The 57,671-nt window shown below is 66.7% G+C and carries 44 protein-coding genes and 1 pseudogene (1 of these 45 running past the window's edge); 36 read left to right on the forward strand and 9 right to left on the reverse strand.

The genetic code is table 11. The annotated features are described in order from the left end of the window. The 11 genes and pseudogenes from AC5P67_RS16910 to AC5P67_RS16960 form a co-directional block, all read left to right on the forward strand. A pseudogene (locus tag AC5P67_RS16910) lies at positions 1–122 on the forward strand (IS110 family transposase); the annotation flags it as partial. A gap of 341 nt (positions 123–463) precedes the next feature. Beyond that, the gene (locus tag AC5P67_RS16915; RefSeq protein ID WP_005410872.1) at positions 464–1,402 is read left to right on the forward strand and encodes a nucleoside hydrolase; all 939 of its coding nucleotides are present in this window, start codon (positions 464–466) and stop codon (positions 1,400–1,402) included. An 88-nt stretch (positions 1,403–1,490) separates the two neighbouring features. Beyond that, the gene (locus AC5P67_RS16920; RefSeq protein ID WP_005410871.1) at positions 1,491–1,733 is read left to right on the forward strand and encodes a type B 50S ribosomal protein L31; all 243 of its coding nucleotides are present in this window, start codon (positions 1,491–1,493) and stop codon (positions 1,731–1,733) included. A 296-nt stretch (positions 1,734–2,029) separates the two neighbouring features. Further along, complete coding sequence (locus AC5P67_RS16925) at positions 2,030–3,307, forward strand: citrate synthase (RefSeq protein ID WP_005410870.1); 1,278 nt, start codon at positions 2,030–2,032, stop codon at positions 3,305–3,307. A 365-nt stretch (positions 3,308–3,672) separates the two neighbouring features. Then, positions 3,673–4,761: a hypothetical protein gene (locus tag AC5P67_RS16930; protein WP_495214960.1), complete on the forward strand. Its 1,089-nt coding sequence runs from the start codon at positions 3,673–3,675 to the stop codon at positions 4,759–4,761. 519 nt (positions 4,762–5,280) lie between these two features. Further along, the gene (locus AC5P67_RS16935) at positions 5,281–5,790 is read left to right on the forward strand and encodes a CS1 type fimbrial major subunit (protein WP_099472639.1); all 510 of its coding nucleotides are present in this window, start codon (positions 5,281–5,283) and stop codon (positions 5,788–5,790) included. Positions 5,791–5,840: 50 nt separating this feature from the next. After that, positions 5,841–8,567, forward strand: a complete 2,727-nt coding sequence (locus AC5P67_RS16940) for a TcfC E-set like domain-containing protein (RefSeq protein ID WP_099472640.1) — start codon at positions 5,841–5,843, stop codon at positions 8,565–8,567. After that, positions 8,564–9,697, forward strand: a complete 1,134-nt coding sequence (locus AC5P67_RS16945) for a CblD like pilus biogenesis initiator family protein (protein ID WP_099472642.1) — start codon at positions 8,564–8,566, stop codon at positions 9,695–9,697. The genes AC5P67_RS16940 and AC5P67_RS16945 overlap by 4 nt, the downstream gene beginning before the upstream one ends. A 16-nt stretch (positions 9,698–9,713) precedes the next feature. Beyond that, on the forward strand, positions 9,714–10,421 hold the full coding sequence (locus tag AC5P67_RS16950; protein WP_062605733.1) for a pilus assembly protein: 708 nt from the start codon (positions 9,714–9,716) through the stop codon (positions 10,419–10,421). A 67-nt stretch (positions 10,422–10,488) separates the two neighbouring features. Continuing rightward, positions 10,489–14,895 carry an ESPR-type extended signal peptide-containing protein gene (locus AC5P67_RS16955; RefSeq protein WP_197634425.1) on the forward strand — a complete coding sequence of 1,469 codons (4,407 nt, stop codon included), beginning with the start codon at positions 10,489–10,491 and terminating at the stop codon, positions 14,893–14,895. A 69-nt stretch (positions 14,896–14,964) separates the two neighbouring features. Further along, complete coding sequence (locus AC5P67_RS16960) at positions 14,965–15,708, forward strand: hypothetical protein (RefSeq protein ID WP_227843534.1); 744 nt, start codon at positions 14,965–14,967, stop codon at positions 15,706–15,708. A gap of 155 nt (positions 15,709–15,863) precedes the next feature. Here AC5P67_RS16960 and AC5P67_RS16965 read toward each other — a convergent pair whose 3' ends face one another. Continuing rightward, on the reverse strand, positions 15,864–16,508 hold the full coding sequence (locus tag AC5P67_RS16965) for a hypothetical protein (RefSeq protein WP_043034094.1): 645 nt from the start codon (positions 16,506–16,508) through the stop codon (positions 15,864–15,866). A gap of 453 nt (positions 16,509–16,961) precedes the next feature. Then, complete coding sequence (locus AC5P67_RS16970; protein ID WP_323157332.1) at positions 16,962–19,385, reverse strand: penicillin-binding protein 1A; 2,424 nt, start codon at positions 19,383–19,385, stop codon at positions 16,962–16,964. A gap of 219 nt (positions 19,386–19,604) precedes the next feature. On the opposite strand from AC5P67_RS16970, the gene AC5P67_RS16975 reads away from it, so the two are divergent. The 13 genes from AC5P67_RS16975 to tkt all read left to right on the forward strand — a co-directional run bounded on the left by AC5P67_RS16975 (position 19,605) and on the right by tkt (position 35,462). Continuing rightward, on the forward strand, positions 19,605–20,663 hold the full coding sequence (locus AC5P67_RS16975) for a pilus assembly protein PilM (protein ID WP_005410860.1): 1,059 nt from the start codon (positions 19,605–19,607) through the stop codon (positions 20,661–20,663). Continuing rightward, positions 20,663–21,535: a PilN domain-containing protein gene (locus AC5P67_RS16980; protein ID WP_495214961.1), complete on the forward strand. Its 873-nt coding sequence runs from the start codon at positions 20,663–20,665 to the stop codon at positions 21,533–21,535. The genes AC5P67_RS16975 and AC5P67_RS16980 overlap by 1 nt, the downstream gene beginning before the upstream one ends. Beyond that, positions 21,532–22,188 carry a type IV pilus inner membrane component PilO gene (locus AC5P67_RS16985; RefSeq protein WP_049461166.1) on the forward strand — a complete coding sequence of 219 codons (657 nt, stop codon included), beginning with the start codon at positions 21,532–21,534 and terminating at the stop codon, positions 22,186–22,188. Before AC5P67_RS16980 ends, AC5P67_RS16985 begins: the two co-directional genes overlap by 4 nt. Next, positions 22,185–22,718, forward strand: a complete 534-nt coding sequence (locus tag AC5P67_RS16990; protein ID WP_099472646.1) for a pilus assembly protein PilP — start codon at positions 22,185–22,187, stop codon at positions 22,716–22,718. The genes AC5P67_RS16985 and AC5P67_RS16990 overlap by 4 nt, the downstream gene beginning before the upstream one ends. Before the next feature lie 21 nt (positions 22,719–22,739). Next, positions 22,740–24,710, forward strand: a complete 1,971-nt coding sequence (locus tag AC5P67_RS16995) for a type IV pilus secretin PilQ (RefSeq protein ID WP_099472648.1) — start codon at positions 22,740–22,742, stop codon at positions 24,708–24,710. A gap of 198 nt (positions 24,711–24,908) precedes the next feature. Continuing rightward, positions 24,909–25,934: an AAA family ATPase gene (locus tag AC5P67_RS17000; protein WP_495214963.1), complete on the forward strand. Its 1,026-nt coding sequence runs from the start codon at positions 24,909–24,911 to the stop codon at positions 25,932–25,934. 8 nt (positions 25,935–25,942) lie between these two features. After that, a complete protein-coding gene (locus AC5P67_RS17005) occupies positions 25,943–26,872 on the forward strand; it encodes a DUF58 domain-containing protein (RefSeq protein WP_005414346.1) in 930 nt (309 codons plus the stop codon). After that, positions 26,869–27,318 carry a DUF4381 family protein gene (locus AC5P67_RS17010; protein ID WP_076739771.1) on the forward strand — a complete coding sequence of 150 codons (450 nt, stop codon included), beginning with the start codon at positions 26,869–26,871 and terminating at the stop codon, positions 27,316–27,318. Before AC5P67_RS17005 ends, AC5P67_RS17010 begins: the two co-directional genes overlap by 4 nt. Then, positions 27,315–28,319 (forward strand): vWA domain-containing protein, encoded by a 1,005-nt coding sequence (locus AC5P67_RS17015; protein WP_024958482.1) that lies wholly within the window; start codon positions 27,315–27,317, stop codon positions 28,317–28,319. The genes AC5P67_RS17010 and AC5P67_RS17015 overlap by 4 nt, the downstream gene beginning before the upstream one ends. Then, positions 28,316–30,160 (forward strand): VWA domain-containing protein, encoded by a 1,845-nt coding sequence (locus AC5P67_RS17020; RefSeq protein ID WP_062605741.1) that lies wholly within the window; start codon positions 28,316–28,318, stop codon positions 30,158–30,160. The genes AC5P67_RS17015 and AC5P67_RS17020 overlap by 4 nt, the downstream gene beginning before the upstream one ends. Continuing rightward, positions 30,157–31,872 (forward strand): BatD family protein, encoded by a 1,716-nt coding sequence (locus AC5P67_RS17025; RefSeq protein WP_099472649.1) that lies wholly within the window; start codon positions 30,157–30,159, stop codon positions 31,870–31,872. The genes AC5P67_RS17020 and AC5P67_RS17025 overlap by 4 nt, the downstream gene beginning before the upstream one ends. A 57-nt stretch (positions 31,873–31,929) precedes the next feature. After that, positions 31,930–33,249, forward strand: a complete 1,320-nt coding sequence (locus AC5P67_RS17030) for a dicarboxylate/amino acid:cation symporter (RefSeq protein ID WP_005410848.1) — start codon at positions 31,930–31,932, stop codon at positions 33,247–33,249. A 215-nt stretch (positions 33,250–33,464) separates the two neighbouring features. Next, the gene (gene tkt, locus AC5P67_RS17035; protein ID WP_005410847.1) at positions 33,465–35,462 is read left to right on the forward strand and encodes a transketolase; all 1,998 of its coding nucleotides are present in this window, start codon (positions 33,465–33,467) and stop codon (positions 35,460–35,462) included. A gap of 125 nt (positions 35,463–35,587) precedes the next feature. On the opposite strand, the gene AC5P67_RS17040 is transcribed toward tkt, so the two are convergent. After that, positions 35,588–37,540 carry an acetyl-CoA hydrolase/transferase C-terminal domain-containing protein gene (locus AC5P67_RS17040; protein WP_495214966.1) on the reverse strand — a complete coding sequence of 651 codons (1,953 nt, stop codon included), beginning with the start codon at positions 37,538–37,540 and terminating at the stop codon, positions 35,588–35,590. 34 nt (positions 37,541–37,574) lie between these two features. Next, positions 37,575–38,132: a flavin reductase family protein gene (locus tag AC5P67_RS17045; RefSeq protein WP_111193305.1), complete on the reverse strand. Its 558-nt coding sequence runs from the start codon at positions 38,130–38,132 to the stop codon at positions 37,575–37,577. Between the two features lie 118 nt (positions 38,133–38,250). On the opposite strand from AC5P67_RS17045, the gene AC5P67_RS17050 reads away from it, so the two are divergent. The 3 genes from AC5P67_RS17050 to AC5P67_RS17060 are packed head-to-tail and all read left to right on the forward strand — an operon-like array spanning position 38,251 to position 40,368. Further along, the gene (locus AC5P67_RS17050; protein ID WP_012481135.1) at positions 38,251–38,616 is read left to right on the forward strand and encodes a BlaI/MecI/CopY family transcriptional regulator; all 366 of its coding nucleotides are present in this window, start codon (positions 38,251–38,253) and stop codon (positions 38,614–38,616) included. After that, positions 38,609–39,808: a M56 family metallopeptidase gene (locus AC5P67_RS17055; protein WP_495214968.1), complete on the forward strand. Its 1,200-nt coding sequence runs from the start codon at positions 38,609–38,611 to the stop codon at positions 39,806–39,808. The genes AC5P67_RS17050 and AC5P67_RS17055 overlap by 8 nt, the downstream gene beginning before the upstream one ends. Next, a complete protein-coding gene (locus tag AC5P67_RS17060) occupies positions 39,805–40,368 on the forward strand; it encodes a hypothetical protein (protein WP_088431135.1) in 564 nt (187 codons plus the stop codon). The genes AC5P67_RS17055 and AC5P67_RS17060 overlap by 4 nt, the downstream gene beginning before the upstream one ends. Positions 40,369–40,423: 55 nt before the next feature. Here AC5P67_RS17060 and AC5P67_RS17065 read toward each other — a convergent pair whose 3' ends face one another. The 3 genes from AC5P67_RS17065 to AC5P67_RS17075 form a co-directional block, all read right to left on the reverse strand. Then, the gene (locus AC5P67_RS17065; protein WP_165710954.1) at positions 40,424–41,224 is read right to left on the reverse strand and encodes an MBL fold metallo-hydrolase; all 801 of its coding nucleotides are present in this window, start codon (positions 41,222–41,224) and stop codon (positions 40,424–40,426) included. A gap of 11 nt (positions 41,225–41,235) precedes the next feature. Next, positions 41,236–42,054 (reverse strand): S1/P1 nuclease, encoded by an 819-nt coding sequence (locus AC5P67_RS17070; RefSeq protein ID WP_165710952.1) that lies wholly within the window; start codon positions 42,052–42,054, stop codon positions 41,236–41,238. 231 nt (positions 42,055–42,285) lie between these two features. After that, positions 42,286–42,915, reverse strand: coding sequence for an OmpW/AlkL family protein (locus AC5P67_RS17075; protein WP_005410839.1), 630 nt, complete (start codon positions 42,913–42,915; stop codon positions 42,286–42,288). A gap of 191 nt (positions 42,916–43,106) precedes the next feature. Between AC5P67_RS17075 and gap the strand changes: the two genes are divergently transcribed. The 8 genes from gap to AC5P67_RS17115 all read left to right on the forward strand — a co-directional run bounded on the left by gap (position 43,107) and on the right by AC5P67_RS17115 (position 54,931). Then, entirely contained in the window at positions 43,107–44,111 is a 1,005-nt protein-coding gene (gene gap / locus AC5P67_RS17080; RefSeq protein WP_005414333.1) for a type I glyceraldehyde-3-phosphate dehydrogenase, read from the forward strand. A 125-nt stretch (positions 44,112–44,236) separates the two neighbouring features. Then, complete coding sequence (locus AC5P67_RS17085) at positions 44,237–46,918, forward strand: DUF2339 domain-containing protein (protein ID WP_495214970.1); 2,682 nt, start codon at positions 44,237–44,239, stop codon at positions 46,916–46,918. Then, positions 46,915–48,291 (forward strand): DUF3999 domain-containing protein, encoded by a 1,377-nt coding sequence (locus tag AC5P67_RS17090; RefSeq protein WP_111193307.1) that lies wholly within the window; start codon positions 46,915–46,917, stop codon positions 48,289–48,291. The genes AC5P67_RS17085 and AC5P67_RS17090 overlap by 4 nt, the downstream gene beginning before the upstream one ends. A gap of 655 nt (positions 48,292–48,946) precedes the next feature. Continuing rightward, on the forward strand, positions 48,947–50,122 hold the full coding sequence (locus AC5P67_RS17095) for a phosphoglycerate kinase (protein WP_005414330.1): 1,176 nt from the start codon (positions 48,947–48,949) through the stop codon (positions 50,120–50,122). After that, a complete protein-coding gene (locus AC5P67_RS17100) occupies positions 50,119–50,772 on the forward strand; it encodes an HAD hydrolase-like protein (RefSeq protein WP_005410834.1) in 654 nt (217 codons plus the stop codon). The genes AC5P67_RS17095 and AC5P67_RS17100 overlap by 4 nt, the downstream gene beginning before the upstream one ends. Before the next feature lie 216 nt (positions 50,773–50,988). Then, complete coding sequence (gene pyk, locus AC5P67_RS17105; RefSeq protein WP_005410833.1) at positions 50,989–52,455, forward strand: pyruvate kinase; 1,467 nt, start codon at positions 50,989–50,991, stop codon at positions 52,453–52,455. Positions 52,456–52,651: 196 nt separating this feature from the next. Next, positions 52,652–53,656, forward strand: a complete 1,005-nt coding sequence (locus tag AC5P67_RS17110; RefSeq protein WP_005410832.1) for a class I fructose-bisphosphate aldolase — start codon at positions 52,652–52,654, stop codon at positions 53,654–53,656. Positions 53,657–53,785: 129 nt separating this feature from the next. After that, positions 53,786–54,931 (forward strand): hypothetical protein, encoded by a 1,146-nt coding sequence (locus tag AC5P67_RS17115; protein WP_005414328.1) that lies wholly within the window; start codon positions 53,786–53,788, stop codon positions 54,929–54,931. A 92-nt stretch (positions 54,932–55,023) separates the two neighbouring features. Here the strand turns inward: AC5P67_RS17115 and AC5P67_RS17120 are convergent, their stop codons facing one another. Both AC5P67_RS17120 and cysK read right to left on the reverse strand, forming a co-directional pair. Continuing rightward, entirely contained in the window at positions 55,024–55,623 is a 600-nt protein-coding gene (locus AC5P67_RS17120) for an O-acetyl-ADP-ribose deacetylase (RefSeq protein WP_005410830.1), read from the reverse strand. Between the two features lie 267 nt (positions 55,624–55,890). Next, positions 55,891–56,850 (reverse strand): cysteine synthase A, encoded by a 960-nt coding sequence (gene cysK / locus AC5P67_RS17125; protein ID WP_005410829.1) that lies wholly within the window; start codon positions 56,848–56,850, stop codon positions 55,891–55,893. Between the two features lie 207 nt (positions 56,851–57,057). Here cysK and AC5P67_RS17130 point away from each other — a divergent pair, with 207 nt between their 5' ends. After that, positions 57,058–57,671 carry the 5' portion of a LysR family transcriptional regulator gene (locus AC5P67_RS17130; RefSeq protein WP_005414326.1) on the forward strand. 370 nt of this gene lie beyond the right edge of the window, so only the first 614 of its 984 coding nucleotides appear in the window; it begins with the start codon at positions 57,058–57,060; the stop codon falls past the right edge of the window.

Here is a 57,671-nt window from a genome sequence, read left to right on the forward strand (position 1 = left end):
ACGCTGGCCTGAAGGCCAAGGGCAAAGCGAGCAAGGTGGCGCTCGTGGCGGTCATGCGCAAAATGCTGGTGATCCTCAACGCCCGTAAGCGAGACGCCGAGGTGGCCCTCGGCTGCCCCTGACAAGACAGTTGCTACTCCATGTTCATCCACGCATTGCATGGATGTGTCGACCAAGGTCGACACCCACCAACAGCCGCGGAAATCTGTCGAAGGCGGGGTGGATCCGGTTGCGGGGGCGTGAGCCGCATGGATGCGGCGACCGAGCTTACATGGACGTACTTGCAGCGTCCCCCGCAACCGGATCCACCCCGCCATCCCCAGGAAACCAGCTTTTGCCGTTGCTCTGGCGTTTGCCGTGGATCCGGCGGGTGCAGGCCGCAGCCCTGCCGGCCCCCCCCCCCCGTACTTGCAACGGTCATCATCCCGGTCCACACTTCGTTGCCGATCTGAAGACGGCAACGATGACCCACAAGATCCCCCTGTTGATCGACACCGACCCCGGTGTGGACGACGCCCTGGCCCTGCTGATGGCCTTTGCCGACGAACGGCATGACGTGGTCGCCCTGACCATCGCCGCCGGCAACGTCGGCCTGCAGTACACCGTCCGCAACGCCCTCAAGCTCTGCGACATCGTCGGCCGCACCGACGTACCGGTGTTTGCCGGCAGCCCGGATCCGCTGCTGCATCCCTCCGTTGACGCTGCCCACGTGCATGGCCGTGACGGCTACGGCGACGTGGACCTGCCGCCGCCGAGCCGCCAGGCTGAAGCCGAACACGCCGCACTGGCCATCCTGCGCCTGTCGCACGAGCACGCCGGCGAACTGATGCTGGTGATGCTGGGCCCGCTGACCAACCTTGCCCTGGCACTGAAGCTGGACCCGACCCTGCCCGAGCGCATCAAGCGCATCGTGGTGATGGGCGGCGCGGTCACCTGCCACGGCAACATCACCCCGGCGGCCGAATTCAACATTGCGTTCGACCCGGAAGCGGCGCACGTGGTGTTCACCTCGTTCAAGCACCTGCTGGTGTCGGACTGGGAGGCCACCGTCGCCCATGGCCTGCCGCTGCAGGACGCCGAGAAGTGGCTGCAGGCCGATTCCGATCGCGCCCGCTTCTACGAACTGATCTCGCGCAAGACCCGTGGTCTGTCCGAAGACAGCAAGGGCGGGCGCTGGTACACCGCCGATGCGGTGGCCATGGCCTGGGCGCTGAACCCCGAAGGGCAGCTGCGGGTCGAGTCGCGCCCGCTGAACGTGGAGCTGAACGGCACGTTCAGCCGCGGCGCCACCATCGTCGATTGGAACCGCCAGACCGGCCAGCCGGACAACTGCGATCTGCTGATGGCCTACGACCAGCAGCGTTTCGAGGCCCTGGTGCGCCAGGCCCTGGGTGCGGACTGACGTCGATTGACCGGCACCGGTTGCCCCGGGCGGCAACCGGTGCTTATAATGCCGCTCTTGACCACCAGCCCATTTACGGTGTGAGCCCATGAAGGCCGATATCCATCCGAACTACCGCGACGTCGTCTTCCATGACGTCACCTCCGATTTCAAGATCCTGACCCGCTCGACCATGGCGACGAAGGAAACCATCCAGTGGGAAGACGGCAACGAATACCCGCTGGTCAAGGTTGAAATTTCCTCGGCTTCGCACCCGTTCTACACGGGCAAGCACAAGGTCATCGACACCTCGGGCCGTATCGACAAGTTCCAGAAGCGCTACGCGCGCTGATCTGTCGATCCAGCTTCGAACCAACGGCCGCGCTCTGCGCGGCCGTTTGTTTTTCCCCAACGCCAACCCAACGGGCGTTTGGATGGGCGGAACACTGCGTTCGTGTGACAACGCTTTTGCCGATCCGGGCCGCTCAACGGCCGGTGTCTGGCTGCCTGTCGTATACGACTTCTGTCTAGCGCCGGGCAAATGCTGCTGTGCGATAATGACCTGATCCCCGGCACAGGCCGAGGACGTCATTCACGTGCCTGACCAATGCGCTTGGGCAGGCGCCTTCCCATGAAGGAGCGCACACAGTGTCCGATCTTGATCAGGTCACGCTCAACGCCGGCGACAAGTCGGTCGTTCTGCCCGTCATCAAACCCACCCTTGGCAACGACTGCGTCGACATCGCGAAGCTGACCAAGGAAACGGGGTTCTTCACCTACGATTCCGGCTTCACCGCGACGGCCAGCTGCAAGTCCGCCATCACCTACATCGACGGCGACAAGGGCGTGCTGCTGTACCGTGGCTACCCGATCGAACAGCTGTCGGAAAAGTCGAGCTACGTCGAAGTGGCCTACCTGCTGATCAACGGCGAGCGCCCGAGCGCCGAGCAGCTGAAGGCCTTCACCGATGAGCTGACCGCCGAAGCCAACGTCGATGAGTCGATCAACACCCTGATCGGCAGCTTCGCCAAGGATGCCCATCCGATGGCCATCCTGGCCGCTGCGATCGCGCAGCTGTCGGCCATCTACCACGACTCGCTGGACCTGTCCGACGCCGAACAGCGCCGCCAGGCCGCCGTGCGCCTGATCGCCAAGGTGCCGACCCTGTCGGCGCTGATCTACCGCCACGGCAAGGGCCTGCCGGCCAACAAGCCGGACACCTCGCTGGACTACGTCAGCCGCTTCCTGAAGCAGACCTTCGAGTCGGCTGACGGCCAGTACGACCTGAACCCGGACGTGGTGAAGGCGCTGGACCTGCTGTTCATCCTGCACGCCGACCACGAGCAGAACGCCTCGACCTCGACGGTACGTTTAGTCGGTTCGACCGGTGCCAACCCGTACGCGTCGGTCGCTGCGGGTGTCACCGCGCTGTGGGGTCCGGCCCACGGTGGTGCCAACGAAGCCGTGCTGAAGATGCTGGAAGAAATCGGCAGCGCCGACAACGTCGAGTCCGCCGTGGTCAAGGCCAAGGACAAGACCTCCGGCTTCCGCCTGATGGGCTTCGGCCACCGCGTCTACAAGAACTTCGACCCGCGCGCCAAGGTCATCGGTGAGATGACCAGCAAGGTGCTCAAGCAGCTGGGCGTGCAGGATCCGCTGCTGGACGTGGCCGTGAAGCTGGAACAGGCCGCCCTGCAGGACGAGTACTTCGTCGCCCGCAAGCTGTACCCGAACGTCGATTTCTACAGCGGCATCATCTACAAGGCGCTGCAGATCCCGACCGAAATGTTCACCGTCATGTTCGCCCTGGGCCGTACCTCCGGCTGGGTCTCGCATTGGCTGGAACAGCAGGTTGATCCGGAAATGAAGATCGGCCGTCCGCGCCAGGTCTACACCGGCAGCGACGTGCGCGACTACCAGGGCTGATCGCCCCGCGTGAGTCGTGAGAAGAACGCCCCGCATCCGCGGGGCGTTTTTTTTGGAGCGGACCTGGTGGGTGCGGACCGTTGGTCCGCACGATTTCGGCGCCCGCGAAAAATCATCCACGCACGGCGCGGATCTACCACCGCAACCGCCTTCGGTAGGTGCCAACCTTGGTTGGCACGCTTTCCCATCCACGCACGGCGCGGATCTACCGCCGCACCCGCCTTCGGTAGGTGCCAACCTTGGTTGGCACGCGCTTTACCGCGCCAAGACCGCGTGATTCAAGGGTCTCGCCAGCTTCACAAGCGCTCGCGCAGCCTCAGGACGCCAGCTGCATCCGCAGCACCTGAAATGGAGCGTCCATCCCGATGAGTACCCGATTCGACCCACCCGAGCGCGGACCGCTCGGCCCTGACGTCGCCGCCGTCGTCACCGCCCCGATCGTCGCCCCTCCCAGCGAAAGCGCCGTTTCCTGGGGCGCGATCTTCGCTGGCGCCACCGCTGCCGCTGCACTCTCCCTCATCCTGCTGATCCTCGGTGTTGGCCTCGGCCTGTCGTCGGTGTCGCCATGGTCGTTCGAAGGCGTCAGCAAAGAGACCTTCGGTTGGTCCAGCATCATCTGGCTCACCTTCACCGCATTGGCCGCGTCCGGCCTGGGTGGCTATCTGGCGGGCCGCCTGCGTACCAAGTGGACGCAGAACCATGGCGATGAAACCTATTTCCGCGATACCGCGCATGGCTTCGTGTCGTGGGCCGTCGCCACGCTGCTGACCGCGGGCTTGCTCACATCGGCAATCGGTGGCGTGCTGGGCGCCGGCGCAAAGGTGGCCGGTGCCGCCGCGGGCGTTGCCGCATCCACGGCCGGCGTTGCTGCCGCGGGCGCGGGCAGCACTGCCGCGGCGGCCCCGGAAGGCGACCTCAACTACTGGGTGGATTCACTGTTCCGCAACGCTACCGATGCGGGTCCGGCAGCTGCAGGCGCGCCGCCGGCCCCGGGCGCGCCTGATGCAGCGTCCGGCGTAGCGGCGACAGATCCGGCCCCACCGCCGCCGGCTGCAAGCGTCGGGCCGCGCGATGTGCGCGTAGGCCTGCCGCCGCGCCCGATGCCGGGTAATGGCCCGATGGGTGACCGCCGCGAAGTGCGTGCCGAAGTGAACCGCATCATCGTCAACAGCCTGCAGGGCGATGGCCTGGATCCGGCCGACACCCAGTACCTGGCGCAGCTGATCGCGCGCGAAACCGGCATGAGCCCGGCCGAAGCGCAGGCGCGCGTGACCGATGTGCAGACGCGCATGCGTGCGGCGCTGGAGAAGGCCAGGAACACCGCCAAGCAGGCCGCCGACGATGCCCGAAAGGCGACCGCCTATGCCGCGTTGTGGCTGTTCATCACCCTGCTGATCGGTGCGTTCTTCGCCAGCCTCAGCGCCACCTGGGGCGGCCGCCGCCGCGATCTGTAAACCGCCTTCCACGCAAGGAGACCTGCAATGAAAATGATTCTGCTCTGGTTGTTGGGTGTACCGATTCCGCTGCTGATCCTGTACGCGATCTTCTTCTGATCGTGCGCCAACGCGATGTCTCATCAGGCCGCCGAAGGGCGGCCTGATGCCATCCAGCAGATCCACGCCATGCGTGGATGACCCGCTGTAGAGTCGAGCCGTACTCGACTCACGCGCGCAGCGTGTGTGCTTCGCGCAGTATCGGAAGAGCAGTCGACTAACAGCCGACTCTACAAACCCAAGGCAATGAGGTTTATTGCATTCAAGCAGTGAGGGAGTTTGCATAACCCTCAAACATTGAGCGCCTTCAAGAATCCTCCTTAACCTCCAACGTTTTAGGAATGCTTGAATGGCCTGCATGGCAATGGATTCCTAACATTCTCTCCGTCGCCCGCAACCACCTCTGCGGGCGGCGCCTCCCTCCCTTTCTCCTTAGGGGAGGGGGGGCTTTCATATTCCCCCTGTCCGAGAGAGACACCCATGCACGCCATTATCAAGAAGGCCGCGCTCGCTGCAGCGCTGGCCACTGCTTCGCTGTCCGCGCACGCCGTGGAAACCAAGATCTCCGTCTACGCCGACGTCGACCCGACCCTGGCGCTGCTGCGCGATGACGGCACGCCGCTGCCGGACATGGTCACCCTCACCCACGACCCGCTGCGCGGCCTGATTCCGAACACGCAGCGCGTGCGCATCCACTCCAACGATGAAACCGCGGATATCGAAGCCCGCATCGATGGCAGCTTCTTCCTGGCCAACGAGACCGGCGCCGTGACCGTGCCGATGACCATCAGCCTGAACAACCGCGCGCTGGGTGCAGCCGCCATCGAGTACAAGGCCGCTGACCTGTTCAACGGTGCGGGCTCGACCCCGGGCGCCTCGATCTCGATGCCGCTGACCATCGCACAGACCACGCCGGCGCCGATCCTCACCAAGGGCGCGTACAGCGGCCTGGTCAACGTCGTGCTGAACCAGAAGGCGGCTACGCCGTAATCCCCCGCGCCGGCCCGCATCCCGGGCCGGCCGCTTGCAGCGGTGCCCCCATGACCCTACACGCCCCCGCCGTCACCCGGCTGGCGGTCGCGCTCGCCCTGGCGTTGTCCACTCCGCTGGCGGCCGCGCGCGGCGTCCCGCCCGGTTTTGAAGATCTGGTCGAAGGCCAGACCGAACAACTCGACATCCAGCTGTTCGGCCGCTCGGCCGGGCTGTCGCCGGTGCGCGTGACCCTGGAGCACGTGCAGCTGGAAGATCCCGCGCGCGTGCTGCAGTCACTGGACCTGCCTGCCGAGGCGCAGGCCGCCCTGCTGCCTGCGCTGTCGCAGCCGCTGCCGCGCAACAGCCATCTGGCCTGCCGCTTCGGTGGTGCCAGCGCCGGCTGCGGCTACATCGATCCGCCGGAAGCTCCCGACGAGGTGCGCGCGCTGTATGACGAAGGCGAGGGCGCGGTGCGCTTGTTCGTTGCGCGCCAGTGGATTCCCGGCAAGCCTGCCGCCGAGCGTTTCCACACGGTCACCGCCAATGCCGAGAACGCGTTCCTGCATCAGCAGACGCTCAACCTCAGTGGCGGCCGTGACTACCAGTCGCTGTCGGCACGCGGCGTCGGCACGCTGGGCCTGTTCGATCGCGGCCACCTGTCGGCCGAGTGGTACTACAACCAGCAGCGCTATCGCAGCCACAGCGACGACGATTTCCAGTTCGACAACGTCTATTACCGCCACGACCTGGGGCCGGCGCACTACCTGCAGGCCGGGCGCATGGACCGCCGCAACCTGTCCAGTCCGCAGGGCGGCACCTTCAGCTTCAGCATGCTGCCGCTGGACCGCTTCCAGGGCGCACGCCTGGGTACCACCCAGGCCTATGTGGACACCGACGCGGCGGTGCAGGCCAGCCCGCTGACCGTGCTGCTGGCGCGCGATGCGCGGGTGGACGTGTTCGATGGCGAGCGCCTGCTGCAGACCTTCTACCTGCAGGCCGGCATCAACCAGATCGACACCCGCAATTTCCCGTTCGGCAACTACCTGGTCCGCATGCGCATCTACGAGGACGGTGTGCTGGTGCGCACCGAGGAGGCGCCCTTCGACAAGGGCGGCGACTGGACCAACAGCCAGTGGCAATGGTTCGTGCAGGGTGGCCACCGCAATGAGCGCCGCAGCGATGCGTTCGATGGCGAGCGCATCGCGATGGCCGGCGTGCGCGTGCCGCTGGGCCGCGACGCGGCCATCACCGCCGGTGCCGCCACATTCGGCGGGCACCGCTACGGCGAGCTGCGCCTGGACCTGCGCCGGGTGATGGCCACGCAGGAAGTCCGCGCCACCTTCAGCGGCATGCGCGGCAGCGACGGCAGCAACGGGCAGCAGCACCAGCTGTCGTACCGGCGCACGGCGTCGTGGAATCTCTACCAGCAGCGCATGCGTGGCAAGGCCTGCCAGTTCGAGGCCGAGGCGCGCGACCAGCTGGGCTGCACCAACGCGCTCAGTGGTTCGATGTCGCTGCCGCTGGCGGGCGGCAATGTTTACGTGGGCTACACCCGGCGCCAGACCTGGCGCACCGGCTGGCACCGGCCAGCGTTCGAGCAGGATCCGCTGTTCGGGCTTGAGCCGCTGTTGCCGCCGGGGCCGTTGGAACCGCGCCGCGAGCCGCTGCTCAGCCGCACCTGGCAGGCCAGCTTCAGCCGCAGCCATCGCTGGCAGGATTTCAGCGTCTCCACGCGCGTGGGCGTGTGGCGGCAGAACAGCACCGACAGCGTGCGTGGCAGCACCGAGCGCGACCGTGGCATCTACGTCAACCTCAGCCTGAGCCGTCGGCACCGCAGCGCTGCCGGTGATGGACAGCGCCGCTATGCCGTGGATGTGCGCCAGCCGCAGCATCAGCGCCCGGCGATCGACTACAGCGTCGGCCAGAGCCTGCGCCAGGAACTGGATACACAGTACCGCGAGCTGTCCGGCGAGCTGCGCGCCAACAACAACGAGCGCTACAGCGCTTCACTGGGTGGTCAGCTGCAGAATGGCATCGGCCACACCAGCGCCAGCGTGGCGCGCTACCAGCAGCGTGGCCGCAGCGAGACCGGCTACAGCGGCGCACACAATTCCGGCTTCGCGCTTGGTCGTCGCGGCTTCTACTGGAGCGGTGCCAACGGCGCCGACGCCGGCCTTGCCGTGCAGGTGGCCGATACCGATGACGCCGACCTGCGCGGCGTGGCCGCCGAACTGCAGGTGGGCGGGCTGCGCAGGCAACGCCTGCAGATCGGCGAACGCCGGTTGCTGCCACTACCGGCCTATCAATCGCAACGTGCCGAAGTGCAGGACGCCAGCACGCTGGACAGCATCGCCGCCATCCGCGTGACCGGCGTGGGCGGTGCACGGCCAATGTTCCTCACGCCCGGCAAGCTGATGCGCATGCCGGTGCCGATCGAAGTGACCTACACCTTCATCGGTCATGCCCGTGACCTGGCCGGTGCGCCGCTGGGCGGCGCCCGCATTCTCAACGCGCCGGTGCCCGGCACCAGCGCCAACGGCGGCTTCGTCGCCGATTTCCCGCGTCGCGAAACGACGCTGTACCTGTTGCAGGACGACCGCCTGCTGCATTGCCCGCTGCAGGTGCGCGAGCGCCGCCAGGTGGTGCTGCTGGTCGGTGCCGTGCACTGCGAGCCGCTGGCCGTGGCCCAGCTGCCGGCCGAGATCCGCCAGCAGGCCCGCGTGACCCGCCTGCTGCAGGAACGCGCGTTGATTGCCGCCACGCCCCGGACCGCTGCTGCAGGAGGTACGCCATGAGCCGGCGTTGGATGTTCGTGTTGATGCTGGTGTGTGCGCCGGTGCTGGTGATGCCGCGGGCGTGGGCGCAGTGGCCGCCGGAAACGCATCCGGCGGACCAGAGCCGGGACATCGTGATGAGCTGGGATCGCTCGGCGGTACCCGGTGATGTGGAGTTGTGGGCGCCGCGGACGGTGCTGGGATTCAGTCACGACCTGGCGCTGAAGTATGGGCAGATCCATGTGGTTTGTGAGTCTGCTTCTGACAGTGAATTCGGTCGGTGCCCTCTTGATGGTGAACCGGGAGTGTCACTTGGCAGTAGCAATGTCGATCTGCTGTTCGTGGAGCAGAGGACTGGCCTACGTAGCGAACTTCGGGCGCAGGGATATTTACAGAGAGTCATGTCGGATTGGGTTTGCGCTATCGACTACTGGGACACGCTCAGAAGGCAGTTGAATGCGTCGTTCTGGTACATATGCAGTTCCGGACAGCCAGTTGGTACAGGCGTATATCTGGAAATCCCAGCGACCGAGCTCTCCAGACTCGTCGCAGGCCACTGGAAGGCCACGATGCGCCTGAACATCAAGGCCGACCCCGCCGCAGCACCCGTCGCCACAGCCACCTTCAACTTCGATTTCACCGTCACCGACTACGACGCGATCTCGATCTACTTCCCGACCTTCGACACCGTCGCGCCGCTGGTCAATCTCGATCTGCGCTACGACCCCATCCAGAAGGTGGTGGGTGGCAGGAAACAGCTGGATATGTGCCTGTACGACGGCCTGGGTTCGCAGAGCGAGTACCTCGACGTCACGGTTCGCGACAGCGGTCCACGCCCACCTGCGGGATCGGACTTCTCGCTCTGGCACCGCGATGGCGGCAGCGATGCCAGCCAGCGCCTGGACTACCGGGTCCACCTGGACTACGGCGGCCATCGCCTGGCGATGAAGCACAACGTCAAGCAGCAGCTGCGCGGCATCGACAGCGCACAGCTGCGGCTGGTGATGCTGCCGGGCATCAGCCAGCCGGTGTACTGCGTGCCCACGCCGCTGACCCTGGAAACACCGCCCACCCCTATCGCCAGCCAGCGCCCCGGCCTTTACGAGGGCGAGCTGACCGTGGTGCTGGATGTCCCTACTGCCAAACCCTGATCCCGAGGAGCCTGCCATGAAGAAGCTGCTGTTCTGCCTGCTGCCGGTGAGCGCCCTGCTTGCACTGCCGGCACACGCCAACCTTTCCATTCACCCGATGCGCGCAGCGGTGGAAGCCAAGCGCGGCACCCAGATCCGGGTGTACTCGCAGTCGACCATTCCGCAGTACGTGCAGACCCGCCTGCGGCGCATCGTCAATCCCGCCACGCCTGCCGAAGAAGAACAGGAGATGGAGGCCTCGGATGCGGCGATTGCCATCACCCCCGGCAAGTTCGCACTTTCCGGCGGCGGCAACCGCCTGATCCGGGTAATTCCGCTGCAGCAGGTCCAGAAGGAAACAGCCTACCGCCTCTACTTCGAAGGTGTGCGCGGGCCGGATGACGCTCCCCTCGAAGACGGCGAGGGCGCACAGGCAAACATCGGCGTCAGCCTGGTCTGGGGGGCGCTGGTCAACGTCACCCCCGACGACGGTGTGGTGGATCTGCGCCTCCAGGACAACACGCTGCACAACACCGGCACGCTGCGCGTGGGAATCATCGGTGCCGAGGAGTGCACGGCCGCGGGCACCTGCACGCCACACCCCGTATCGCACAGCCTCTACCCCGATGCCGCACTGACGCTGCCGTTCCAGCTTCAGCCGGGCAACTCGCTGCAACTGCGTTACCGGCTCACCCGCGATGGCTATCGCGAACACGTGCGGACGATCGAACCGACGGCGACCTGAGCCCGCACTTTGCCCGCCCCGTGCCCGGCACGGGGCTCACTTTCCTTGTCCTGTTAAGGAGAAACACATGAATCGAATCTATCGTCGTATCTGGAATCACGCCAAAGGCTGCTGGGAGGTGGCCAGCGAGCTGACCAGGCCCTGTGGCAGGAAATCGAGCCGCGCAGCTGGCGCCGGTGGACTGCTGATGGTCGCGCTGATGTTGGCGGGCGGAGAGGTGCACGCCAAGACCCGTTACTACATTGGGTGCGATCCCTTCAATCTGGGAAATGGCGAGTTTGTCTCCTGTTCGCCCATTACTGGTTCCTATGAGGACTCCACATTTATCGGCTATGCGTTGAGCAGTGGCCGGAATTCGCTTGGCTACGGTGCAGGCGTGAACATGAAGGGCGACAACACCACCGCTTTTGGTATTGGTGCCCGGATCAACGGCCAGAACAGCGCTGCCTTCGGATTCAAGGCAAGCACCTATGCCGTGGATAGCGTGGCGGTAGGCTACAACGCCAGGACCTCCGCTGATGGCGGCCACAACGTGGCCGTTGGTGCCAATGCCTATGCCGCCTACATTGGTGCCACTGCCTTGGGGAACAAAGCAGAGGCCAGGGCACAAAATGCCATCGCACTCGGCAGCGGCTCGTCGTCGCGTGGCGTGGATGCCCTTGCGCTCGGTGCCAACTCCAGCACTTCGGCTGCGGGTTCGATGGCGGTTGGTGCAAATTCGTCTGCCACCCGCACAAATGCAATCGCCCTGGGATTGAGCTCGGTGGCGCAGCAGGAGAATGCGGTGGCCTTGGGTGCAAGTACGTTCTCAAATGGTGTTGACGGAGTGGCGCTTGGAAGCAGAGCGAGGGTAGACACCGGTGCAGGCACAGGTGGTGTTGCCATCGGGGGCGGTGCCCGTGCGGGAAGCCTGGGCTACACCGGTGCCATCGCCATCGGCGGTGAGAGCCGTGCCCTTACGGACGGCGTTGCCCTGGGCTATGCGGCGTCTGCGTCCGCACAGGGCGCCGTAGCCCTGGGCGTTCGCTCGGTGGCCACGGAAGCCAATACGGTGTCGGTAGGCAGCGCCTCGGTGCGCCGTCGCATCGTGAACGTGGCGGACGCCCGCATTACGGCCTCCAGCACCGATGCGGTCACCGGCAAGCAGCTGCATGCCATGAACGAGCGGGTTGACGGCATGATCAAGCAGGATTCCGCAGGTGGCGTCGTACGCATCGCCAACAGCAATACCGGTACGGAAGTCAGCATGCGCAATGCGGTGCTGGCCACGCGCAAGGTAAGTGGCGTGTCCGACGGCGCGCTGACGACGACCAGCACCGACGCTGTGAATGGACGCCAGCTCAACACGACCAATGGCAATGTCACCAAGGCGCAGACCGCTGCGGATGCGGCCAAGGCTGATGCCAGCAAGGCCCTGGCCCAGGTCACCACGGTGACCGGCCTGATCGGCCAGGCTTCGTCCACCAGCAGTGTCCGCTTGGGCGAGAAGAACAGCGGTACCTCGCTGGATATCCGCAACAGTGCCAATGCCAACCGCAAGGTGACCGGTGTGGCCGATGCCACGCTAAGCACCTCCAGCACGGAAGCAGTGACCGGCAGGCAGTTGAACACGACCAATGAGAATGTTGCCAAGGCACAGACCGCTGCGGGAGAGGCCAAAGCTGATGCGAGCAAGGCGCTGACTCAGGTGGTGACGCTGGGCGGCCTGGTGGGGCAGGTGTCGGCAACCGGCAATGTCCGCCTGGGTGAGAAGAACAGCGGAACGGTGCTGGATGTGCGCAATAGCGCCAATGCGAACCGGAAACTGACCGGCGTGGCCGAAGGCGTGGTCAGCGACAGCAGCTTTGAGGCCGTCAACGGCAGGCAGCTCAATGCCACCAATGACAAGGTGGCGGCGGTGGAGAGTGTTGCCAGAACTGCGGGCACAGAGGCGGCGGCGGCAAAGACGGATGCAGCCAAGGCGTTGGTCGAGACCGCAGCGCTTGGCGGGCTGGTGGCACAAGTGTCTACGACTGGCAATGTGCGTCTGGGTGAGAAGAACGGCGGTACGACGTTGGACGTGCGCAACAGCGCCAATGCCAACCGGAGGATCAGTGGTGTGGCGGATGGATTGTTGAACGCCAGCAGCGCTGAAGCAGTGTCTGGTAAACAGCTCTACTCAACCAATTCACGGGTATCAGCTCTAGAGGACGTAAGTCAGTTCGTGAGCATCGGTGCGGCTCCTACCAGCGAACCTGCTGAGGCAGGACCAGTGGGTGTCGCTATAGGTAATTCGGCTAAGACAGGCAACGAGGGTGGGACTGCAGTCGGAACACACTCGAAGTCACTGGGTAGAAATTCGGTGGCCGTTGGACGTGCTTCAACGGTACATGAAGGTTCCGACAATGGCTTTGCCCTTGGGGCGGGCGCTGAGGTCGGTATTTCGGAGGGTGGTGCAAGGGGGGGGGTTGCGATTGGCGCTGGAGCGAAGGTTGGGAAAGGGGCGGATGGATCACTGGCGATCGGTGAAGGCTCGCAAGCGAATGAGGCTGGCGTTGCATCATTTGGAAGCGCAACTGCTTATCGCCGCTTAGTAAACGTTGCTCGAGGTGCTGCCGACCACAATGCCACTACCGTCTCCCAGCTCAAAGACTCCCTCGCTACCCTTGGCGGCGGAGCAGGCATGGATGCCAACGGCAACATCATTGCCCCGACGTACTCGGTGCAGGGCGGAACGCAGAACACCGTGCAGGACGCACTGATGGCGCTCGATGGAGCTGTCACCACCGCAGGCCGCCGTGCGGACAAGGTGGAAGGCCAGCTCAACTCGATCTTCCAGGATTCACCCTCGGCCCGTGGCGATGGCATGGACCAGATCGCACTGAATGGCGCGAACGGCATGGTGTTGACCAATCTGGCTGACGGTCGGGTGGCCCCTGGAAGCCGTGACGCCGTAACGGGAAATCAGCTGTACGCCGCAGAGCAGAAGATCTCGCAGAATCGAGATGATCTGGAGGCGATGCGCAAGGAGCGGGAGATGCGCGAGCGGGCGATGCGTGGATTCGATGCGGGCGGTCCGATAGATTTCGGCGGTGCGCGTTTGACTGGTGTGGCCGACGGCTCGCTCTCCACGGATAGTCGAGATGTAGTTACCGGGCGCCAGTTGTTTAGTGTCAGCGATCGGGTATCGCAGATTGAGGACCAGCACCGCTTCTTCAAGATCGATACAGACCAGCTTAGTGAAGGCGCGTCGGCTGGCTTCCTCGGAGTGGCAATTGGCGACTCTGCCCGAACGGGAGTTGACGGTGGAACAGCCATTGGCTCCTATGCAGCTGCGCTGGGGGTGAATTCGGTGGCTCTTGGACGTGGGTCTTGGGTTTCCGAAGATTCGAGTGGTGGCTTTGCCGTAGGAGCTGGTGCGCAGGTGTGGGAACGCAACGGCATTGCCATTGGGGAGAGCGCTATGGTCCTTAAGGGTGCAGATAGCTCCCTCGCGTTGGGAGTTGGTGCAGTGGCAACTGAGAAAAGTACTGTTTCGTTTGGTAGCGGGAGCATTCAACGCCGCCTCGTAAACATCGCCAACGGCACCGCCAACCACAACGCCGCCACCGTCGGCCAGTTGCGCGGTGCGCTGTCCGCGCTCGGCGGTGAAGTCGATGCCAACGGCAACATCGTCGGCCCCAGCTTCACCGTGCAGGGCCAGTCCCAGTCCACGCTCAATGGTGCATTGGAAGCACTCGACGGCGCAGTGGTCAGCAACCGCTCGCGCGTGAACCAGGTCGAGTCGCAGCTGCGCAGCGTGTTCCAGGACACGCCCTCCGTCCGCGCGGACGGTCTCAACCAGCTCACTCTGGCCGGAACCCACGGCATGGTCATTTCCAACGTTGCCAATGGCCTGATCGCGGCCGGCAGCCGCGACGCGGTCAATGGCGGCCAGCTGCACTCGATGCAGCAGCAGCTCAACGGCCGCATGGACGGGCTGGAGCAGCGCATCGATGCGCCGCAGCCGCAGCCGCAGGCAATGGCGGTGGCTTCAGTGCCCGAACCGGAAGCGCCGGTGCCGCAGGCCGAAGGCGGCCAGCAGGTGGCGTCGGTCGGCGAGGGTGAGAAACCTGCACCGCAGCCGAAGACGAAGGAGGACACCCCGAAGCCCCAGGTCGATACCGCTGAACTGGAGAAGATGCTGGCACGCGCCAACGAGTACACCGATGGGGCGATCAGCAATTTCGAACGTCGCCTGGACAAGATGGACAAGCGTTTCAACCGCATGGCGGCGATGAGCAGCGCACAGACCGCGATGGCGATGAACACCGCCGGCCTGGCCACCTACAACCGCCTGGGTGCGGGCGTGGGCTACAGCGAGGGTGAGTCGGCGATGGCGGTGGGCTACCAGCGTGTGCTCAACGAGAAGGGCTCGGCCACCTTCAGCCTCAATGGCGCGTTCACCAACAGCGGTGAACGCAGCATGGGCGTCGGCGTGGGCATCGGCTGGTAAGCCATGCGGCCCCGGCGTGGTGCGCGTAATGAACCCCGCCGCGCCGGGGTCCTTGCCGAGGAGAAGGCAATGTACAGATGGGTAAGTGGAATCGTCAGCTATCGCACGTTCTATATCTGGCGGGCGCGCTTTCGCTACTACACCCGGAACCTGGACCTGTGGACGCTGATGAGCGGGCTATGCATCGCCGGTCTGCTGCTGGTGCTGTGGTACCTGTGGCAGATGCTGGGCGTGCCGCCGCCGCGCGTGCATCCTCAGGCAGCGGCGCTGCGGATCGAGGGCGTCACCAGCGAGGCGATCCATCGCATCGTGCTGGTGCGCCACGCGGGCCGCACGCCGGGTGCACCGTTCACCACGCCGGAGGAGGTAAGGGCGAGCACGTTGCGCACGATGCGGGTGCGGCAGGTGATGGACAGCGAAGTGGTGTGGCGGCTGAAAGCCGACATGCTGGCGGACATCGCCGACTACATCACCGCCACGGGTGGGTGCGTCCCGTACGACTGCCGACGGATTCGCGCTCGATTGGAGGATGTGCGCAGGGCGGGTGTTGAGAATGCGCAGATCAACACAGCACTGTTGACGATCCTGGAGGTGTCGCTGGACCAGATGCCGTCGTTGGAGGCGGTCGAGCATGAGCGGGTGAAGAGTGGGTGGTCGGATGGGTTCAACGACATCTATGACCAGATCTGGTTGCTGCGGGGCCTGCAGGTCATGCACGCACAGATGATGCGGGAGTATCCGCGGCGAGCTCCCGCCCCGTGGTTGCCGCGGTTGTTCAGCGATCCGCTGCGCGATACCCGTTTTGTCTGGTAGCGGGAGCATGATCGGCATCATCTGCCAGGGCAGGTAACACCGCTTTTGTAGGGTCGAGCTTGCTCGACTGCTCTCCGCTCAGCCATCGAAATGCCCGAAGCACAGTGCGGACCAACGGTCCGCACCCACCCAAGGCAGGCACCGCTGCGCTACCGTCACCCGCCGATATACGCGGTGATTTCCGCTTCGGCCAGCAGCTGCCGCAACTGCGCCACCGACGCACGTCGCATAGGCTTCTCATCCACCGGCGACAGCGGTGCCTGGCGCAGGGCATCGTAGGGCAGCACGGCCAGGTCGAAGGTCAGCTCCTCGGCACTGAACACCCACACCGGCACATCCAGGCTGCGCTCGCGATCCATGCGCAGGCGACGCGTCCGCGATTCGGCGGGAATGCCGTGTTCGTCCAGGAAGCGGTGCACGGCTTCCGGGTCGTCGCTGTGCAGGTGCAGCTGCACGGGGCTGTTGGCGTCGGCGGTGCCCTCCAGCACAGGGCCGGCCAGGCGCGGGGCGAAGCCGTGCAGGAACTCCAGCGCACGCATGGCGGCCTCTCGGCGGCGCTGCAGTTCGTTGCCGTGCTGGGGGCCGGAGAACAGCCGCTGGTACTCGCGCAGGGCGTCTTCGATCTCGGTGTTGCGGGGCAGGGAGGCATCGTCGTGGATGCCGAGCCGGCTGGCGGCCTTCAACTTGGCCTGGTGGTAGTCGCGGATGCCGCCTTCAGCCATCAGGCGGGCGGCTTCGTGGGCGAGGCGGTGGCGCCGCTCGCGGGTCTGGCTGGCAGCATGCTGACGAGCGCGATGCATGCGATGACTCCCTGTTGCGACCTGGCTACAGATTAGCGCACGGATGTGACATCTGCGTGGGTATGGCGCGGAGATGCCAACCAACGGTTGGCATCCACCGATGCTTTGGTAGGTGCCGACCTTGGTCGGCACAGGGAGCCAACCAAGGTTGGCAGCTACCAGAGCAGTGCGGGGCTGTGCCCGGCGGATGCATTGGTGCCAACCAACGGTTGGCACCCACCGACGCTTTGGTAGGTGCCGACCTTGGTCGGCACGAGGCGCCAACCAAGGTTGGCGGCTACCAGAGCAGCGCGGGACCGTGCCCGGCGGATGCATCGGTGCCAACCAAGGTTGGCACCCACCGACGCTTTGGTAGGTGCCGACCTTGGTCGGCACGGGGCGCCAACCAAGGTTGGCCTCTACCAGGGTCGCATCGGTGCCAACCAACGGTTGGCACCCACCCATACCTGCCTCTTAGAAGATATCGAACGCGGCGGCGTCGGCCTGCGGCGTATTGAGGTTCAGGTCGTAGTCGGTCAGGCGATCCATGTCTTCCACCTTCACCCACTCGGTCGCGCCGTTGAGCGTGGCCTGGACCATGCCGCTGGGCGGCTCGTTCTGCGCGATCGGGGTGTCCTTCAGCGCGGTGCGCATGTAGTCGATCCAGATCGGCAGGGCCGCCTTGCCACCGTACTCGCGGTAGCCCAGCGAGCGGAAGTCGTCGCGGCCCACCCACACGGTGGTCACGTACGGGCCACCGAAGCCGGAGAACCAGGCGTCGCGGTGGTCGTTGGTGGAGCCGGTCTTGCCGCCCACGTCCTCGCGTCCGAGCACCTTGGCCTGCACGCCGGTACCGCGCTGGACGACGTCGCGCATCATCGATACCAGCTGGTAGGCGGTGCGGGCGTCGATCGCACGCGGAGCGGTGCGGGCATCGGGGTTGACCGGCGCGGCCGGGGTCTCGGCCTTGGCTTCGGCCTTGGCCGCAGCAGCCGGGTCCACCTTCGGGGCCGGGGCGCCGAAGTTGAAGCCGTCCACCACCTGGCTGACCGGCTGGTCGCTGCTGCCGGCGCAGTCGCGGCAGGCCATCGCCGGGTTTTCCTTGAACACCAGGTTGCCGTCGCGGTCGTTCACCTGGTCGATCAGCCAGGTATCCACGCGCGAGCCGCCGTTGGCGAACACCGCGTAGCCACGGGCCACCGACAGCGGGGTGAGCGAGGCGGTACCCAGCGACATCGACAGGTTCGGCGGCAGTTCCGATTCGGCGAAACCAAATTCGCTGATGTACTTGCGCGCGTAGTCCACGCCCATGCCATCGAGCAGGCGCACCGAGACCAGGTTGCGCGACTGCACCAGCGCTTCGCGCAGGCGCATCGGGCCGCGGAAACCGCCGCCGTCGTTCTGCGGGGCCCAGGTCTTGCCGCGGCGGTCGCGGAACACGACCGGGGCGTCGAGCACGATCGAGGCCGGGTTGTAGCCCTTGTCGAAGGCCGCGGCGTAGATGAAGGGCTTGAAGCTCGAACCCGGCTGGCGGCGGGCCTGGGTGGCACGGTTGAACTTGTTGCCGGAGAAGCTGAAACCGCCAACCAGCGCCTTCAGCGCGCCGCTGTGGGCATCCAGCGAGACCAGCGCGGACTGGCCGCGCGGGATCTGGTCCAGCAGCCACTCACCTTCCTTGGCACCAGCGCGCACGCGCACGATGTCACCGCGCTGCACCAGCTTGCCCGGGGTCTTGTTGGTCCACTTGGCGGCACCGGCCGGCAGCACGATCTCGCTGCGGTTGGCCAGCACCACGGTGGCGCTGCCATCGGCGCCGGTGCTGGCGACGATGGCCGGCAGCAGGCCGGCCTGGCCGTACATGCCGCGCAGGTGCTCGGCCAGGGCAGCGGCGTCTTCGCCGGCACCCACCTGCACCTGCTTCTCCACGCCGTGCCAGCCGTGGCGGTGGTCGTACAGCAGCAGGCCGTCGCGCACCGACTGGTTGGCGGCGGTCTGCAGGGTGGAGTCGATGGTGGTGGTGACGTGGTAACCCTTGTTGACCACATCACCGCCGAAGCGGGCGATCATTTCCTGGCGTACCAGCTCCGCCACGTACGGGGCATCGACCTGCACCGGCGGCTCATGCGCGGTGGCATGCATCGGCACGGCCTTGGCCGCGTCGGCCTCGGCCTGGCTGACGAACTTCAGGTCGGCCATGCGCTGCAGCACATAGTTGTCACGGCGCTGGCGGGCGCGCTCCGGGTTGGAGATCGGGTTGCCCGAGGACGGGAACTTGGGGATGCCGGCCAGCGAGGCCATCTCGTCCAGGTCCAGCTCGTTCAGCTTCTTGCCGTAGTAGAACTCGGCCGCGGCGGCCACGCCGTAGGCGCGGTTGCCGAAGAAGCTCTTGTTCAGGTACAGCTCGAAGATCTCATCCTTGCTCAGCTCGGACTCGATCTTCCGCGCCAGCAGGATCTCGGCCAGCTTGCGGGTGTAGCTGTACTCGGAGCTGAGGAAGAACTGGCGGGCCACCTGCTGGGTGATGGTGGAACCACCCGGCACGCGCTTGTCGTTGGTGGTGGCCAGCAGCCACACCGCACGGCCGATGCCCATGTAGTCCACGCCGCCATGCTCGTAGAAGCGGGCGTCCTCGGTGGCCAGGAAGGCCTGCTTCAGGCGCTCGGGCACGTCCTTCATGGTGATCGGGGTGCGCCGGGTCTCGCCGAACACCGCCATCAGCTTGCCGTCGGCAGCATAGACGTACATCGGCTCCTGCATTTCCACGTCGCGCAGGGTCTGCACGTCGGGAAGCTTGGAGGACACAGCGTAGTACAGACCGCCCACGGCGGCCGCGCCGATCAGCGCCAGGACCAGGACAATCAGGAAGATCCAGCGCAGCCAGCGGCGGAGTCGAGTCATCGGGTTCAGATTCCGATTGCGAATTTCGTGGTCGCAGAGTATAGATTACGCAAGGTGGCGGCTGGGGTCGGCACCGGGGAGCGCAAGGGGAACAGTCAGGGGCTGCATCGTGAATCCGTGAGGAACTTCACAGCAGGGCCGTTGCCATTTGCTAAGAATACGTTATTAATGCTCGGGCGCAGGTCTTGCGTCCAAGTGCCCGTCGGCAGGGGAGAAACCGTGGGGCTCATCCCAAAAAGTCAGTCGCCGCTTGTAGGCGTCGACATCAGTTCGACTGCGGTAAAGCTTTTGCAGCTGTCCCGCAGCGGCAATCGTTTCCGTGTGGAACATTACGCTGTGGAACCTCTTCCGCCGAATGCGGTGGTAGAGAAGAACATCGTGGAAGTGGAGGCCGTGGGTGAGGCCATCCGCCGTGCGATGAACCGTTCAGGCAGCAAGGCCAAGCTGGCCGCTGCCGCCGTCGCCGGGTCGGCGGTGATCACCAAGGTGATCCCGATGCCGGCCGAGCTCGACGAGAACGACATGGAAGCCCAGATCGAGCTGGAAGCGGTCAACTACATTCCGTACCCGATCGAGGAAGTGAACCTGGACTTCGAGGTGATCGGGGCGATCCCGAACAACCCGGAGATGGTCCAGGTGCTGCTGGCCGCGTCGCGTTCGGAGAACGTGGAACTGCGCCAGTCGGCCCTGGAACTGGGTGGCCTGCAGGCCAAGGTGATGGACGTGGAGGCCTTCGCGGTCGAGAACGCCTACGCACTGGTCGCCAGCGAGCTGCCGGTGTCCATCGACGGCGTGGTCGCGCTGGTCGATATCGGCGCCACCATGACCACCCTCAACGTCCTGCGCGGCGGCCGCAGCCTGTACAGCCGCGAACAGGTGTTCGGTGGCAAGCAGCTGACCGACGAGATCATGCGCCGTTACGGCCTGAGCTACGAGGAGGCCGGCCTGGCCAAGCGTCAGGGCGGGCTGCCGGAAAGCTACGAGATGGAAGTGCTGGAGCCGTTCAAGGAAGCCACGGTCCAGCAGATCAGCCGCCTGCTGCAGTTCTTCTATGCAGGCAGTGAGTTCAACCGCGTTGATCACATCGTGCTGGCCGGCGGCTGCGCCGTGCTGGGCGGGCTGCCGGAAATGGTCGAGGAACAGCTGGGCGTGCCGACCGTGGTCGCCAACCCGCTGGCACAGATGACCCTGGGCCCGAAGGTGAACGCACATGCGCTGGCCCAGGATGCCCCCGCGCTGATGATCGCCACCGGTCTGGCGCTGAGGAGCTTCGACTGATGGCACGCATCAATCTATTGCCCTGGCGCGCCGAGCGGCGCAAGCAACGCCAGCGCGAGTTCTACGCAATGCTGGGCATGGCCGCAATCGGTGGCCTGCTGCTGTCGCTGCTGATCTGGTTCTATTACGACCGGCAGGTGAGCGGCCAGATGGACCGCAATGCCTATCTGGAAGCCGAGATCGAGAAGGTCAAGGAACAGAACAAGGAGATCGATCGCCTCGATGCGCAGAAGGACCGCCTGCTGGCCCGCAAGAAGGTGATCGAGGAACTGCAGGCCAAGCGCTCGCAGATGGTCCACCTGTTCGACGCGTTGGTGCGCACGATTCCCGACGGCGTGGTGCTGACCGCCCTGCAGCAGGAGGGGGACATGCTCACCCTCGAGGGACGCACCCAGTCCAATGCCCGCGTGTCGGCTTACATGCGCAACCTGGAAACCTCCGGCTGGATGACCAAGCCGGAGCTGTCGATCATCCAGGCCAGCGCCGGAGACAAGAGTGCAGCCGGCCCGGTATCGGACATCAAGGCGCTGCCGTACATGTTCAAGGTCACGGTGAAGCTGCCGGCGCAGAGTGAAGAGACAGGCACTGCCGGTTTGAACGCGGATGGCAGCGTGGCGGCCGCCCCGGCTGCGACGCCCGCCGTGGCGCCGCTTGCCGCCGGCCCCGATGCGGCGGCCCCGGCTGCTGCACCAGCACCGGCGCCGGCCCAACCGGCGGCGGCCCCGGCCGCAGCACCCGCCAGCGCACCGGCGCCTGCACCGGCCAAGCCGAACCAGCCCGCCGCACCGGCCCCGGCCGCCAGGCCTGAGGGCAGCCGCCTGGCGCAGCCGCCGCAGGCCTCTTACGCCCCGCTGCAGGGGGACCGCGCATGAGCCAGAAAATCGATCTGAAGAACCTGGATTTCAACGACATCGGCAACTGGCCGCAGAAGGCCAAGATCGTCTTCTGTTCGTTGCTGGCCCTGGTCATCATGTTCGTTGCATGGATGCTGCTGATCAGCGGCAAGCGCGATGAACTGGCCAGCCTGGAATCGAAGGAAAGCGATCTGCGTACCGAGTTCTCCAAGCAGCAGGAACGCGCGGTGAACCTGGGGCCGCTGAAGCAGCAGCTGGCGCAGATGGAGCAGGTGCTGCAGCAGATGCTGCGGCAGCTGCCCAGCAAGACCGAAATGCCGGACCTGATCATCGACATCTCGCAGACTGCGCTGTCCAGCGGCCTGACCAGCCAGCTGTTCGAACCGGAACAGGAGCAGGTCAAGGAGTTCTACGCCGAGAAGCCGATCAAGCTGAAGATGGTGGGCAGCTACCACCAGTTCGGTGCGTTCGTCAGTGGCGTGGCCTCGCTGCCGCGCGTGGTGATCCTGACCATGCACGACATCAATCTGAAGCCGGCGGACAAGGCTGGCGGTGGTTCGCGTGCCGGTGCGCTGGAATTGTCCGGCACGGTCAAGACCTACCGGTATCTCGACGAGACCGAGGTGCAGGAACAGCAGAAGGCTGAAGCCGGCAAGGAGGGCAACAAGTGATCCGTTCCTTCTTTGCACGCTGCGGGCTGGCCGCTGCCGTATTGCTGCTGGCTGCCTGCGGCCGTGGCGTGACCAGCACGCCGGGCGATGCGCCGAATCTCGAGAAGTGGGTGGAAGGCGAACGTGCCCGGCCGGCGCAGCCGCTGGAACCGTTGCCTGTGATGCAGCAGTTCGAGACCTTCGAATACTCCGCGCAGGGCCTGCGTGATCCGTTCACCGATGCCTGGACCAATCCGCAGGGGAATGGCGGATTGCGGCCAGATCCGAACCGGCGCAAGGAGCCCCTGGAGGGCTTCCCGCTGGACGCACTGGACATGGTCGGTACCATCGGCACCGGCGGCGGCACCGTCGCACTGGTGATGGGGCCGGACAAGGTGACCTACCGGGTGCGCCCGGGCGGTTACCTGGGGCAGAGCGACGGGCGGGTCACTGCGGTCTTCGAAGACCGTGTGGAGCTGATCGAACTGGTGCCGGATGGCGCGGGTGGCTGGCTGGAACGGCCGGCAACGCTCTCGCTTGAAGATCAATGATCGTTTACTGGGGATAGCACGATGACCTTTCACCAAGCCAAGGGGCTGCGTCCCAACCGGCGCTCTACCTTGAACCGTGTCAGCGCGTTGGGAGTCGCGCTGATGCTGGCCTGCGCTCCGGCGCTGGCCGCCGCACCGGCGGAGAAGCCGGTGGGCACCACCGTCGCACCGGCCGCGGCACCGGCCGGCCTGTCGGTGGCCAAGATCGATTTCAAGCGCGGCGATGATGGCGCGGGTCGCCTGATCGTGCAGTTTGACGGCCAGGGCGCGATCCCGGACCTGCGCACGCAGGGCAACAGCGTGGTGGTCGACGTGGGCAATGCCCGCCTGCCGGCCAACCTGCAGAAGCCGTTGAACGTCGTCGACTTCGCCACGCCGGTGCAGCGCATCGACGCCAAGCCGTCCGGCGCCGGCACCCAGCTGGTGCTGAGCACCGGCGGTGCGGTGGAGTCGCTGGCCTACCAGAGCGGCAACGAATACGTGGTGGAGATCAGCGCGCGGCAGGCTCCGGCCGCCGTCGGTGCAGTGACCGCCGGCAGCGTCACCCAGGCCGCAAAGGCCGTCGGCCAGCGTGGCTTCACCGGCAAGCCGGTGACCTTCAATTTCCAGGACGTGCCAGTGCGCACCGTGCTGCAGTTGATCGCCGAAGAGTCCAACCTCAACGTGGTGGCCTCCGACTCGGTGCAGGGCAATGTGACCCTGCGCCTGGTCAACGTGCCGTGGGACCAGGCACTGGACATCGTGCTGCGTGCCAAGGGCCTGGACAAGCGACGCGATGGCAGCGTGATCTGGGTCGGCCCGCAGGCCGAGCTGGCCAAGTTCGAGCAGGAGAAGGAAGACGCGCGCATCGCCATCGAGAACCGCGAAGACCTGGTGACCGATTACGTCCAGATCAACTACCACAGCGCCACCCAGATCTTCAAAGCCCTGACCGAAGCCAAGGGCATCGGCGGTGGTGGCGGTGGTGGAGCAGGCGGTGGCGGCGGTGGTGGCTCATCCCAGGAAGAAAGTGGCTTCCTGTCCGGCCGTGGCCGCATCGTTGCCGACGAGCGCACCAACACGCTGATGATCAGCGACATTCCGAAGAAGATCGCGCGCATGCGTGAGCTGATCAACGTGATCGACCGCCCGGTCGACCAAGTGCTGATCGAAAGCCGCATCGTCATCGCCACCGATACGTTCGCGCGTGAGCTGGGTGCGCGGTTCGGCATCAGTGGCAGCCGCGACAACGCCTACTTCAGCGGCAATCTGGAAGCCAACGAGGCAACCCGCAAGTCGCAGGTCGAAGCCAATGCGACCAACGCCAAGGCCTACCGCGACTGGCTGGCCGGTGGCAGTACGGGCCCGGCGCCGGTGCCGGTCGGCTCGGCAATCACCCGTGGCCTGAACTGGGCCATGCCGGCGGCGTCCACCAACCCGGCAGGCTCGCTTGCGCTGTCGATCCTCAATGCCGGCTACCTGCTGGACGTCGAGCTGTCGGCCATGCAGGAGGAGTCGCGTGGTGAAGTGATCTCCAACCCGCGCGTGGTCACCACCAACCAGCGCGAGGCCCTGATCAAGCAGGGTAAGGAAATCGGCTATGTGACCATCAGCGCCGGTGCGGGCGGTGTCGCTACGCCGAACGTGCAGTTCAAGGAAGTGGTGCTGGAACTGAAGGTCACCCCGACTATCACCAACGACAACCGCGTGTTCCTCAACATGCAGGTGAAGAAGGATGAAGTGGACCGGCTGATCCAGCTGGAAGGCTATGGCACCGTGCCGTCGATCAACCGCCGCGAAGTGAACACCGCAGTGCTGGTCGAGGACGGGCAGACCGTGGTCATCGGTGGTGTGTACGAGTTCACCGACCGCAACAGCATCAGCAAGGTTCCGTTCCTGGGCGATGTACCGTTCCTGGGCAACCTGTTCAAGAAGCGTGGCCGCAGCAAGGACAAGGCCGAGCTGCTGGTGTTCGTCACCCCGAAGGTGCTGCGCGTAGCCAGGCAGAACTGAGCCAGCGCACCCGCGACACGAAGAAGGGCCGCCATGTGCGGCCCTTCTTCGTTCATGCCGGACGTAATCCGCGGATGATCCGGTAGATCCACGCCATGCGTGGAGGAGAGGCCCGTTCAGCCGTTCTTGATGCCAATCGCAGGGCACCCTGCGATGATGTGGGGAACCCGTGCCGTCCCGCGCCGGTCAAAGGCCCCCATGAACCTGCCACCGCCGATGCCCGAAACCGTCTCGCCGCCGCCCGCGCCGGCCGCCTCCCGCCTGCATGGCGCCTTCAACCAGTTGCGCGACGCGCTGTCGGCCGAAATCGTCGGCCAGGCGGCTTTGGTCGAACGCCTGTTGATCGCATTGCTGGCCGACGGGCACCTGCTGGTGGAGGGCGCCCCGGGCCTGGCCAAGACCACGGCCATCCGCGCACTGGCCTCGCGCCTGGAGGCGGATTTCGCCCGCGTGCAGTTCACCCCCGACCTGCTGCCGGCCGACCTGACCGGCACCGAGATCTGGCGCCCGCAGGAAGGGCGCTTCGAATTCGTACCTGGCCCGATCTTCCACCCGATCCTGCTGGCCGATGAAATCAATCGCGCGCCAGCCAAGGTGCAGTCGGCACTGCTGGAAGCGATGGGCGAGCGCCAGGTCACCGTTGGCCGCCACACCTATGCGTTGCCGCCGCTGTTCCTGGTGATGGCCACGCAGAACCCGATCGAGCAGGAAGGTACCTTCCCGCTGCCGGAAGCGCAGCTGGACCGTTTCCTGATGCACGTACGCATCGGCTATCCGGACCAGGCGGCCGAATCGGAGATCCTGCGGCTCGACCGCGAGCGTGCCCGTGGCGCACTGGGCGAAGCGGCACCCGCACCGGAGAAGCTGCCGATGCAGGATGTGTTCGATGCCCGCCGCGAAGTGCTGGACCTGCACATGGCGCCGGCGCTGGAGCGCTACCTGGTCGAACTTGTGCTGGCCTCGCGTGATCCGTCGCGCTATGACGCCGGCCTCGGGCGCCGCATCGCCTGGGGCGCAAGCCCGCGTGGTTCCATTGCGTTGGAACGCTGCGCACGTGCACGCGCCTGGTTGGCCGGCCGTGACTTCGTCACCCCCGACGATGTGCGTGCGGTTGCCGCCGACGTGCTGCGCCATCGCGTGCTGCCCAGCTACGAAGCCACCGCCGAAGGCTGGGATGGCGAACGCCTGGTGCAGGAGCTGCTGGCCCGGGTGCCGGCACCCTGAGCCCGCGCATGACCGATCCATCCCTGGAAGCCGCATCCACCGTCAGTGATGGCGACGGACTGCGCCCGCACCTGTCCGAACTGGTGGCCCTGCGCCGGCTGGCACAGCGGCCGCCGCCGCCACGCCGTGGCCGTGCCGGCAACGCCGGGCAGGCGCCGTCGCCGCTGCGTGGGCGTGGGATGGAGTACGCCGAGTCACGCGAGTACGTGGCCGGTGATGATGCACGGCATATCGACTGGCGCGTGACCGCGCGGACCGGCCGTGCCCATACCAAGCTGTTCCAGGCCGAGCGCGAGCGGGTCAGCCTGATCGTGGCCGATACGTCGCCGGCGCTGTATTTCGGCACCCGCGTGCGATTCAAGTCGGTGCAGGCGGCACGCGCGGGCGCCGTCGCCGCGTGGTCGGCGCAGCGCCGCGGTGATCGCGTGGGTGCCCTGCGCGGCAGCGACCGCGAAGCGCCGATTGCACCTGCGGGTGGGCCGCGTGGTGTACTGCGCGTGCTCGACGCACTCACCCGCTGGTACACACAGCCGCCCGCCGACGATCTCGGCCTGGAACGCGCGCTGGACCATGCCGCCCGCGTGCTGCGCCCCGGGGCGCGCATGCTGGTGCTGGCCGATCCGCAGCAGGCCGCGCGGATTCCCGTCGTGCGCTGGAGCGCGCTGGCCCAGCACCATGACCTCAGCCTGGTGCTGCTGGTCGATCCCCTCGAGCTGCAACCGCCCTCGGCGGCCCTGCAGTTCCAGACCGCGCAGCAGCGCATTGGCCTCGACCTGCGTCGCAGCGAGGTGCAGGCGCACTGGCAGGCGCACTTCGTCGAACCACTGCAGGCGCTGCGCCGCCAGCTCGGCGCACGCCGCGTTGACGTGCAGGTGTTGTCCACCGATGCGCCCAGCGACGCCTGGTTGGCACCACCGGTAACCGAGGTGCCGGCATGAGCGCTAACCTTCCGCTGCGCGATGTGCAGTTGCCGCCGGCACCGTCGTGGTGGCCGCCGGCCCCCGGCTATCTGATGGTCGGTGGCGCGGTGTTGCTGGTGATCCTGGCGCTGGCCCTGCTGTGGTGGCAGCGCCGCCGTCGTCGCCAACGCTGGTTACAGGCGTTCGACCAGGAGCTGGCCACCACCGCCGATGCCACCGCGGAACTGGCGGCGATCGCCGGCCTGCTGCGTCGCGCCGCGCGACAGGCACAGCCCGGCAGTGAATCCCTGCGTGACGATGCCTGGTGGCAGCGCGTGGATCCGAAGGGCACGTTGCCGGATGCGCGCCGCAACCTCCTGGCCGAAGGTGCCTATCGTCCCCGCGTGGACGCCAGCGAAGTGGCGGCCGTGCGTAGCTGGGCGCGCGAGCGCTACCTGGCGATGCTGCTGGAGCGCCGCCGATGAACCTGCTGGCAAGTTACTGGCCATGGCCCGACCTGCAGCTGGCGTGGCCGCTGGCCCTGCTGGCGCTGCCGTTGCCGTTGCTGATGCGCTGGTGGAAGCGTCGTGCCGATCCCGGCGCTGCGCTGCGCGTGCCCTATGCGGCGACGGAACTGGAAGCGCTGGCCGGTGGCGGCCGCGTCGATGGGTCGTGGCTGCGTACGCTGCTGTTGTGGCTGGGCTGGTGCGCGCTGTGTGTCGCACTGGCTCGCCCGCAACAGCTGGGCGAAGCGATCACGCCACCGCAGCAGGGCCGGCAGATGATGCTGGCGATGGACGTGTCCGGCAGCATGGGCGAGGGCGACATGGTGCTGGGGGGGCAGGCGGTGGATCGCCTCACCGCAGCCAAGGCCGTGCTGGCCGATTTCCTGGATCGTCGTGCCGGCGATCGCATCGGCCTGCTGATCTTCGGGGACCGCGCTTATACGCTCACGCCACTCACTGCGGACCTGGCCAGTGTGCGCGACCAGCTGCGCGACAGCGTGGTCGGCCTGGCCGGGCGCGAGACGGCCATCGGTGATGCCATCGGCCTGGCGGTGAAGCGCCTGCGCAGCCAGCCGGAAGGGCAACGTGTACTGATCCTGCTGACCGACGGCGTCAGCAATGCCGGCGTGCTGGAACCGCTGCGTGCGGCCGAAGTCGCGCAAGCTGAAGGGGTGCGCATCCACACCGTCGCGTTCGGTGGCGATGGCAGCATGCGCTTCCTCGGTATTCCGATTTCCGCTGACCAGGACCCGGTCGACGAGGCCACGTTGAAGAAGATTGCCAGCCTGACCGGTGGCCAGTTCTTCCGCGCACGCGATACCGCGCAGCTGGCCGGCATCTACGCCGAACTGGATCGTCTGGAGCCGATCGCTGCGAAGGGGCCGAGCCTGCGCCCGCGCGAGGAGCGCTATGCGTGGCCATTGGGCCTGGCCTTGCTGCTGGGGGCATTGGCATGGGTGTGGCCGGAGCGCCGTCGATGATCGCGTTGGCATCCCATCTTCCCGACTGGAATGCACTGCACTTCCTGCGCCCGGAATGGCTGTGGGCCTTGCTGGCCTTGCCGGTGATTCTCGCCGTGGCGCTGTACCGGCAGCGGCGCAGCGATGCGTGGCGGCAGGCGGTGGATGCGCACCTGTTGCCGCATCTGCTGGCCGCCGGTGCTCGCCGTCGCGTGCGGCTGCCATTGGCAGTGCTGCTGGGTTGGACGCTGGCAGCACTGGCGATGGCGGGGCCGAGCTGGCGGCAGCAGGCACAGCCGATGTTCCAGCCCAGCGCGCCGCTGCTGATCGTGCTGGATCTGTCCAGCCGCATCACTGCCACCGACCTGCCACCGTCGCGCCTGCTGCAGGCAAGGGCCAAGGTCGGCGAGCTCCTGCGCGCACGCAAGGGTGGGCAGGTGGGGCTGGTGGTGTACGCCGAAGATGCCTACACCGTGGCGCCGCTGACCGATGACGGCAGCAACGTCGCGCTGTATCTGGATGCCTTGTCGCCGGATGTGATGCCGCGTGATGGCCAGCGTGCCGACCGTGGCATCGACTGGGCCACGCGGCTGATGCGGCAGATCGCTGCAGCGCAGGGACAGATCCTGCTGGTCACCGATCAAGCCGATGGTGAAGCTGCATTGGCGGCCTCGCAGGCACGTGGGCTCGGCCTGCAGGTGTCGGTGCTGGGGCTCGGTACACCGGCGGGTGCGGCGTATCGTGACGACAGCGGACAGATCCGCCAGGCTGCGCTGGACGAAGGTCGCCTGCGTGCGGTGGCCACGGCAGGTGGCGGTCGCTATGCGCGCATCACCGCCGATGGCAGTGACCTGCGCGCACTGGGTGTGCTTGATGCACGCGAAGGTACTGCGGCGCAGCGGCCCGGCGAGGGCAGGCAATGGCGCGATGAAGGATTCTGGCTGCTGCCACCGGTGATGCTGCTGGCGCTGCTCGCCTTCCGCCGCCGCGCGCTGCTGGCCGCAGTGCTGGCGGTGGGCCTGCTGCCATGGATGGGGGATGTGCGGGCGCAGGCAGCTCCAGCGCCCGCTTCGCCGCCATCGCAGGGCACGCTGTGGAAGCGGGCCGACCAGTTGCAGCACCAGCGCCTGGCCGACGGCGTGCAGGCCTATCGTGCGGGCGACTTCGCCACTGCGCGCAAGCAGTTCGAGGGCATCGACAGTGATGCGGGCTGGTACAACCTGGCCAACACGCTGGCGCGCCAGGGCAGCTACGACGAAGCCATCGCCGCCTACGACCGCGCGCTGGCGCTGCATCCCGGCATGGCCGATGCGGTCGCCAACCGTGCCGTGGTTGATGCCGCACGCAAGCGCAAGCAGTCGGGGGGGCAGGGCCAGGACCAGCAGAAACCGCAGCAGAACGGGCAGCAGAAGCAGCAGAACAATTCACAGGGCCAGCGGAACCCGCAGGGCCAGCAACCGCAGCAGGGCCAGAAGGATCCAGGACAGGGTCAGCCACCATCTCAGCAGGGCCAGCAGGGGCAGCCCCAGGCGGGTGACGACGACGCGCAGTCGGCGCCTCAGCCCGGCGAGCGTGGCCGCGATGGACAGCAGGCGCCACCACAGGTGGAGGATGCCAAGGCGCAGGCCCAGGCTGATGAGCAGCAGCGCCAGCGCATGCAGCAGGCGATGCAGCAGGCACGTGAGGGCAAGGGCGAACAGGATGGCAAACCCGTGCCAGGCAGTGACGGCACTACTCCGCGCCAACGCGAAGAGCAACAGGCGGTGGAGGCGTGGATGCGACGCGTGCCGGATGATCCGGGCGCATTGCTGCGGGCCAAGTTCCAGCTGGAAAATGAACGCAGGAAGAGGGAAGGGCGATGACGCGGGTGATCAACATGCACGGGCACTGGCCCCGACAGGTACTGGCGGCGCTGCTGCTGTGGCTGCCGCTGCTGGCCTGGGCGCAGCCGCGCGCGTGGCTGGACCGCGACCGCATCGCGATGGGCGACACGGTCACGCTCAATGTCGAGAGCGACCAGGGCGCCCCTGACTTCACACCGTTGCGCACCGACTTCGACCTCAGCGGGCAGACCAGCAGCCGCCAGGTGGAGTGGAGCAACGGCAGCATGCAGCAGCGCAACCTGTATGGCGTGGCGCTGACGCCACGGCGTAGTGGTGCACTGGTGGTGCCGGGCCTGCAGGTGGGCAGCGTCCGTACCGCGCCGCTGACCCTGCAGGTGGATGCCGCTGCCGTGGCCGGCCCCGACAGCAATGCGGTGGCATTCATCGAAACCGTTGTCGATGACGAAACGCCGTATGTGCAGCAGAGCGTAGGCGTGGTGGTGAGGCTGTTCTTCGCCTCTCAGCTGGCCTCTGGCGAACTGGTGCTGGATACCCCGGCGGGTGCGTCGCTGCAGCGGGTAGGCGATGACCGCACCGATGTGCGGCAGGTCAACGGCCGCCGCTACAACGTGGTCGAGCGCCGCTTCCTGCTGATCCCCGAGCGCAGCGGTGCACTTCGGCTGGCCGGTGCGCGCTTCAGTGGGCGCAGTGCCGGTGGCTTCTTCGACGACTTCTTCGGCGGCGGCGACGGCCGCATGAATGCCACCGGCGCCGACCGCACGTTGCAGGTGCAGGCGCAACCGGCACAGGCGCCGCAGCCATGGCTTCCGCTGCAGAGCCTTCAGCTGCGCTACACCGGTGCGCCGACCAGCGCCCGTACCGGTGAGGCCGCCACTGTGGTGGTCGAGGCGATTGCCGAAGGGGCAACCCGTGCACAGTTCACCGACCTGCCGGTGCCGGATCTGGGCACCCATGCGCAGGTATTCGCCGAACCTGCGCAGTACGAAGAATCGTTCAATGGCAGCACCCCGCGGCTGAAGATCACCCGCCGCTACTCGATCGTGCCGCGCCAGCCAGGCTCGCTGGTGGTGCCGGGGCCGCGCCTGCCGTGGTGGGATGTGCGCGCAGGCAAGGCGCAGGAAGCGAAGCTGCCGGACCTGACACTGGCTGTCGCAGCCGGCAGTGGCGGTGGCAGTGCTTCACCTGCGTCGCTACCGCCGATCGACACCGATGCTGCGCTGCCGGGTGGCGATGGCCAGGATAGCCGCATCGCCGCGACCGATCCGCGCGCCAGCGGCCTGGCCGAACGCCCGTGGCCGTGGATGGGCGCGGCCATCGGACTGGCGCTGCTGTGGCTGCTGACCCTGTTGTGGGGCTGGCAGCGAGGCCGCCGACCGCGTGCGGCGACGCCTGCAGCCGGCAAGCCCTCTGTGCCGACTGTGGCGCGCGGACGTGCCGGCCTGACCGAACTGCGCCGCACGCTGGATGGCGAAGGCTTCGATCAGGTGGAAGCGCAGCTGTGCGCGATGGCCGGGGTTGAGCGCATCGAGCAGGTCATCGCGCGGTTGGATGACCCTGGCCAGCGCCAGGTGCTGCAGGACCTGCAGCAGGCACGCTGGGGCGGGCAGGGCGACCTGGCATCGCTGCGCGCGCGTCTGCGCGAGGTCTTCCGTGACGGACCGCACTGGTCGGCGGCTACCGGCGCCGCTGACACTGGCCTGGCGCCGCTGTATCCAACGCGGCGAACCTGAACCGGCGCCGCTTGCGCGCTTTGTTAGAGTGCATTCATTTTTCGAGGAAACCCGCGCATGACAGCAGCTGCTGCCGACAAGAAGAAGTTGCCCCTGCATTGGAAGATGGGCATCGGCTTTGCGATCGGCCTGATCCTGGGACTGATCGTGCACGCCCTGGGCGGCAGCGTCGATGGTCTGCAGGCCGGTGCCAAGTGGGTAATGGACTACATCACCACCCCGGCGTCGGGCCTGTTCCTCAACCTGATCTTCATGCTGATCGTGCCGCTGATCTTCTCGGCGCTGATCATGGGCGTGTCGGAGATGGGCGACATCCGCGCCCTTGGCCGCATCGGCTGGAAGACCCTGGCGTATACCGTGCTGCTGTCCGGCATTGCCGTGGGCATCGGCCTGGTGCTGGTCAACCTGCTCAAGCCGGGTGCCGGCGTCGATCCGCAGGTCGCCGCGATGATGCTCTCGGAGAACGCCGAGCGCAGCAAGGAAATCGTTGCTGGCATCCATGGCACGCCGAAGGGCATGGACATGCTGCTGTCGATCGTGCCGAGCAACGTGCTGCAGGCCGCGTCCGACAACGGCGCAATCCTGTCGCTGATGTTCTTCGCGCTGATGTTCGGCATCGGCATGGTGCTGACCGACAACGAGAAGGTGGCCCCGCTGCGCCGCGCCATTGAAGGCGTGTTCGAAATCTCGATGACCCTGATCAACCTGGTCATCCGCCTGGCCCCGTATGCGGTGGCCTGCTTCATGTTCAACCTGGCCGCGCTGTTCGGCTTCGAGCTGATCATCCGCCTCGGTGCCTACGTGGGCGTGGTGGTGCTGGCACTCGGCCTGCACATGATCGTGACCTACGGTACCGCCGTGTGGCTGTCCGGCCGTTCGCCGCTGTCGTTCTTCCGCGATACCCAGGAAGCGACGGTGATGGCGTTCTCCACCGCCTCCAGCAACGCCACCCTGCCGACCGCGCTGCGCGTGGCCGACCAGATGGGCCTGCCGCAGCGCGTGTCGCGCTTCGTGCTGACCGTGGGCGCCACCGCCAACCAGAACGGCACCGCGCTGTTCGAGGGCGTGACGGTGATCTTCCTGGCCCAGTTCTTCGGCGTGGACCTGAGCATCGGCCAGCAGATCATGGTGATGGCGGTCTGCATCCTCGGTGGCATCGGCACCGCCGGCGTGCCGTCGGGCTCGCTGCCGGTGGTGGCGATGATCTGCGCGATGGTGGGCGTGAACCCGCTGGGCATTGGCCTGATCCTGGGCGTGAACCACTTCCTGGACATGTGCCGTACCGCGCTGAACGTGACCGGCGACCTGGCCCTGACCACCCTGGTGGCCAAGGGCGAATCGCACGACGGCCCGGCGCTGGGCCCGCAGCAGGACTGAGTCCAACGCCACTGCTGGCGACCTGATCGGGGTCGGATTCCTTTCCGCAAGGAAAGGGCTCCGACCCCGCTTCACATGCGGAATCCGGGGGAGATGACGACGTTGCCGGCCAGCGGCCGGCACGACCGGGCAAGGTGAACCGACCCCCCGCCCGGCGACTATGGGACAATAGGCCGCCCGCACGTCCGCGGCCGCCTCCCGATTCCGACAGAACCATGACGCAGCCTACCCGTCGCCAGTTGGCCAACGCCATCCGCTTCCTTGCCGCCGATGCGGTTGAAACCGCAAAGTCCGGCCACCCCGGCATGCCCATGGGCATGGCCGACATCGCCGAAGTCCTCTGGAACGACTACCTCCGCCATAACCCGAGCAACCCGCACTGGTTCAACCGCGACCGTTTCGTGCTGTCCAACGGCCACGGTTCGATGCTGCAGTACGCGCTGCTGCACCTGAGCGGTTACGACCTGCCGATCGAGCAGCTGAAGCTGTTCCGCCAGCTGGGCAGCCACACCGCCGGCCACCCGGAGCGCCACGAGACCCCGGGCGTGGAAACCACCACCGGCCCGCTGGGCCAGGGTTTCGCCAATGCCGTGGGCTTCGCCCTGGCCGAGAAGCTGCTGGCACAGCGCTTCAACCGCCCGGAGCTGGAAGTGGTCGACCACCGCACCTGGGTGTTCATGGGCGATGGCTGCCTGATGGAAGGCGTGTCGCATGAAGCCGCTTCGCTGGCCGGTACCTGGGGCCTGCACAAGCTGGTCTGCTTCTGGGACAACAACCACATCTCCATCGACGGCAACGTCGAGGGCTGGTTCACCGACAACACCCCGGAGCGTTTCGAGGCCTATGGCTGGAACGTGGTGCGCGATGTCGATGGTCATGACCCGGAGAGCATCAAGGCCGGCATCGAGGCCGCGCTGTCGCAGAGCGACAAGCCGACCCTGATCTGCTGCCGCACCACCATTGGCTTTGGTTCGCCGAACAAGGCGGGCAAGGAATCCAGCCACGGCGCACCGCTGGGCAAGGACGAACTGGAAGCCACCCGCAAGCAGCTGGGCTGGGAATACGGTCCGTTCGAGATCCCGCAGGCGATCTACGACGGCTGGCGCGCCAACGGCGCCGGCACGCTGCGCCAGGCCGAATGGGAACAGCTGTTCGACAAGTACGCCAGCCAGTACCCGGCTGAAGCGGCCGAACTGACCCGCCGCTCGCATGGCGAACTGCCGGCCGACTTCGTTGCCAAGGCCGATGCCTACATCGCCCAGGTGGCCGCCGAAGGCCCGACGATTGCCTCGCGCAAGGCGTCGCAGCTGGCCATCGAAGCCTATGCACCGCTGCTGCCGGAAATCGTCGGCGGCTCGGCTGACCTGGCGCACTCCAACCTGACCCTGTGGAAGGGCAGCAAATCGGTTGCCAGCGACGACGCCAACGCCAACTACGTGTACTACGGCGTGCGCGAGTTCGGCATGACCGCCATTGCCAACGGCCTGGCCCTGCACGGTGGCTTCATTCCGTTCGACGCCACCTTCCTGGTGTTCAGCGACTACGCCCGCAACGGCGTGCGCATGAGCGCGCTGATCCCGGCCCACGCCATCCACGTCTACACCCACGACTCGATCGGCCTGGGCGAAGACGGTCCGACCCACCAGCCGGTGGAGCACCTGGCCTCGCTGCGCTACATCCCGAACAACGACGTGTGGCGTCCGTGCGATGCGGTCGAGTCGGCGGTGAGCTGGAAGGCTGCGATCACCCGCCAGGATGGCCCGAGCTGCCTGGTGTTCAGCCGCCAGAACCTGCCGCACCAGCCGCGCAACGCCGAGCAGATCGCCCAGATCGAGCGCGGTGGCTACGTGCTGGCCGATGCTGCTGGTACCCCGGACGTGATCCTGATCGCCACCGGTTCGGAAGTCTCGCTGGCCACCGAAGCCAAGGCCCAGCTGGACGCGGCCGGCCTCAAGACCCGCGTGGTCTCGATGCCGTCCACCGACGTGTTCCTGCGCCAGGATGCGGCCTACCGTGAATCGGTGCTGCCGAACGCCGTGCGCAAGCGCGTGGCGGTGGAAGCCGGCGTCACCGGTTTCTGGCGCCAGTTCGTCGGCCTGGACGGTGCCGTGATTGGTATCGACACCTTCGGTGCCTCGGCCCCGGCCGACCAGCTGTACAAGCACTTCGGCATCACCACTGCCCACGTGGTGGAAGCGGCCAAGTCGCTGTAAGCAGCTTCGCGACGTAATGAGAAAAGGCCGGCGCACGCCGGCCTTTTCTTTGCCGCAGGAAAAAGGGGACGGAGGGGATTAAGTCGTTTGTGCACATGCGACTTAATCCCCTCCGTCCCCTTTTCTCAGGCGGTGCGCGCCAGTGCCAGCCGCAGGAGGCGCGCGTCCAGCCGTTCGGCGAAATCCTTCGGGGCGTGCAGGCCCATGCGCTGCAGGTACACCGCATCGCCATCGCCGGCCGGTTGGCGCAGCGCTGCCCAGACGGTACGCAGCTTGTCGCCGCGGGTCTGCGTGTTGGCCTTCAGCCAACCCAGCGCCTTCACCAGCACCTGCTCGATCTCGTTGAAGTCGCTGCCCAGCGGATAGTCCGGCAGGCTGCCGTCGGCGCGGAACGGTGCCAGTGCCGCGGCCAGTGCCTGCGGCGTATTGCGCTGCAGGCGCTGCGGGTCGGGCTGGGACGCCGCCAACAGCTTGCGCGAGGCGTGTGCCTGCTGCAGCAGGCCGCTCTGGAACGGGGCTTCGGTGATCGCGGTCATCGCATGCACGCAGTCCTCGTCGGTCAGGCCGCGCAGATCGGCGATGCCGTATTCGTTGAGGTAGATGTCGCGCAGGTGGCGCGGGATGGTGGTGTGCCCGTAGTTCCAGCGCACGTTGGATTCGCGCTGGCCTTTGTCATCGCGCGCCGCGCGGAACATCAAGACGCTGCGCGCTTCCGGCAGGGCATGTGCCATCGCCACGAAGTTGTACTGGCCACCCACGCCGGACACCACACGTCCGTCGTCCAGCGCATCCGACACGGCCGCACCCAGTGCAGTGGCCATCATGCAGGAGTTGAAGAAGCGCGCATGGCGGCGTTGCAGGCGCTCCAGCGTCTCGTTGCCGCCATACAGCTGGTTGATTTCGCTGATGCGGCGCATGCCGATCGCACGGCATTCGTCTTCCGGCAGCGTGCGCAGCCACTCGTAGAACTCCGGCGAGCCCAGGTAGAACGCGCCGTGCAGGTACTCGCCCTCGGCGGCCAGGGTGGCGTGGTCGATGGACAGCGTGCTGCCGTTCTCGATGCGCTGCATCAGCGCCAGGTCGTCGTGCACCTTGCGCTTGATCACCCCGGTCTGCACCAGCCGGCGGAAGCCTTCGTTGAGCATCTCGCTGCAGCCGTACAGGCCCACCTCGAACGGATCCAGTCCGCCGATCTCCTGCACCAGCGGGTGGCTGGCAAGCTGTGGATCCAGCGCATGCAGCACGCGGCGGTAGCGCGCGTTGTCGGTGTGGCGCAGCACCAGCGCATGGCTGAGCGCGTCGGCCAGCGTGCCGATGCCGATCTGCAGGGTGCCGCCGTCGCGCACCAGCGTGCTGGCGTACAGGCCGATGGCGTAGTCGGCATCGCTCACCGGCTGCCGCGGCAGCCCGAACAGCGCCGGGTACGGCGGCGGCGGGGTGATCACCAGATCGAAGAACGACACATCGACCGTGGCCGAGCCGCCCATGTAAGGCAGCTGCGGATCGATCTCGGCGATGAGCAACGGGCGCGGCAGCCCGCGCGCGGTCATCGCATCCAGCGTGTCCTGGGTGATGTCGTTGTTGCACGACAGCGAAAGCCGGCGATCGTTCGGCCGCATCGCCACCTTCTGCACGATCACCTGCGGCGCGCGCTGCGCGACCGCATCGGCGGCGTGGGTGTAGTTCAGGCTGGTATAGCTGGATTGCGCCTGGCGCGAACCGAGCAGGGCGCCGGACTGCATGTAGAACTCTTCCACCTGCACATGTGCCGGCAGCGCATCGCGCGCGATCGCATCGGCATAGGCCAGGCGCGGGAAATCGTCGCCGAAATGGCGCTGCGCGAACGGCGCCATGAAGCGCGCTTCCAGGCCGTTGCCGCGCGCCTTCGGCGGGTTCAGCGACAGCGCGGTATACAGCTGCAGCGGCCGCGATGGATCGTGCTCGACGCGTGCATAAAGGGCATTGAGCAGCCGATGCGGCTTGCCCAGTGCCAGCGGTGCCCCGATCCGCAGCGGCCCGTCCACGCGCGCAAACAACCAGTCGACGGCGGCGTCCAGGTCGGTGAGGTGTTCGGTCATGCGCGGCGGTCCTGCGTGTGGGGGAGTGCTGGCATTACAGCATGTCGGGCTTGAACCGCCGTCGACGCGAGACTTCGGCGCCGGACACCATGAACTGGCCATCGCCGCGGTAATGCACCGTGCGCGGCAGTTTCGGCCGGGGCGCGACGTGGGCGCGCACGATTTCCCAGATGAACAGGTTGCTCGATTGCACCTGGCTGTCGTCGTAGAGTCGGCATTCGAAGCACGAATGACATTGGCCGACCAGCGGCGCGCCGACCTCGCGCGCGGGCAGCGCATCGAGCTCGAAACGGGCGAATTTGTCGACCTCGCGGCCGCTGCAGTTGCCGATGTCCACCACGGTGTCGAGCAGCTCCACGCCGGGCACATTGATCACGCACTCGCCGCTGCCAAGGGCCAGCGCGTGGCTGTGGTTCGCGTCCCAGAGGTAGGTGGCGACCAGCGAGGGCGAGAAGCCCATCACCATGTGCCAGCCCATCGTCATCAGGTTGCGCTGGCCACGCCAAGCGGTACTGACCAGCACGATCGGGCCAGGTTCGAGGAAGCGGCGGGCCTGCTCGACCGGGAAATCCTTCTTGGGCAGCGCTTTCATCCGGGGCCTGGAGCGGGAGGCATCGATGCTGGCGCAGCCAGGATGAACCTGGAGTCGAGGGGCTTGACAGGCGATTCGATTACGCGCGTAATCGGTTCATCGATTACGGACGTAAACAATGACTCCGATCAGCGAAGCCGAAGCCGTTGTGATGGAGGTGCTGTGGCAGCAGGCACCGCGTAGCGCCGATGAAGTGGTCGCCGCACTGGCCCACCGCGACTGGGCCGAACCGACCATCAAGACCCTGCTCAATCGTCTGCTGACCAAGGGCGCGATCGCCGCCGAGCGTGATGGCCGGCGCTACCTGTACCGGCCGCTGCTGCAGCGCCAGGCGTGGGTGGAGGCGCAGAGCCAGGACTTCATCGGCCGTGTCTTTGAAGGGCGCGTTGCGCCGTTGGTCGCGCACTTCAGCGAACGCGGCCAGTTGAGTGCGCAGGACATCGCCGAACTGAAGAAACTGATCCAGGAGCTGGACCATGACTGAGCTGCTCGACGGACTGTTGCAGGCCAGCGTATGGCTGGCGGTGGGCGCGGTCCTGCTGGCGGTGATGCGGCCGCTGTTGGTGCGATTGGGGGGCGCTGGTCTGGCATACCGCAGCTGGTGGCTGCTGCCGATGCTGCTGCTGGCACTGATGCTGCCGTTGCCGCAGGTTGCGTTGTTGCAGCAGGTACCCACGCTGCCGCTGAAAGTGCTGCCCGGTGCCATTGATGGCGCGGCCGGCCAGTCCTTGCCATGGGCCGGGTTGTTGCTGGCATTCTGGGCCGTGGGCACGGGCCTCTGCCTGCTGCGCGACCTGCGCGCGCAGCGTCGATTCGAACGGCGCATGGGTCCACTGACGCCGCGCACCGATGGCAGCTGGCAGGCCAGCGCCGACCCGGGCCTGCCAGCGCTGGTTGGCCTGTGGCGGCCGCGCATCGTGGTCGGCCCTGACTTCGACCAGCACTTCAGTGCACAGGAACAGCACCTGATCCTGCGGCACGAGCGCAGCCACCGTCGCAATGGCGACCACTGGGCCAACGGCGCGCTGCTGCTGGTGCGCGCGCTGTTCTGGTTCCACCCGCTGCTGCCATGGGCCGCACGCCGCTTCCTGCGCGACCAGGAACTGGCCTGCGATGCCCGCACCATCGGCCCGCAGCCTGCGCTGCGCGGCCTCTACGCCAGCACGCTGCTGAAGGCGCAGCTGGTCCACCCGGTTGCGCCCGCGGTCTGCCATTGGCGCAGCCAACCCGTGTTGAAGGAGCGCATCGCCATGTTGAAGCAGTCCAAGCGGAAGGCATTGCCGTGGGTGTCGGGACAGGTACTGGTGGTCGGGTTGTGCCTGGGAATGGGAGCGGTGGCGTGGGCCAGCCAGGGCGGAGGCGCGGGAGGCCCGGCAGGGTCCGTCATGGATCGGGAGATCCAGGTCGACAAGATGCCGCCGCCGTCCTATCCGAAATCTGCGGTCGAGCAGCGCCAGGTGGGCGTGGTGAACCTGCGCGTGGAAGTGGATGCCCAAGGCCATCCCACCGACGTCCAGGTGCTCAGCGCCACCAATCCGGGGGTGTTCGATGCTGTCTCGATTGCTGCGGCGCGCAGCTGGACCTATCGGCCCGCAGTGAAGAACGGCAAGCCGGTGCCCGGTGCCGTGCGCGTCCCGATTACCTACGCCATGGATGACACCGAGGACACGAAGTGAAGCGAGCGCCGCTGCTGATGATGGCGGTGCTGCTGGCGGCATGTGCAACCCAGGATCGCCTGACCACGGCCGATACCCGCAGCGAGAATGTCGGTCACCAGCGCCTGCGACCCGATGCGGGGGGAGGGACCGGCCAGATCCAGCCCTACGCACTGGCCGCCAGCGAAGGCTACCGCATGCCACAACTGCATACGGCACCGGACCCGGTAGTGGGCGAGCGTGATCCACGCACCTCGCTGCCGCCGACTACGGTCTGCCTGCAGGTGGTGGTGGATGCGCAGGGCAGCGTTGAGCGCAGCATCCCGCTGACCGACCGCAGCGAATGCAGCGCGGGTGAGGCACCGGAGAATGCGCCCTTGCTGCAGGCAGCGCAGGAGGCGGTTGCCATGTGGAAGTACTCCTCCGCCGCAGTCTGTCACTTCGCGGCAGGCAAAGTGCCGGCTGATCGCGGCGACTGCCGCAGTGCCGAGCGGGTCGAACCGGTGGCCGTCACCCTGCAGTACGCCTTCACCTTCGAGGTCGTGAAGGGCCGGCAGACGGTCCGCACGCAGGGAAAATGATCGCGCGTGATGCCGGGTGGCGCCGGACCATGCCCGGCCAATACAGCGGCGTCGATCAGGCCCCGCCCTGGATGTTGGCCTTCACTGCGGGCTGCATCAGTTTCGGTTCTTCCAGCGTGGCATCGCGGGCCTGTCGCACGCTGACGAACTCCGCCTCGGCTACGCCGTCATGCACGTGGATGTTGTGCGCGCGCTGTTCGCCGATGGTGGTTTCGTTGGCAAAGCCGCGTCCACCCGGGCCGTAGTCGTGGCAGACGAACACGCGCGTTGCATCGGGCAAGGCCAGCAGGCGCTGGATCGAGCGGTACAGCTGCGCGGCATCACCACCGGGGAAATCACAGCGGGCAGTGCCGCCGTCGGGCATGAACAGCGAGTCGCCGGTGAACAGCGCATCGTCGATCAGGTAGGCGATGCTGTCGCTGGTATGGCCAGGCACGGCGATCACCTGGCAGCGCAGTTCGCCCAGAGCGAAGGTTTCGCCGTCGCTGAACAGGTGATCGAAGATCTCATCTGCGGCAGGAAGCTGCAGGCCATAGCGTGGTGCAAACGTTGCCTGTACCGCGCGGATGCCTTCGCCGATGGCCAGCGTGGCCTGCGGGAAACGATGCTTCAGGCGGCGCCCGGCCGACACATGGTCAGCGTGGGCATGGGTTTCCAGCAGCCAGCGCAGCTGCAGGCCTTGTTGCTCGATGGCCTGCAACGCGGCATGCAGCGGCGCTTCACTGCTGGCGTCGGTATCCGGGTCGTAGTCCAGGACCGGGTCGATCAGCGCTGCCTCGCCACTGGCCGGGTCGCTGACCAGGTAGCTGAAGGTATTGCTGTCACGGTGGAAGAACGACTGCACCTGGACCGACATTGGAACCCTCCTCAGCGCGCGCCGAGCACGCGGTTCAGCAACTGCGCCAGGTTTTCACCGGCCAGCCGCAGCTGCGCTTCGGCCAGCGGCCGGTAGCGCTCGGTGTATTCGTCACCGATTTTACGCGTGGCCGGATAAACGCCAGCTTGCATGGAAATGCGGCAGCTGGCCTCGGCCCACGTCTGCGGGTCGCGCTGCGGGTTGGACTGGCGCGCCAGCTTCGGCGCGCGCTGGCTCTGCAGCAGCGGCAGGTAGTCCGCGTCGTCCAGCTTGCGGGTGTTGAGCATGCCGCTGTCCCACAGCGAGTGCAGGTTGGTACCGCGGTTGCCGAACTGCAGCTGGAAATCGTTGCCGCCCTTGTCGTGCGCGTAACCGGCGTGCATCGGCTGATGGATGTCGCCGACCAGGTGCACGACGAACTTCAGCGCCTGCAGGCGCTCGCCATCGGTCAGGCTGCGGTCGCCGAGGATGGTGCTCTGCGCCTTCAGGGCTTCGACGATGCAGTTGCCGTTCCTGCAGTGCTTCGGTGCTTCGTAATGGCAGTTGTCTTCGGCGATGTTGACGTAGTGCCAGCCGGCCGAGCGACGACCCAGGCCCGGGTCCTTGGCGCGCAACTGGTCGGCCCAGGGCGCGATGCTGGCCAGCGTGGCGTCCGGTTCGGTGGCCAGCAGGCGATCCACTTCGGCACGGGCGGTGGGATTGAGGCGGGCGTCGGCGACTTCGGCGACAAGGCGGTGGCCTTGCGCGCCCCAGGCATGGGCCGGGGCGGAAGCGGACAGCAGGGCCGGCGCCAGGGCGGCGGCGAGGAACAGGGAATGCAGGGCTTTCATGTGCACATTCTAGCGGGGTAGGTGGATTGAAGAGCGGCGCGTTCCTGTTCCGAAGCGGGAGCGCAGCGGGAGGCGCGGCGTGTCCCGGCTCTGCTCCCCGCCTCGCCCCAGCTCCGGAACCGCTTCAGTCCCAGGCACAAAAAAGCCCCGGTAATCACCGGGGCAACATGCTGCGAGGGTTTTGCGTGTAGCGGGGGAGCGGGGGCGAAGCCCCCGCGCCCAACACACCGCTTAGAACTTGAAGACGTACGAAGCGCCGTAGACCAGCGGATCGATGTTGACCGTGCCGATCTTCTCGCCGTTCAACTTCACCTTGCTGTCGATGTCGATCCAGCGCATGTCCACACGCAGGGCGCCCTTCTCGCCGATCGCGAAGTCGATGCCCGCATGCGCGGCCAGACCCCACGAATCCTGCAGCTTCAGCTTGCTGCCGGCCAGCGCACCGGTGGTGTCTTCGCTGAAGAAGGTCGTGTAGTTCACGCCCGCGCCGACGAACGGCGAGACCTTGCCCTTGCTGTTGAAGTGGTACTGCAGGGTCACCACCGGCGGCAACTGCTTGGTGCTGCCGACGCGGCCGAGGCCATTGATGTTGATGTCGTGCTTGAACGGCAGCGCGGCCAGCACTTCGATGCCCAGGTTGTCGGCAATGAAGTACTCGCCGGTGATGGTCGGCTTGACGTCGTTGTCGACGTCGACCTTCAGCGTGTGGCCGGCCAGCCAGCCGTTGTTCGACTTCGGCGCCACCTGGTGGACGCCGGCCGAGACGGTCCAGTCGCCCTTGGACTGGGCCATGGCCGGGGCGGCGGCGAGGGACAGGGCGGCGGCCAGGCCGGCCAGGATCAGGGGGGAGGTCTTGCGCATGGGGGTGATCTCGTTGCTGGGTGGATGGCGACAGTCTCGGCCTCACGCCGTGCTAACGCTTTGATCCGGATCAAATCCTGTCCGCCGGCCCTCTGGCCCGGGCGCTGGCCCACGGTGGCCAGCCCCGGTTTGCTAGACTTGTGGGCCCTATCCATCCCGCCGCACCCGTAGCGGCCGCAGGAGCTTGAGAAATGGCAATCAAGGTTGGTATCAACGGTTTCGGTCGCATCGGGCGTAACGTCCTGCGCTCGGCGGTGCTGAACTTCGGCGACGACATCGAAATCGTGGCCATCAACGATCTGCTGGAGCCGGACTACCTGGCGTACATGCTCAAGTACGACTCCGTGCACGGCCGCTTCAAGGCCGACGTGGCAGTGCAGGGCAACGACCTGCTGGTCAACGGCAAGAAGATCCGCCTGACCCAGGAACGCGACCCGGCCAACCTGAAGTGGGATGAAGTCGGTGCCGACGTGGTGCTGGAAGCCACCGGCCTGTTCCTGACCAAGGAAACCGCGCAGAAGCACATCGATGCCGGCGCCAAGAAGGTCATCATGTCGGCGCCGTCGAAGGACGACACGCCGATGTTCGTCTACGGCGTGAACGACAAGACCTACGCCGGCCAGGCGATCATTTCCAACGCCTCGTGCACCACCAACTGCCTGGCCCCGCTGGCCAAGGTCATCAATGACAAGTGGGGCATCAAGCGCGGCCTGATGACCACCGTGCATGCGGCAACCGCCACCCAGAAGACCGTCGATGGCCCGTCCAACAAGGACTGGCGCGGTGGCCGTGGCATCCTGGAGAACATCATCCCGTCGTCCACCGGTGCGGCCAAGGCCGTCGGCGTGGTCATCCCGGAACTGAACAAGAAGCTGACCGGCATGAGCTTCCGCGTCCCGACCTCGGACGTGTCGGTGGTCGACCTGACCGTCGAACTGGAAAAGGAAGCCACCTACGCCGAGATCTGCGCGGAAGTGAAGGCACAGAGCGAAGGCCCGCTGAAGGGCATCCTGGGCTACACCGAAGACAAGGTGGTGGCCACCGATTTCCGCGGCGAAACCTGCACTTCGGTGTTCGACGCCGACGCTGGTATCGCCCTGGACGGCACCTTCGTCAAGCTGGTCACCTGGTACGACAACGAGTGGGGCTACTCGAACAAGTGCCTGGAAATGGCCAAGGTCATCGCCGCCAAGTAAGGCCGGCGAAGATCGCACACGGACCCCGGCCTGGCCGGGGTTCGTCGTTTATGGGGCCGGCCCTGTCGTAGCATGGGCCGGTCGACCGCTGCCGATGGGGCGCGGGAACGCTATGGAAGCACGCAATGGAAGCACTGATTGCCCTGGTCGTACTGGTCCTGCTGGCCATCCCGCTGCTGCTGGTGGTGGCGCTGGTGATGATTGCCGGCCTGCGCCGCCGCGTCGCCGCGCTGGAAAGCGCCATGGCTGCCGCGCCGGTCGCCGCCATGCACGCGCCTGAACGGCCTGCGGCCCCCCCTGTGGCCAGTGCCGATCCACGGTTCCTGCGGCCGGTGGCGGCTGCTGCACCGCCTCCGCCTCCGCCTCCGCCTCAGCCTCCGCCTCAGCCAACGCCGGTGCGCGAAGCGGTGCCTGCGGCAACGGAGGCGCCGCGCCCGATCGCACCACCGCCGGTGCCACCCGCGCCGATGCAGCCACCGTTGCCTTCCGGACCGGCGCTGCCGAACTTCATCGAGCGCGGCAGTGGCGCGGTCAAGCGCTGGTTCACCGAGGGCAACGTGCCGGTGAAGATCGGCATGCTGGTGCTGCTGGCCGGTGTCGCTGCGCTGCTGAAGTACGTCAGCGACCAGGGCTGGCTGGTGCTGCCGATCGAGCTGCGCCTGGCCGGTGTCACCGTCGGTGCACTGGGCCTGCTGGCGTTCGGCTGGCACCAGCGCGAGCGCCGGCGCCTGTTTGCGCTGGCCTTGCAGGGCGGTGCCATCGGCGTGCTGCTGTTGACCATCTTCGCGGCCTTCAAGCGTTTCGAGCTGATTCCGCCGGGCTTCGCCTTCGTCAGCTCCATTGCACTGGTGGCCGCGCTGTGCGTGCTGGCGGTGGTGCAGAACTCGCGTACGCTGGCGGTGCTGGGCATCCTCGCCGGCTTCATGGCACCGCTGTGGCTGTCCACCGGCAGCGGCAACCACGTGGGGTTGTTCAGCTACTACGCCGTGCTCAACGCCGGCATCTTCGCCATTGCCTGGTTCCGACCGTGGCGCGCGCTGAACCTGCTGGGCTTCGCCTTCACCTTCGGTATCGGCACGTTCTGGGGCGTGCTGCAGTACGCGCCTGACAAGTTCAGCAGCACCGAGCCGTTCCTGCTGCTGTTCTTCGCCTTCTACCTGCTGATCCCGTTGCTCTACGCACGCCGGCAGCCCGCCGGGCAGCGTGACCTGGTCGATGGCAGCCTGGTGTTCGGTACGCCGTTGGTCGCGTTCTCGTTGCAGGCGGGGATGCTGTACCAGCAGCCGATGACGCTGGCGCTGTGCGCACTTGGCCTGGCCGCGATCTACGCGGCGCTGGCGTGGGCGTTGATCAGGCGCGCGTCGTACACCGTGCTGGCGCAGTCGCACGCGGTGCTGGCGGTGGGCTTTGCCACGCTGGCGGTGCCGCTGGCCTTGTCGGCGCGGGCCACCGGCGCGGTGTTCGCGCTGGAAGGCGCCGGACTGGCCTGGTTGGGCCTGCGCCAGAAGCGCTGGCTGCCGCAGGTGTCCGGCGCGCTGCTGCAGATGGGCGCTGCGTTCGCCTTCGTGGCCGGTGGCGATCACTGGCATGAGGACCTGCGCTTCCTGATCAATCCGACTGCCATCGGGGCGCTGCTGCTGGCCCTGGCCGGCTTCGCGTCGGCCTGGAGCTACCAGCGCAGGTCACGCCACGAGATCGCCCTGGTCTACTACCTGTGGGGCCTGCTGTGGTGGCTGGGCGGCATGGTGCATGAGATCACCCGCTTCTTCCCGTACCGCACCGAAGTGGACGCGTTGCTGGTGCTGGCCGCCGTCACTGCCTGGCTGGCCGCCGAAATGCAGCGCCGTCAGCCGGCACGCGCACTGGGCGTGACCGCGCTGGCCATGCTGGCGCTGGGCTTCCCGCTGGCGCTGATGCAGAGCGACGCGCACCATCAGCCGTTCGCCGGCTACGGTGCGCTGGCCTGGGCGGTGTTCGCGGTGATGGGCGTGCGCACGCTGCTCTGCCTGCGCCAGGGGGGCGACAGCGTGGCGCGCATCGCGCAGTTCCTGTGGTGGCTGTTGTGGCCGTCTCTGCTTTCGCTGCTGGCCCTGTGGGGCGGTGGCGAGGCCGGTCTGGCACAGGGCTGGACCACGTTGCTGGTGACGGTGCCGTGGCTGTTGATGGCGGCGCTGTCGCTGTGGCGCTGGAATGCGCTGCGCTGGCCGCTGGGTGCAGCGTTCGATCGCGTGCGCCAGCCGCTGCAGTGCGTGCTGTTCGGCCTGTTGTCGATCGGCTGGCTGTTCGGACAGCTGCTGCCGGGCGATGCTGCGCCGCTGCTCTGGCTGCCGGTATTGAATCCGGCCGAGCTCGGACAGTGGCTGAGCCTGTTGCTGCTTGCACGCTGGCTGTACAGCGATCAGGCGCCGAAGACCCTGTCGGGAATCCGCATGCCGCTGCTGTCACTGGCAACGTTCGTCGCGCTGACCAGCGTGGTGCTGCATGGCGTGCATCAGTGGGGCGGCCTGTCGTGGAGTGCGTCGATGATGCGTTCCAGCCTGGCGCAGACCAGCCTGACCGTGCTGTGGAGCGTGCTCGGCGTGATTGCCTGGGTGTGGGGATCGCGCCGTGGCCAGCGCGTGTTGTGGATGGTCGGTGCCGTGCTGATGGGCGTGGTGCTGGCCAAGCTGGTCATCGTCGATCGCCAGCACCTGGGCAACCTGCTGGGCATCGCATCGTTCATCGCCTACGGCCTGCTGTGCACGGTCGTGGGTTATCTGGCACCGGCACCGCCCAGCGCGGCGCCGTCCGTGGAGGAAAAACAATGAGGAAGTGGAGCAGGGCGCTGCTGCCGGCGATGTTCGGCATGCTGGCCGCCGTCGCGGTGCAGGCCGCCGACTACCGCACGCAGTACGCCGAGCAGTGGCCGTTGACGCTGTCCAGCGCACAGTCCGGTGCGTACAGGGTGGTTCTGGAGCCGGCGATCTATCGCCGTGCAGGTGCCGCAGACCTGGGTGACCTGCAGGTGTTCAACGCCGCCGGCCAATCGTTGCCATCGGCATTGCTGGCGCCGGACCAGCCGCTGGCACAGCCGCCGGTGCAGCGTGAGCTGCCGTGGTTCGCGCTGCCGCCGCTGGCCGAAGCACAGCGCAACGATCTGCAGTTGCTGACCGAGCGCGATACCGATGGCCGTGTCCGTCGCGTCGAAGCACGCGTGAGCGGCGGTGCGGCAGCGAACGGGCAGGGTGGTTGGCTGATCGATGCCAGCGTGCTCGGCCAGCAACCGTTGGCGGCACTGGTGCTGGACTGGGCTGACAGCGGACAGCCGTTGCAGGCGCAGGTGCAGCTGGATGCCAGCGACGACCTGCAGCACTGGCGTCCGATCGGGCGTGACATCCCGCTGGTCGACCTGCAGCGTGCTGGCAAGCGCCTGCTGCAGCGCCGCCTGCAGGTGGACGGCGAGGCGCGCTATCTGCGCGTGCTGGCGCAGGGCGATGCGCGCCTGCCGACGCTGCGCAGCGTGCTGGCCGAGCTGCCGCCGGCGCCGGCCACGCTGCCGTGGGAGTGGCTGTCGCTGGAACCGACCTCGAAGGGCAAGGGTGAATACACCTTCGAACTCGACGGCCGTTTCCCGGTAGCGCGCGCGGATGTGGCCAGCGCCGACAACAGCCTGGTGCAGTGGACGTTGTTCAGCCGCGATGACGAGAGTGCGGAATGGCAGCGCCGCAGTGCGCCATGGATCGCGTACCAACTGCAGCAGGGCGCGCAGGGCCAGCGCCAGCAATCAGCGGCCCAGCCGCTGGGGGGCGTGCATCGTGACCGCTACTGGAAGCTGGTGGCGAACCCGGCGGAAACTGCGACCGCACCGACCCTGCGCTTGGGCTACCAGCCGGAAGTACTGGTGTTCCTGAGCCAGGGGGCAGCACCGTATGCACTGGCAGTGGGCAGCGCGACCGCGCGCCGCATGGAAGCGCCGATTGGTGTGTTGATCGAGGAACTGCGGCAGCGCAATGATCCGTCGTGGCAGCCGACGCTGGCGCGCCTGGAGGGCAGCCCGGAGCCGCTGGCCGGTGACGCGGCGCTGAAGCCGCAGCACGATTGGAAGGCGTGGTTGCTGTGGGCGTTGCTGGGGCTGGGTGTGTTGGTTGTTGGCGGCCTGGCGGTCAGCCTGCTTCGGCAGAAGCCGGCGCCTTCGGCGTAGGTTGCGGCGAACGGCGCAGCCCCTCGTGGGTGGCTGCAAAGCGCGATCCCGGGGATGGGCCGAGCGGGTGGGCTGGGCAGGGGACGCCGTGAATCCGTCCCTGGAGGCTTAGCCGCGCCATCCATGGCGCGGATACCCCTGCCCAGCCCACCCGCCCGGCCTCTGACAGTTTCCGTGTGCGTCCACCCACGGAAAGAAAAAAATGAAGAGCAAAAGCTGCTTGGCTGGGAGCTCTTTCTAGAGCCGAGCCCACGCTCGGCTGTTCTCCACGAGATCTCCAGCCGAGCATCAGCTCGGCTCAACCTTCCATCTCCTTCCGACACCAGAAACCACCTTTGCTTTCGCCGTCCGCTCCGCCTCATGAACCTGTCGAGGCCGGGGTGGTCTGGGCTCGCGGGGGCGTAAGCGCCATGGATGGCGCGCCCGAGCCTCCAGGGATGGATTCACGGCGTCCCCCGCGAGCCCACACCGCCCCGGCCCACTCACGGCACCACGAAGCGCCAGCGCTTTGGCTCTGGCTGTGCTGTTGCTGTTGCTGCTGCAGTTGCAGTTGTGCCTCTGTCTGCCACAGGCATGGACCCTCCCACCACCCGCACCCGATACAATGGCCGTCTGCCGTACCCCGGCATCCCGTCCCCGAGCCAAAGAGTTGCCCATGTCCATCGTCCGCATGACCGACCTCGACCTCTCCGGCAAGCGCGTGCTGATCCGCCAGGATCTGAACGTGCCGATCGAGAATGGCCGCATCACTTCCGAACAGCGCATCACCGCTTCGCTGCCGACGCTCAAGCGCGCGCTGGAGCAGGGCGCGGCGGTGATGGTCACCTCGCACCTGGGGCGCCCGAAGGAAGGTGTGTGGAGCGAAGCCGATTCGCTGGCGCCGGTGGCCCAGCGCCTGTCCGAGCTGCTCGGTCGCGAGGTTCCGCTGGTGCGCGACTGGGTCGACGGCGTCGAGGTCCAGCCGGGCCAGCTGGTGCTGCTGGAAAACTGCCGCATGAACGTCGGCGAGGGCAAGGACGATGAAGCCCTGTCGAAGAAGTACGCCGCCCTGTGCGATGTGTTCGTGATGGACGCCTTCGGCACCGCGCACCGTGCGCAGGCCTCCACACACGGTGTCATCCGCTTCGCCCCGGTTGCTGCCGGTGGCCCGCTGCTGATGGCCGAACTGGACGCGCTGGCGCAGGCGCTGGATGCACCGGCCAAGCCGCTGCTGGCCATCGTCGCCGGCAGCAAGGTCAGCACCAAGCTGGAACTGCTGGCCAACCTGGTCGGCAAGGTCGACCAGCTGATCGTCGGTGGTGGCATCGCCAACACCTTCATCGCTGCCGCCGGCTACAACGTCGGCAAGTCGCTGTACGAGCCGGACCTGCTGGACACCGCGAAGAAGATCGTGGCCGATGCCAAGGCGCGCGGCGCCGACATCCCGCTGCCGGTGGACGTGGTGACCGCCAAGCAGTTCATGCCCGACGCGGTCGCCGAGGTGAAGGCGGTCGACGCCGTTGCCGAAGATGATCTGATCCTGGACATCGGCCCGCAGACCGCGGCGCAGTACGCGCAGCTGATCGACAAGGCCGGTACCGTGGTCTGGAACGGCCCGGTCGGTGTGTTCGAGTTCGAGGCCTTCAGCAAGGGCACCGAAGCGCTGGCCCGCGCCATCGCCAGCTCCAAGGCGTTCTCCATCGCCGGTGGCGGCGACACCCTGGCGGCGGTCGACAAGTTCGATATCGCCCAGCAGGTCAGCTACATCTCCACCGGCGGCGGCGCGTTCCTGGAGTTCCTGGAAGGCAAGACCCTGCCGGCGGTCGCCGCACTCGACGCGCGCGGCGCATGAGTGCCGGGCACGGCAAGGATGTCCTGTTCTTCGACCTGGACGGCACGCTGATCGACTCGCAGGTGGGCATCACCGCCTGCATCGCCTATGCGCTGCAGAAGATGGACCATCCGGTGCCGCCGCAGGAAACGCTGCTGGGCTGGATCGGTCCTTCGCTGCGTACCACCTTCACGCCACTGTTCGTCGAACCAGCGCGGGTGGAGCAGGCGGTGGGCTATTACCGCGAGCGCTTCGACGCCGAAGGCTGGCGCGAACACACGGTGTACCCGCAGGTGGAAGACACCCTGCGCACGCTGCATGGCCGAGGCCACCGCCTGGCGGTGGTCACCGCCAAGAACGAGCCGCATGCGCGCCGCATCCTTGCGCACCTGCCGTTTGGCGGGCTGTTCGAGGAGATCGTCGGTTCGACCCTGGACGGCTCGCGCAGCCACAAGCCCGAGCTGGTCGGGGAGGCACTGCGCCGCCTGCAGCTGCAGCCCGCACAGTGCTGGATGATCGGCGACCGCCGCATGGACATCGAGGGCGCACGCCACCACGGCCTGCGCAGCGTGGGCGTGCTGTGGGGCTTTGGCGGTGAGGCCGAACTGACCGAAGCCGGTGCGGGCCAGCTGGCTCGCGAGCCGGCACAGCTGACGACGCTGTTGGCCTAGCCGCCCCGCCTGGAGAGCTGGCCCCATGCTCGGCTGATTGCGGCCCACGGTGCAGCCGGGCATGGCCCGGCTCTACAGAACACCCTGCGCCAGCGTATGTCCGGGTGATGTCCGTTCCATGACCCGCGAAGTCAGGCAGCACAAGGCTGTAACCGTATACATGCGGCGTGAAGGATGTGCTAATTTCCGTTCTTTATCGGGAGAGGCCCATTCACCATGTTCGAGCGTCAGCGTCGCACCAAGATCCTTGCCACCCTCGGTCCGGCCACTGATCCGCCGGGCGTGCTGGAGGATCTGTTCCGCGCCGGCGTCAACGTGGTGCGCCTCAACTTCAGCCATGGTGACCCGTCCGGCCAGGCCAAGCGTGCCGCCGAAGTGCGTGCCGCCGCCGCCCGCGTCGGCGTGGAAGTGGGCATCCTGGCCGACCTGCCGGGCCCGAAGATCCGCATCGAGCGCTTCGCAGAAGGCAAGGTGCAGCTGAAGGCGGGCAACCGCTTCGACCTGATCGCCAGCACCAGCGCCGGCCCGGGTGATGCCACCCAGGTGGGTGTGAGCTACCTCGGCCTGCCGCAGGACGTGGGTCCGGGCGATGTCCTGTTGCTCGACGACGGCCTGATGCAGCTGCAGGTGGTGGAGGTGCAGGGCGAACGCATCATCAATACCGTACTGAACGACGGTGTGCTGTCCGACCGCAAGGGCCTGAACAAGCAGGGCGGCGGCCTCTCGCTGGGCGCGCTGACCGAGCGCGACAAGGAACTGATCGGCATCGTCGCCAAGATCGGTGTCGACTTCATCGCTGTGTCGTTCTGCCGCAACGCGCAGGACATGAACGATGCGCGTGACATCGCCCGCTCGCATGGCTGTGATGCTGCACTGGTATCGAAGATCGAGCGCACCGAGGCCATCGAGAACCTGGAAGAAATCGTCGAGGCCAGCGACGTGGTGATGGTCGCCCGTGGCGACCTTGGCGTGGAGATCGGCGATGCCGAACTGCCGGGCCTGCAGAAGAAGATCATCAAGGCCTCGCTGGCACAGAACAAGGTGGTGATCACCGCCACGCAGATGCTGCAGTCGATGGTGGAAAGCCCGATTCCGACCCGTGCCGAAGTGCTGGACGTGGCCAACTCGGTCATCGACGGCACCGATGCGGTGATGCTGTCGGCCGAGACCGCTGCAGGTGCCTGGCCGGTCAAGGCGGTCGAAGCAATGGCGCGCATCTGCCTGGGGGCCGAGCGCCAGTTCCAGACCGAGACCGACTTCAACGCTTCGCCGCGCAACCTCGAGCGTGCCGACCAGGCCATTGCCATGGCCACCATGTTCCTGTCCCAGCACGTGGGCGTGCGCGCGATCGTGGCAATGACCGAGTCCGGTGGCACCGCGCGTTACCTGTCGCGTTTCCGCGCCAAGGCGCCGGTGTTCGCGGTGACCCGCCATGACGGCGCGCGCCGGCAGATGGCGCTGATGCGCGATGTGTTCCCGATCAACTTCGACAGCCGCGGCCTGACCCCGCGCGAAGCCGCGCGCGGCAGCATCCGCCTGCTGGTGGAAGCCGAACTGCTGCAGGCCGGCGACCGCGTCGTGTTCACCAGCGGCGAGCACATGGAAACCCACGGTGCCACCAATACCCTGCGCCTGCTGGAAGTGGGTGAAGACGGCCGCGCCATTGGGCTGGGCGATCTGTAAACCCAGTCGGCCTCGGGTCGGAGCCGCTGCGCGGATCCGACCCGGGGTCAGATCCCCAAAGAGGCTCTGACCCCATGCCGCAGGACATCCCTTGTCCTGCGCGGACATTGGAATCGTTTCCATCCTGGCCTCGACACCGGGGCAACGGGCAGCGGGGCTATACTTACGTTTTTCCCGCACCCGCCACAGGAAATACATGAGCATCGAACAGCTGGCCGAAACCGCCCAGGCCATGGTCGCCCCGGGCAAGGGCATCATCGCGATCGACGAATCCACCGCTACCATCGCCAAGCGTTTCGCCGGCGTCGGTATCGAGAACACCGAGGAGAACCGTCGTGCCTACCGCGAGCTGCTGCTGACCACGCCGAAGCTCAACGAGCACATTTCCGGCGCCATCCTGTACGACGAAACCATCCGCCAGTCGACCAGGGACGGCGTGCCGTTCGCCAAGTACATGGCCGACCACGGCATGATTCCGGGCATCAAGGTGGACAAGGGTGCGCACCCGCTGGCCGGCTGCCCGGGCGAGCTGGTCACCGAAGGCCTGGACGGCCTGCGCGAGCGCCTGCAGGAGTACTACAAGCTGGGTGCGCGCTTCGCCAAGTGGCGTGCGGTCATCAACATCGGCGAGAGCATTCCGTCGGGCACCTGCATCGAGTCCAACGCCCATGCGCTGGCCCGTTATGCGGCCCTGTGCCAGGAATGCGGCCTGGTGCCGATGGTCGAGCCGGAAGTGATCATGGACGGCGACCACGACATCGAGACCTGCTACGAAGTCACCGAAGCCACCCTGCGTTCGCTGTTCGACGCGCTGTACCAGCAGAACGTACTGCTGGAAGGCACCATCCTGAAGGCGTCCATGGTCATCTCCGGCAAGAACTGCGATGAGCAGGCCGACGTCGAGGAAGTGGCCGAGTCGACCGTGATGTGCCTGAAGAGCACCGTGCCGGCCATCCTGCCGGGCGTGGTGTTCCTGTCCGGTGGCCAGAGCGACGAGCAGTCCACCGAGCACCTGAACGCGATGAACCAGCTGGGCAACCTGCCGTGGCCGCTGAGCTTCTCCTACGGCCGCGCCATGCAGCAGGCCGCGCTGAAGCTGTGGGCCAAGGACATGAAGGGCAACTACGCAGCCGCCCAGAAGACCGTGTACGAGCGTGCCAAGGACAACGGCCTGGCTGCGCTGGGCAAGTGGAACGGTTGATCCGTCCCATCGCTGGATGAACAAGGCAGCGCCGGCATCACGCCGGCGTTTGCTTTTGCGGGTATCTTTTCCGCCCCCGCGTGCCCGGCCGGTACGCGGGAACCACATGGAAGGCCAAGGAGAAACAACATGCGTTTGGCAGCAATCACACTGGCCGTAGCCACGGTCCTGGTCGCCGGCGGGTGCAACCGCATCGGCGGCGGCGCAGAGGCAGGCAAGGCCGCGTCGCTCGATTTCGACAAGCCGGTGTCCGGCGAGATCACCTCGCGCAGCGGCATCAACTTCAATGATGGCAGCCATCACCAGCTCTACCAGATCAAGCTGGAAGACAAGGACCTGGTCGGCCTGAAGCTCACTGGTGCCCTCAGCGGCTCGATCGCCGTGTTCAACAACGGCAGTCTTGTTTCCACCAGCAACACCGGTTACGAACGCGAAGGCGACGTCTCGCTGGCGTTCCGTGCCAATGGCGGCGGCACCTACCAGGTGGCGGTCAATGCCGATGGCCCGACCGCCTTTGGTCCGTATCGCCTGCGAGCCGAGAAGCTGAAACCTTACGACGGCAAGCCGCTGGCGGGCAGTGGCGAAATCGTGGACATGCTGGCCAGTGATTCGCAGGACTACACCCTGCAGGTGGACAAGGCCGGCCTTTACGAAATCCGCCTGGTGTCGGATGTCTTCGATCCGGTGCTGAAGCTGTCGGGCCAGGGCGTTGAAGCCGAAAACGACGATGGCAACGACAGCACCAACTCGCGGCTGACCCTGTCGCTGAAGCCGGGCAAGTACACCCTGACCGCGCGCGGCCTCGGCAGCGGTGTCAATGGCATGTTCACCCTGTCTGCCTCCCGCATCGAACTGCCGGGGAATCTGGTCGAGCGCGATGGCACCGCCCTGCCGAAGTCGGGCAGCGTGTACACCATGCTGGACAACGAAGGCCGTCGCCGCTTCCTGCTGACCCTGGACCGGCCGGCCGACGTGCGCCTGGATGCGATTTCCAGCCAGGTCGATACCGTGCTGCGCGTGGTCGGTGGCGATGTCGAGCTGACCGACGACGACGGTGGCAACGGTACCAACTCGCGCCTGGAAGAGACTCTGCCGGCCGGTCATTACACCGTCGACGTGTCCAGCCTGAACAATGGCGCAGGCATGGTCGAGGTGCGCGTGCAGGTGGAAGGGGCCAGCGCCGATGGCGCTGCCGCCTCGGCTGCACGTGCCGCTGCCGACGCGGCAGCCGCCGTGGCCGATGACGCCGCTGCGGTGGAAGCTGCCAGTCGTTGAGCGTGATCCACGCCACGCGTGGATGACATCAACGGTGCAACTGAGAAGGCCGGGCAATGCCCGGCCTTTTCCTTTCCACGCTGCGTCGCGATTCAATGCGCGGCGGCAAAACCCGCGTCACCCAAGGGCGGCAGCATCGACCCGCGCGGTTCGCTGTCGGCGCTTTGCCCGGCGGCACTCAACGCCTGCTGGTAGGCCTTGGCCGTAGCGGTATTGAACGCCACCAGCACGATGCGCATCGGTTGCGCGTGGCTGCGCTGCCAGGCCAGTGTTTCGGTCACTGCGATCTGCGCGGCCTGGTACAGCGGATAGCCGTATACGCCGCAGCTGATGGCTGGGAATGCGATCGACTGCACGCCCAGCGATTCGGCCAGCTGCAGCGACTTCCAGTAGCAGTTGGCGAGCAACGCCGGTTCATCGCGCTGGCCGTCGTGCCAGACCGGGCCCACCGTGTGCAGTACGTAGCGTGCAGGCAAAGCGTAAGCGCTGGTGGCGCGCACTTCGCCGGTCGGGCAACGTACGCCCGGGCGCAGCTCCGGCAGCTGCTCGCATTCGGCCAGCAACGCGGGCCCGGCCGCACGATGGATCGCGCCGTCGACACCGCCACCACCGAGCAGCGTTTCATTGGCCGCGTTGACGATCGCATCCACCGCCAGGGTCGTGATGTCGCCCTGCCAAACTTCGATCTTCATGCGTCCGTCTCCTGCCTGTGAGGTGATCCGCGCAGCATCTGCGCCGGCTGTTCCCACGGTAGGGGACAGGGCATCGATACTGCGTCATGACCGTCTCACGCGCTGCGATCCGACGGCCTTCACGCACGATGGCGGGCGACGCCTTCATGCAGGCTGAAGCAGAAGGGGGTCGGAGCCCTTTCCCTGCGGAAAAGGGATCCGACTCTGGGCATGTAACAGGATGCGGTCAGATCCTTTTCCGGATGGAAGAGGCTCTGAGCCCGGGTGTCACGGCAGGCCGGCCAGCCAGTCGTCGTCGGAACCCTCATTCACGTCGGCAAACAGCGGCGTGGAGAAGTAGCGTTCGCCGGTGTCCGGCAGCATCGCCAGAATCACTGAACCCGGTTCGGCACGTGCGGCCACGTCCAGTGCGCTGGCCACGGTAGCGCCGGCGGAGATGCCGACGAAGATGCCTTCCTCGGCGGCCAGCCGGCGCGCGGTGGCGATCGCGCGGTCATCTTCCACCGTCAGCAGTTCATCCACCACATCACGGTTGAGCACGTCGGGCACGAAGTCCGGGGTCCAGCCCTGGATCTTGTGCGGCTTCCAGTCATCGCCCTTCAGCAGTGCGGCGCCGGCTGGCTCGGTGGCGATGATGCGGGTCTGCGGACGCGCGACCTTCAGCACTTCGCCCACGCCGGTGAGCGTGCCGCCCGTGCCCCAGCCGCTGACGAAGTAGTCCAGCCGCTTGCCGGCGAAGTCGCGCAGGATCTCGGCGGCGGTGGTGTTGCGGTGATACGCCGGATTGGCCGGGTTGGCGAACTGGCTGGCCAGGAACCAGCCGTGCTGCTCGGCCAGTTCGCGCGCCTTGCGCACCATGCCGCTGCCGCGTTCGGCGGCCGGGGTCAGGATCACCTTGGCGCCATAGGCGCGCATCAGCTTGCGGCGCTCCACCGAGAAGGTCTCGACCATGGTCGCCACGAACTTGTAGCCGCGCGCGGCGGCGACCATCGCCAGCGCCACGCCGGTGTTGCCAGAAGTGGCTTCGACGATGGTGTCGCCCGGCTTGAGCAGGCCACGTGCTTCGGCGTCGAGGATGATCGCCAGCGCCAGGCGGTCCTTGACCGAGCCGCCCGGGTTGAACGACTCGACCTTGGCGTAGACGCTGACCTGCGGCGGCGCCAGGCGCTGCAGCTTGACGATGGGGGTGTTGCCGACGGTATCGAGGATGGAGTCGTACAGGGCCATGGAAGCGCTCCGGAAACAGGGCCGCGCCGGACGCCGGCGGGCAGAAGGGGAGGGCTGGCTGTTCAGGCCAGCGGCTGCCGGCTGACCGTAGCGCCGGCATATGACGCCCGGAAATGACCAGATACCTTTCTTAAACAACCTTTGGTTATAAGCTGGTGACGGCAATTGACCCTAGAGTGGACCTCCGCCCCACGCCGCCCGCCTCCCATGACGCTGACCCAGCTGCGCTACCTGGTCGCCATCGCCGACGCCGAGCTGAACATCACGCTGGCCGCCTCGCGCGTGCACGCCACCCAGCCCGGCCTGTCCAAGCAGCTCAAGCAGCTGGAAGACGAGCTCGGCTTCCTGTTGTTCGTGCGCAAGGGCCGCAGCCTGGAATCGGTCACCCCGGCCGGCACCGAGGTCATCGCCCGCGCCCGCGCGGTGCTGGCCGAGGCCAACAACATCCGCACCTACGCGGCCAACCAGCGCCGCGAGAGCCAGGGCCAGCTGATCCTGACCACCACCCACACCCAGGCGCGCTTCGTGCTGCCGCCGGCGGTGGCAGCGATCAAGCAGGCCTATCCCCAGGTGAGCGTGCACCTGCAGCAGGCCGGTGAAACCGACGCGCTGGACCGCTTGAACCAGGGTGACGCGGATATCGCCATCATCAGCACCGCCGGCAGTGAGCCCACCGATGGCATCGCGGTGCCGCTGTTCCGCTGGCGACGCCTGGTGGTGGTACCCAAGGGGCACCCGCTGGACCGCGCCGGCCGCGCACCGGACCTGGCCGCGTTGGCCCGGCAGCCGCTGATCAGCTACGAATCCTCGACCCGCCCGAA

The organism is Stenotrophomonas sp. YJH_SMC_21 (assembly GCF_059369555.1).

Excerpts from the sequence above, each read along its gene's own strand:
- AC5P67_RS16915 (WP_005410872.1), top strand. The coding sequence starts at position 464 with ATGACCCACAAGATCCCCCTGTTGATCGACACCGACCCCGGTGTGGAC.
- AC5P67_RS16920 (WP_005410871.1), top strand. The coding sequence starts at position 1,491 with ATGAAGGCCGATATCCATCCGAACTACCGCGACGTCGTCTTCCATGAC.
- AC5P67_RS16930 (WP_495214960.1), top strand. The coding sequence starts at position 3,673 with ATGAGTACCCGATTCGACCCACCCGAGCGCGGACCGCTCGGCCCTGAC.
- AC5P67_RS16935 (WP_099472639.1), top strand. The coding sequence starts at position 5,281 with ATGCACGCCATTATCAAGAAGGCCGCGCTCGCTGCAGCGCTGGCCACT.
- AC5P67_RS16940 (WP_099472640.1), top strand. The coding sequence starts at position 5,841 with ATGACCCTACACGCCCCCGCCGTCACCCGGCTGGCGGTCGCGCTCGCC.
- AC5P67_RS16945 (WP_099472642.1), top strand. The coding sequence starts at position 8,564 with ATGAGCCGGCGTTGGATGTTCGTGTTGATGCTGGTGTGTGCGCCGGTG.
- AC5P67_RS16950 (WP_062605733.1), top strand. The coding sequence starts at position 9,714 with ATGAAGAAGCTGCTGTTCTGCCTGCTGCCGGTGAGCGCCCTGCTTGCA.
- AC5P67_RS16955 (WP_197634425.1), top strand. The coding sequence starts at position 10,489 with ATGAATCGAATCTATCGTCGTATCTGGAATCACGCCAAAGGCTGCTGG.
- AC5P67_RS16960 (WP_227843534.1), top strand. The coding sequence starts at position 14,965 with ATGTACAGATGGGTAAGTGGAATCGTCAGCTATCGCACGTTCTATATC.
- AC5P67_RS16965 (WP_043034094.1), bottom strand. The coding sequence starts at position 16,508 with ATGCATCGCGCTCGTCAGCATGCTGCCAGCCAGACCCGCGAGCGGCGC.
- AC5P67_RS16970 (WP_323157332.1), bottom strand. The coding sequence starts at position 19,385 with ATGACTCGACTCCGCCGCTGGCTGCGCTGGATCTTCCTGATTGTCCTG.
- AC5P67_RS16980 (WP_495214961.1), top strand. The coding sequence starts at position 20,663 with ATGGCACGCATCAATCTATTGCCCTGGCGCGCCGAGCGGCGCAAGCAA.
- AC5P67_RS16985 (WP_049461166.1), top strand. The coding sequence starts at position 21,532 with ATGAGCCAGAAAATCGATCTGAAGAACCTGGATTTCAACGACATCGGC.
- AC5P67_RS16995 (WP_099472648.1), top strand. The coding sequence starts at position 22,740 with ATGACCTTTCACCAAGCCAAGGGGCTGCGTCCCAACCGGCGCTCTACC.
- AC5P67_RS17000 (WP_495214963.1), top strand. The coding sequence starts at position 24,909 with ATGAACCTGCCACCGCCGATGCCCGAAACCGTCTCGCCGCCGCCCGCG.
- AC5P67_RS17005 (WP_005414346.1), top strand. The coding sequence starts at position 25,943 with ATGACCGATCCATCCCTGGAAGCCGCATCCACCGTCAGTGATGGCGAC.
- AC5P67_RS17010 (WP_076739771.1), top strand. The coding sequence starts at position 26,869 with ATGAGCGCTAACCTTCCGCTGCGCGATGTGCAGTTGCCGCCGGCACCG.
- AC5P67_RS17015 (WP_024958482.1), top strand. The coding sequence starts at position 27,315 with ATGAACCTGCTGGCAAGTTACTGGCCATGGCCCGACCTGCAGCTGGCG.
- AC5P67_RS17020 (WP_062605741.1), top strand. The coding sequence starts at position 28,316 with ATGATCGCGTTGGCATCCCATCTTCCCGACTGGAATGCACTGCACTTC.
- AC5P67_RS17025 (WP_099472649.1), top strand. The coding sequence starts at position 30,157 with ATGACGCGGGTGATCAACATGCACGGGCACTGGCCCCGACAGGTACTG.
- AC5P67_RS17030 (WP_005410848.1), top strand. The coding sequence starts at position 31,930 with ATGACAGCAGCTGCTGCCGACAAGAAGAAGTTGCCCCTGCATTGGAAG.
- tkt (WP_005410847.1), top strand. The coding sequence starts at position 33,465 with ATGACGCAGCCTACCCGTCGCCAGTTGGCCAACGCCATCCGCTTCCTT.
- AC5P67_RS17040 (WP_495214966.1), bottom strand. The coding sequence starts at position 37,540 with ATGACCGAACACCTCACCGACCTGGACGCCGCCGTCGACTGGTTGTTT.
- AC5P67_RS17045 (WP_111193305.1), bottom strand. The coding sequence starts at position 38,132 with ATGAAAGCGCTGCCCAAGAAGGATTTCCCGGTCGAGCAGGCCCGCCGC.
- AC5P67_RS17050 (WP_012481135.1), top strand. The coding sequence starts at position 38,251 with ATGACTCCGATCAGCGAAGCCGAAGCCGTTGTGATGGAGGTGCTGTGG.
- AC5P67_RS17055 (WP_495214968.1), top strand. The coding sequence starts at position 38,609 with ATGACTGAGCTGCTCGACGGACTGTTGCAGGCCAGCGTATGGCTGGCG.
- AC5P67_RS17065 (WP_165710954.1), bottom strand. The coding sequence starts at position 41,224 with ATGTCGGTCCAGGTGCAGTCGTTCTTCCACCGTGACAGCAATACCTTC.
- AC5P67_RS17070 (WP_165710952.1), bottom strand. The coding sequence starts at position 42,054 with ATGAAAGCCCTGCATTCCCTGTTCCTCGCCGCCGCCCTGGCGCCGGCC.
- AC5P67_RS17075 (WP_005410839.1), bottom strand. The coding sequence starts at position 42,915 with ATGCGCAAGACCTCCCCCCTGATCCTGGCCGGCCTGGCCGCCGCCCTG.
- gap (WP_005414333.1), top strand. The coding sequence starts at position 43,107 with ATGGCAATCAAGGTTGGTATCAACGGTTTCGGTCGCATCGGGCGTAAC.
- AC5P67_RS17085 (WP_495214970.1), top strand. The coding sequence starts at position 44,237 with ATGGAAGCACTGATTGCCCTGGTCGTACTGGTCCTGCTGGCCATCCCG.
- AC5P67_RS17090 (WP_111193307.1), top strand. The coding sequence starts at position 46,915 with ATGAGGAAGTGGAGCAGGGCGCTGCTGCCGGCGATGTTCGGCATGCTG.
- AC5P67_RS17095 (WP_005414330.1), top strand. The coding sequence starts at position 48,947 with ATGTCCATCGTCCGCATGACCGACCTCGACCTCTCCGGCAAGCGCGTG.
- AC5P67_RS17100 (WP_005410834.1), top strand. The coding sequence starts at position 50,119 with ATGAGTGCCGGGCACGGCAAGGATGTCCTGTTCTTCGACCTGGACGGC.
- pyk (WP_005410833.1), top strand. The coding sequence starts at position 50,989 with ATGTTCGAGCGTCAGCGTCGCACCAAGATCCTTGCCACCCTCGGTCCG.
- AC5P67_RS17110 (WP_005410832.1), top strand. The coding sequence starts at position 52,652 with ATGAGCATCGAACAGCTGGCCGAAACCGCCCAGGCCATGGTCGCCCCG.
- AC5P67_RS17115 (WP_005414328.1), top strand. The coding sequence starts at position 53,786 with ATGCGTTTGGCAGCAATCACACTGGCCGTAGCCACGGTCCTGGTCGCC.
- AC5P67_RS17120 (WP_005410830.1), bottom strand. The coding sequence starts at position 55,623 with ATGAAGATCGAAGTTTGGCAGGGCGACATCACGACCCTGGCGGTGGAT.
- cysK (WP_005410829.1), bottom strand. The coding sequence starts at position 56,850 with ATGGCCCTGTACGACTCCATCCTCGATACCGTCGGCAACACCCCCATC.